The organism is Bacillus sp. F56 (assembly GCF_001748205.1).
In the GTDB taxonomy this organism is placed as follows: Bacteria; Bacillota; Bacilli; order Bacillales; family Bacillaceae; genus Bacillus; species Bacillus stercoris.
The window spans coordinates 57,672-109,083 of record NZ_BDFC01000012.1 but is presented as its reverse complement, the minus strand read 5'-3'; the positions used below and the strand labels follow the sequence as shown (position 1 = coordinate 109,083).

Annotated in this window: 54 protein-coding genes (1 of these 54 running past the window's edge); 53 read left to right on the top strand and 1 reads right to left on the bottom strand. The window is 43.8% G+C overall.

What is annotated here, in order from left to right; all coding sequences use genetic code 11:
- From priA to spoVM, 11 genes are all read left to right on the top strand, one after another.
- The coding region (gene priA / locus BFW96_RS19560; RefSeq protein WP_069840347.1) for a primosomal protein N' at window positions 1–1,537 on the top strand (1,537 nt) is incomplete at its 5' end.
- A gap of 26 nt (window positions 1,538–1,563) precedes the next feature.
- Window positions 1,564–2,046, top strand: a complete 483-nt coding sequence (gene def / locus BFW96_RS19555) for a peptide deformylase (RefSeq protein ID WP_040083192.1) — start codon at window positions 1,564–1,566, stop codon at window positions 2,044–2,046.
- A gap of 4 nt (window positions 2,047–2,050) precedes the next feature.
- Window positions 2,051–3,004, top strand: coding sequence for a methionyl-tRNA formyltransferase (fmt, locus tag BFW96_RS19550; RefSeq protein WP_069840344.1), 954 nt, complete (start codon window positions 2,051–2,053; stop codon window positions 3,002–3,004).
- Window positions 2,991–4,334: a 16S rRNA (cytosine(967)-C(5))-methyltransferase RsmB gene (rsmB, locus tag BFW96_RS19545; RefSeq protein WP_069840343.1), complete on the top strand. Its 1,344-nt coding sequence runs from the start codon at window positions 2,991–2,993 to the stop codon at window positions 4,332–4,334. The genes fmt and rsmB overlap by 14 nt, the downstream gene beginning before the upstream one ends.
- A gap of 3 nt (window positions 4,335–4,337) precedes the next feature.
- Window positions 4,338–5,429: a dual-specificity RNA methyltransferase RlmN gene (gene rlmN, locus BFW96_RS19540; protein WP_014663932.1), complete on the top strand. Its 1,092-nt coding sequence runs from the start codon at window positions 4,338–4,340 to the stop codon at window positions 5,427–5,429.
- A gap of 6 nt (window positions 5,430–5,435) precedes the next feature.
- The gene (prpC, locus tag BFW96_RS19535) at window positions 5,436–6,200 is read left to right on the top strand and encodes a protein-serine/threonine phosphatase PrpC (RefSeq protein WP_069840342.1); all 765 of its coding nucleotides are present in this window, start codon (window positions 5,436–5,438) and stop codon (window positions 6,198–6,200) included.
- Window positions 6,194–8,140, top strand: coding sequence for a serine/threonine protein kinase PrkC (gene prkC, locus BFW96_RS19530; RefSeq protein WP_069840341.1), 1,947 nt, complete (start codon window positions 6,194–6,196; stop codon window positions 8,138–8,140). Before prpC ends, prkC begins: the two co-directional genes overlap by 7 nt.
- 14 nt (window positions 8,141–8,154) lie before the next feature.
- A complete protein-coding gene (gene rsgA, locus BFW96_RS19525; protein WP_069840340.1) occupies window positions 8,155–9,051 on the top strand; it encodes a ribosome small subunit-dependent GTPase A in 897 nt (298 codons plus the stop codon).
- A gap of 4 nt (window positions 9,052–9,055) precedes the next feature.
- Window positions 9,056–9,706: a ribulose-phosphate 3-epimerase gene (gene rpe, locus BFW96_RS19520; RefSeq protein ID WP_069840339.1), complete on the top strand. Its 651-nt coding sequence runs from the start codon at window positions 9,056–9,058 to the stop codon at window positions 9,704–9,706.
- 76 nt (window positions 9,707–9,782) lie between these two features.
- Complete coding sequence (locus BFW96_RS19515; protein ID WP_041521333.1) at window positions 9,783–10,427, top strand: thiamine diphosphokinase; 645 nt, start codon at window positions 9,783–9,785, stop codon at window positions 10,425–10,427.
- Between the two features lie 72 nt (window positions 10,428–10,499).
- Window positions 10,500–10,580: a stage V sporulation protein SpoVM gene (spoVM, locus tag BFW96_RS19510; protein ID WP_003221545.1), complete on the top strand. Its 81-nt coding sequence runs from the start codon at window positions 10,500–10,502 to the stop codon at window positions 10,578–10,580.
- 72 nt (window positions 10,581–10,652) lie between these two features.
- Here spoVM and rpmB read toward each other — a convergent pair whose 3' ends face one another.
- On the bottom strand, window positions 10,653–10,841 hold the full coding sequence (rpmB, locus tag BFW96_RS19505; RefSeq protein ID WP_003221548.1) for a 50S ribosomal protein L28: 189 nt from the start codon (window positions 10,839–10,841) through the stop codon (window positions 10,653–10,655).
- 276 nt (window positions 10,842–11,117) lie between these two features.
- Between rpmB and BFW96_RS19500 the strand changes: the two genes are divergently transcribed.
- The 42 genes from BFW96_RS19500 to fliI form a co-directional block, all read left to right on the top strand.
- Window positions 11,118–11,480, top strand: a complete 363-nt coding sequence (locus BFW96_RS19500) for an Asp23/Gls24 family envelope stress response protein (protein WP_014663939.1) — start codon at window positions 11,118–11,120, stop codon at window positions 11,478–11,480.
- A gap of 15 nt (window positions 11,481–11,495) precedes the next feature.
- A complete protein-coding gene (locus tag BFW96_RS19495; RefSeq protein WP_069840338.1) occupies window positions 11,496–13,157 on the top strand; it encodes a DAK2 domain-containing protein in 1,662 nt (553 codons plus the stop codon).
- A 138-nt stretch (window positions 13,158–13,295) separates the two neighbouring features.
- On the top strand, window positions 13,296–13,958 hold the full coding sequence (gene sdaAB, locus BFW96_RS19490) for an L-serine ammonia-lyase, iron-sulfur-dependent subunit beta (protein WP_069840337.1): 663 nt from the start codon (window positions 13,296–13,298) through the stop codon (window positions 13,956–13,958).
- Between the two features lie 24 nt (window positions 13,959–13,982).
- Window positions 13,983–14,885: an L-serine ammonia-lyase, iron-sulfur-dependent, subunit alpha gene (gene sdaAA, locus BFW96_RS19485; protein ID WP_003232049.1), complete on the top strand. Its 903-nt coding sequence runs from the start codon at window positions 13,983–13,985 to the stop codon at window positions 14,883–14,885.
- Window positions 14,863–16,911, top strand: coding sequence for an ATP-dependent DNA helicase RecG (gene recG / locus BFW96_RS19480; protein WP_069840336.1), 2,049 nt, complete (start codon window positions 14,863–14,865; stop codon window positions 16,909–16,911). Before sdaAA ends, recG begins: the two co-directional genes overlap by 23 nt.
- Before the next feature lie 108 nt (window positions 16,912–17,019).
- Window positions 17,020–17,586, top strand: coding sequence for a transcription factor FapR (fapR, locus tag BFW96_RS19475; RefSeq protein WP_003232044.1), 567 nt, complete (start codon window positions 17,020–17,022; stop codon window positions 17,584–17,586).
- Between the two features lie 13 nt (window positions 17,587–17,599).
- The gene (plsX, locus tag BFW96_RS19470) at window positions 17,600–18,601 is read left to right on the top strand and encodes a phosphate acyltransferase PlsX (protein WP_069840335.1); all 1,002 of its coding nucleotides are present in this window, start codon (window positions 17,600–17,602) and stop codon (window positions 18,599–18,601) included.
- An 18-nt stretch (window positions 18,602–18,619) separates the two neighbouring features.
- A complete protein-coding gene (fabD, locus tag BFW96_RS19465) occupies window positions 18,620–19,573 on the top strand; it encodes an ACP S-malonyltransferase (protein ID WP_069840334.1) in 954 nt (317 codons plus the stop codon).
- The gene (gene fabG / locus BFW96_RS19460; RefSeq protein WP_014113766.1) at window positions 19,566–20,306 is read left to right on the top strand and encodes a 3-oxoacyl-[acyl-carrier-protein] reductase; all 741 of its coding nucleotides are present in this window, start codon (window positions 19,566–19,568) and stop codon (window positions 20,304–20,306) included. The genes fabD and fabG overlap by 8 nt, the downstream gene beginning before the upstream one ends.
- A gap of 83 nt (window positions 20,307–20,389) precedes the next feature.
- A complete protein-coding gene (gene acpP / locus BFW96_RS19455) occupies window positions 20,390–20,623 on the top strand; it encodes an acyl carrier protein (RefSeq protein WP_003154310.1) in 234 nt (77 codons plus the stop codon).
- A gap of 139 nt (window positions 20,624–20,762) precedes the next feature.
- Entirely contained in the window at window positions 20,763–21,512 is a 750-nt protein-coding gene (rncS, locus tag BFW96_RS19450; RefSeq protein WP_003232030.1) for a ribonuclease III, read from the top strand.
- 100 nt (window positions 21,513–21,612) lie between these two features.
- Window positions 21,613–25,173 carry a chromosome segregation protein SMC gene (gene smc, locus BFW96_RS19445; protein WP_069840333.1) on the top strand — a complete coding sequence of 1,187 codons (3,561 nt, stop codon included), beginning with the start codon at window positions 21,613–21,615 and terminating at the stop codon, window positions 25,171–25,173.
- Window positions 25,174–25,192: 19 nt separating this feature from the next.
- Window positions 25,193–26,182 (top strand): signal recognition particle-docking protein FtsY, encoded by a 990-nt coding sequence (gene ftsY, locus BFW96_RS19440; RefSeq protein ID WP_014663946.1) that lies wholly within the window; start codon window positions 25,193–25,195, stop codon window positions 26,180–26,182.
- A gap of 84 nt (window positions 26,183–26,266) precedes the next feature.
- Complete coding sequence (locus BFW96_RS19435) at window positions 26,267–27,037, top strand: phosphotransferase family protein (RefSeq protein WP_069840346.1); 771 nt, start codon at window positions 26,267–26,269, stop codon at window positions 27,035–27,037.
- A gap of 121 nt (window positions 27,038–27,158) precedes the next feature.
- Window positions 27,159–27,491 (top strand): putative DNA-binding protein, encoded by a 333-nt coding sequence (locus BFW96_RS19430; protein ID WP_003238590.1) that lies wholly within the window; start codon window positions 27,159–27,161, stop codon window positions 27,489–27,491.
- A 13-nt stretch (window positions 27,492–27,504) separates the two neighbouring features.
- Complete coding sequence (ffh, locus tag BFW96_RS19425) at window positions 27,505–28,845, top strand: signal recognition particle protein (RefSeq protein ID WP_014663948.1); 1,341 nt, start codon at window positions 27,505–27,507, stop codon at window positions 28,843–28,845.
- A gap of 105 nt (window positions 28,846–28,950) precedes the next feature.
- Window positions 28,951–29,223 carry a 30S ribosomal protein S16 gene (gene rpsP / locus BFW96_RS19420; protein WP_003220815.1) on the top strand — a complete coding sequence of 91 codons (273 nt, stop codon included), beginning with the start codon at window positions 28,951–28,953 and terminating at the stop codon, window positions 29,221–29,223.
- Window positions 29,223–29,468 carry a KH domain-containing protein gene (locus BFW96_RS19415; protein WP_014663949.1) on the top strand — a complete coding sequence of 82 codons (246 nt, stop codon included), beginning with the start codon at window positions 29,223–29,225 and terminating at the stop codon, window positions 29,466–29,468. The genes rpsP and BFW96_RS19415 overlap by 1 nt, the downstream gene beginning before the upstream one ends.
- A gap of 121 nt (window positions 29,469–29,589) precedes the next feature.
- Window positions 29,590–29,976 (top strand): YlqD family protein, encoded by a 387-nt coding sequence (locus BFW96_RS19410; protein WP_014663950.1) that lies wholly within the window; start codon window positions 29,590–29,592, stop codon window positions 29,974–29,976.
- A gap of 4 nt (window positions 29,977–29,980) precedes the next feature.
- On the top strand, window positions 29,981–30,505 hold the full coding sequence (rimM, locus tag BFW96_RS19405; protein WP_069840332.1) for a ribosome maturation factor RimM: 525 nt from the start codon (window positions 29,981–29,983) through the stop codon (window positions 30,503–30,505).
- On the top strand, window positions 30,502–31,233 hold the full coding sequence (gene trmD, locus BFW96_RS19400; protein ID WP_069840331.1) for a tRNA (guanosine(37)-N1)-methyltransferase TrmD: 732 nt from the start codon (window positions 30,502–30,504) through the stop codon (window positions 31,231–31,233). Before rimM ends, trmD begins: the two co-directional genes overlap by 4 nt.
- Window positions 31,234–31,372: 139 nt before the next feature.
- Window positions 31,373–31,720: a 50S ribosomal protein L19 gene (gene rplS, locus BFW96_RS19395; RefSeq protein WP_003220825.1), complete on the top strand. Its 348-nt coding sequence runs from the start codon at window positions 31,373–31,375 to the stop codon at window positions 31,718–31,720.
- Between the two features lie 144 nt (window positions 31,721–31,864).
- Window positions 31,865–32,713 (top strand): ribosome biogenesis GTPase YlqF, encoded by an 849-nt coding sequence (gene ylqF, locus BFW96_RS19390; RefSeq protein ID WP_009967235.1) that lies wholly within the window; start codon window positions 31,865–31,867, stop codon window positions 32,711–32,713.
- Between the two features lie 70 nt (window positions 32,714–32,783).
- Entirely contained in the window at window positions 32,784–33,551 is a 768-nt protein-coding gene (gene rnhB, locus BFW96_RS19385; protein ID WP_069840330.1) for a ribonuclease HII, read from the top strand.
- 28 nt (window positions 33,552–33,579) lie between these two features.
- Window positions 33,580–35,307, top strand: coding sequence for a hypothetical protein (locus tag BFW96_RS19380; RefSeq protein WP_069840329.1), 1,728 nt, complete (start codon window positions 33,580–33,582; stop codon window positions 35,305–35,307).
- Window positions 35,304–35,585 (top strand): FlhB-like flagellar biosynthesis protein, encoded by a 282-nt coding sequence (locus BFW96_RS19375; protein WP_014663956.1) that lies wholly within the window; start codon window positions 35,304–35,306, stop codon window positions 35,583–35,585. The genes BFW96_RS19380 and BFW96_RS19375 overlap by 4 nt, the downstream gene beginning before the upstream one ends.
- A gap of 174 nt (window positions 35,586–35,759) precedes the next feature.
- Complete coding sequence (sucC, locus tag BFW96_RS19370; RefSeq protein WP_014663957.1) at window positions 35,760–36,917, top strand: ADP-forming succinate--CoA ligase subunit beta; 1,158 nt, start codon at window positions 35,760–35,762, stop codon at window positions 36,915–36,917.
- A gap of 28 nt (window positions 36,918–36,945) precedes the next feature.
- The gene (sucD, locus tag BFW96_RS19365; protein WP_003238566.1) at window positions 36,946–37,848 is read left to right on the top strand and encodes a succinate--CoA ligase subunit alpha; all 903 of its coding nucleotides are present in this window, start codon (window positions 36,946–36,948) and stop codon (window positions 37,846–37,848) included.
- 60 nt (window positions 37,849–37,908) lie between these two features.
- The gene (dprA, locus tag BFW96_RS19360) at window positions 37,909–38,802 is read left to right on the top strand and encodes a DNA-processing protein DprA (protein WP_069840328.1); all 894 of its coding nucleotides are present in this window, start codon (window positions 37,909–37,911) and stop codon (window positions 38,800–38,802) included.
- A 187-nt stretch (window positions 38,803–38,989) separates the two neighbouring features.
- Window positions 38,990–41,065 (top strand): type I DNA topoisomerase, encoded by a 2,076-nt coding sequence (gene topA, locus BFW96_RS19355; RefSeq protein ID WP_003245599.1) that lies wholly within the window; start codon window positions 38,990–38,992, stop codon window positions 41,063–41,065.
- A 75-nt stretch (window positions 41,066–41,140) separates the two neighbouring features.
- Window positions 41,141–42,448: an FADH(2)-oxidizing methylenetetrahydrofolate--tRNA-(uracil(54)-C(5))-methyltransferase TrmFO gene (gene trmFO / locus BFW96_RS19350; protein WP_069149591.1), complete on the top strand. Its 1,308-nt coding sequence runs from the start codon at window positions 41,141–41,143 to the stop codon at window positions 42,446–42,448.
- Between the two features lie 67 nt (window positions 42,449–42,515).
- Window positions 42,516–43,430, top strand: coding sequence for a tyrosine recombinase XerC (xerC, locus tag BFW96_RS19345; RefSeq protein WP_069840327.1), 915 nt, complete (start codon window positions 42,516–42,518; stop codon window positions 43,428–43,430).
- 12 nt (window positions 43,431–43,442) lie between these two features.
- A complete protein-coding gene (clpQ, locus tag BFW96_RS19340) occupies window positions 43,443–43,988 on the top strand; it encodes an ATP-dependent protease subunit ClpQ (protein WP_003238555.1) in 546 nt (181 codons plus the stop codon).
- Between the two features lie 16 nt (window positions 43,989–44,004).
- On the top strand, window positions 44,005–45,408 hold the full coding sequence (hslU, locus tag BFW96_RS19335) for an ATP-dependent protease ATPase subunit HslU (RefSeq protein ID WP_014476801.1): 1,404 nt from the start codon (window positions 44,005–44,007) through the stop codon (window positions 45,406–45,408).
- Window positions 45,409–45,447: 39 nt separating this feature from the next.
- Window positions 45,448–46,227, top strand: coding sequence for a GTP-sensing pleiotropic transcriptional regulator CodY (gene codY, locus BFW96_RS19330; RefSeq protein WP_003220850.1), 780 nt, complete (start codon window positions 45,448–45,450; stop codon window positions 46,225–46,227).
- Between the two features lie 380 nt (window positions 46,228–46,607).
- Entirely contained in the window at window positions 46,608–46,997 is a 390-nt protein-coding gene (gene flgB / locus BFW96_RS19325) for a flagellar basal body rod protein FlgB (RefSeq protein WP_069840326.1), read from the top strand.
- Window positions 46,997–47,449, top strand: coding sequence for a flagellar basal body rod protein FlgC (gene flgC, locus BFW96_RS19320; RefSeq protein ID WP_014663965.1), 453 nt, complete (start codon window positions 46,997–46,999; stop codon window positions 47,447–47,449). Before flgB ends, flgC begins: the two co-directional genes overlap by 1 nt.
- Before the next feature lie 10 nt (window positions 47,450–47,459).
- The gene (fliE, locus tag BFW96_RS19315; RefSeq protein WP_003238544.1) at window positions 47,460–47,780 is read left to right on the top strand and encodes a flagellar hook-basal body complex protein FliE; all 321 of its coding nucleotides are present in this window, start codon (window positions 47,460–47,462) and stop codon (window positions 47,778–47,780) included.
- 45 nt (window positions 47,781–47,825) lie between these two features.
- Window positions 47,826–49,436 carry a flagellar basal-body MS-ring/collar protein FliF gene (gene fliF / locus BFW96_RS19310; RefSeq protein WP_040083177.1) on the top strand — a complete coding sequence of 537 codons (1,611 nt, stop codon included), beginning with the start codon at window positions 47,826–47,828 and terminating at the stop codon, window positions 49,434–49,436.
- A gap of 12 nt (window positions 49,437–49,448) precedes the next feature.
- Window positions 49,449–50,465 (top strand): flagellar motor switch protein FliG, encoded by a 1,017-nt coding sequence (gene fliG, locus BFW96_RS19305; RefSeq protein WP_014663967.1) that lies wholly within the window; start codon window positions 49,449–49,451, stop codon window positions 50,463–50,465.
- Window positions 50,458–51,210 carry a flagellar assembly protein FliH gene (fliH, locus tag BFW96_RS19300; protein ID WP_069840345.1) on the top strand — a complete coding sequence of 251 codons (753 nt, stop codon included), beginning with the start codon at window positions 50,458–50,460 and terminating at the stop codon, window positions 51,208–51,210. The genes fliG and fliH overlap by 8 nt, the downstream gene beginning before the upstream one ends.
- Window positions 51,207–51,412 carry the 5' portion of a flagellar protein export ATPase FliI gene (gene fliI / locus BFW96_RS19295; RefSeq protein ID WP_069840325.1) on the top strand. 1,111 nt of this gene lie beyond the right edge of the window, so only the first 206 of its 1,317 coding nucleotides appear in the window; its start codon is at window positions 51,207–51,209; its stop codon lies off the right edge, out of view. The genes fliH and fliI overlap by 4 nt, the downstream gene beginning before the upstream one ends.

Here is a 51,412-nt window from a genome sequence, read left to right as displayed (position 1 = left end):
CGGCGTGACAGGCAGCGGAAAAACGGAAATTTATCTGCAATCAATTGAAAAAGTACTGGCGAAAGGAAAAGAAGCCATCGTCCTCGTACCGGAAATATCGCTGACGCCGCAAATGGTCAATCGCTTTAAGGGCCGCTTCGGCTCCAAGGTGGCAGTCATGCACAGCGGTTTATCCACAGGGGAAAAATATGACGAGTGGCGTAAAATCCATCGAAAGGAAGTACGGCTTGTCGTCGGTGCCAGATCCGCAATTTTTGCTCCGTTTGAAAATCTCGGAATGATTATCATCGATGAAGAGCACGAGTCTTCTTATAAACAGGAAGAAATGCCGCGCTATCACGCGAAAGAGGTGGCAATCAAGCGTGCTGAGCATCACAGCTGCCCGGTTGTATTAGGGAGTGCTACGCCGACATTAGAGTCATATGCACGGGCGCAAAAGGGCGTGTACGAGCTTCTCTCACTGAAGCACCGCGTTAACCATCAAGTGATGCCTGAGGTTTCGCTTGTCGATATGAGAGAGGAGCTTCGAAGCGGCAATCGCTCGATGTTTTCTGTTGAATTGATGGAAAAGCTTGAAGAAACGATTGCCAAGGGTGAGCAGGCGGTGCTGTTTTTAAATAAAAGAGGCTATTCTTCCTTTGTGATGTGCAGGGATTGCGGCTATGTCCCGCAATGTCCGCACTGCGACATTTCCATGACGTATCATCGTTACGGCCAAAGGCTGAAATGTCATTATTGCGGACATGAAGAGCCGGTTCCGCATACTTGTCCTGAATGCGCAAGCGAGCATATCCGCTTTTTCGGAACGGGAACACAGCGAGTGGAGGAAGAGCTGACAAAAGTGCTGCCAAATGCGAGAGTGATTCGGATGGATGTTGATACGACATCAAGGAAAGGCGCCCATGAAAAACTACTGTCAGCTTTCGGAGAAGGAAAAGCGGATATTCTTCTCGGAACGCAAATGATCGCGAAAGGGCTTGATTTTCCGAATGTCACGCTTGTTGGAGTGTTAAGTGCCGATACAACACTTCATATTCCTGATTTCAGATCGGCTGAAAAAACATTTCAGCTGTTAACGCAAGTCAGCGGCCGGGCAGGCAGGCATGAAAAGCCCGGTCATGTCACCATTCAAACGTATACACCGTCCCATTACAGTATCCAGCTGACGAAAACGCATGATTATGAAACGTTCTATCAGCATGAAATGGCGCATAGGAGAGAGCAATCCTATCCGCCCTACTACTTTTTGGCTCTTGTGACGGTTTCTCATGAGGAAGTGGCGAAAGCAGCGGTTACAGCTGAAAAAATTGCTCTTTTTTTGAAAGCAAACTGCGGAGCTGACACGAAAATCCTCGGGCCAAGCGCGTCGCCGATAGCCAGGATCAAAGATAGATATCGCTATCAATGCGTGATAAAATACAAACAGGAAACCCAGTTATCCGCTTTATTGAAGAAGATACTGGAACATTATAAACGCGAAATTGAACAAAAGCATGTAATGATTTCAATTGATATGAATCCTTATATGATGATGTAAGATCTCACGTCTTGGAGGGTAACAAATTGGCAGTAAAAAAGGTCGTCACACATCCGGCGGAGGTTTTGGAAACACCGACGGAAAGCGTGACTGTTTTTGATAAAAAGCTAAGAAAACTGCTTGATGATATGTACGACACCATGCTTGAAATGGATGGAGTCGGACTGGCAGCGCCGCAAATCGGCATCTTAAAAAGAGTGGCTGTCGTAGATATCGGGGATGACAGAGGCAGAATTGATCTCGTTAATCCTGAAATTTTAGAGAAAAGCGGTGAGCAAACCGGAATTGAAGGATGCCTGAGCTTTCCTGGCGTCTATGGTGATGTCACACGTGCTGATTATGTCAAAGTGCGTGCGTTTAACCGTCAGGGAAAACCGTTCATTCTGGAAGCGCGAGGCTTTTTGGCGAGAGCTGTGCAGCACGAGATGGACCACTTAGACGGTGTGCTGTTTACATCTAAAATCAGTAAATACTATACAGAAGATGAACTAGCGGATATGGAAGGATGATTTGATGACGAGAATCGTATTTATGGGAACGCCGGATTTTTCAGTTCCTGTTTTAAGAACCCTGATTGAGGACGGATATGAAGTAGTGGGGGTCGTCACACAGCCGGACCGTCCGAAAGGCAGAAAAAAAGTGATGACACCTCCTCCGGTCAAGGAAGAGGCATTGCGTCACGGCATCCCGGTTCTTCAGCCGGAAAAAGTCAGATTGAAAGAAGAAATTGAAAAAGTTCTGGCATTAAAACCTGACCTTATTGTAACGGCGGCATTCGGACAAATTTTGCCTAAGGAGCTTCTCGACAGCCCGAAATACGGCTGCATTAACGTTCACGCGTCTCTTTTGCCGGAACTGCGCGGCGGGGCTCCGATCCATTACTCTATTTTGCAGGGAAAGAAGAAAACCGGGGTTACCATTATGTATATGGTAGAAAAATTGGATGCCGGGGACATGATCTCAAAAGTGGAAGTGGACATTGAAGAAACCGATAATGTCGGAACGCTGCACGATAAATTAAGCGTTGCTGGCGCGAAGCTATTGTCTGAAACGGTTCCAAACGTCATTGCCGGCAGCATATCACCCGAAAAGCAGGATGAAGAGAAAGCGACGTACGCGCCTAATATCAAAAGAGAGCAAGAACTGCTTGACTGGTCCAGAACGGGCGAAGAGCTTTACAACCAGATCCGCGGATTAAATCCATGGCCTGTTGCTTATACAACTCTAAACGGACAAAACTTGAAAGTGTGGGCGTCGAAAAAAACACTAGCACCAACAACAGCTGAGCCCGGCACAGTCGTTGCAGTTGAAAAGGAAGGGATTATCGTTTCCACAGGTAATGATACGGCCCTGTTATTAACTGAGCTTCAGCCGGCCGGCAAAAAACGCATGAAAGGCGAGGACTTTGTGCGGGGCGCTCATGTTGAAGCCGGAGATGTGTTAGGAGTAAATAATGAAAAAAACTAGTGTTCGTGACATCGCCCTTGAAGCGCTCATCAAATTAGAACAAAACCAGGCATACAGCAATCTGCTGCTGAAATCGGTCATTAAATCAAATGAACTGAGTGATCAGGACAGAGGGCTTTTGACTGAACTTGTCTATGGGACATTACAAAACAAAATCGCGCTTGATTATATGCTTAAACCGTTTATCAATAAGCCTCAAAAGGTAAAGCCGTGGGTGATTCAGCTTCTTTGCCTATCCTTATATCAAATGGAATATTTGGAGAAGATTCCAGATAGGGCAGCCATCCATGAAGCGGTTGAGATTGCTAAAATCCGCGGACACAAAGGCATTGCTTCTTTTGTCAATGGCGTGCTTCGTTCTATCCAGCGCGAAGGTGTTCCATCCTTTGACGCCATCGAAGATCCTGTACGTCGGCTGGCGACAGAAACAAGCCATCCGGAATGGCTTGTGAAAGAGTGGGCGGATGCGTATGGGTTTGACGCGGCTGAAAAGATTTGCCGTATCCACCTCATACCGCCGAAGCAAACGCTGCGTGTCAATCAAATGAAAGCAGACAGAGCTGAGCTGCTTGATCAAATGGCTGCTGAGGGAATCGAAGTTGAAAAAGGCGATCTCGCTGAGGATGCTGTGAAGCTCTTAAAGGGATCAATTGCCGGAACTCATTTCTTCCAAAACGGCGAAGTATCCATCCAGGATGAGAGCTCCATGCTCGTCGCCCGCGCCCTTGATCCTAAGCCTGATGAAACAGTGCTTGACGCGTGTGCGGCGCCTGGCGGCAAATCGGCTCATATCGCAGAATTAATGAAGAACAAGGGGAGCGTTACGTCGCTTGATCTTCACAAACATAAAGTGAAGTTGATCAAAGAAGCGGCAGACCGTCTTGGCCTGACAATCATTCATGCGGAGACAATGGATGCAAGAAAAGCAGGGGAAACGTTTGAAAACGAAAAGTTTGACCGGATATTGGTTGATGCCCCGTGCTCTGGTTTCGGCGTTATCAGAAGAAAGCCGGACATGAAATACACGAAAAAGCCTGATGACAGCGCGCGTCTAGCTGAAATCCAGCTGTCGATCCTGAGGGAAATCGCACCATTAGTAAAAAAAGGTGGCACTCTTGTCTACAGTACGTGTACAATGGACCGGACAGAAAATGATGAAGTAATACATGCGTTTATACAAGAACATCCTGATTTTGAACCCGATTTGTCTCTTGAAAAGCGGCTGCCCGAAAAGGCGAGACCCTTTGTTCGGGATGGAAGGCTGCAAATCCTTCCTCATTATTTCGGAACAGATGGTTTCTTTATTTGCAGCATGAGAAAGAAGGGATAAGCAATGGCAGAACTTAATAAAACAAAAGTAAGAAAAGAGTTGCGGACAGAGCGTCCGTCTATTTATTCTTTTGAATTAGATGAAATCAAACAATGGCTGACAGACAACGGGGAGAAACCGTTCCGGGCAGCTCAGATCTTTGAATGGCTATATGAAAAACGCGTATCTTCTTTTGAAGAAATGACAAACCTGTCAAAGGATCTGCGTGAGAAATTAAACACTCACTTTGTGTTAACAACGCTGAAAACGGCTGTTAAACAAACCTCTCAAGACGGTACGATGAAGTTTTTGTTTGAGCTTCATGACGGTTATACCATCGAAACCGTTTTAATGAGACACGAGTATGGCAATTCTGTATGTGTAACGACACAAGTCGGCTGCCGTATTGGCTGCACATTCTGCGCGTCAACGCTTGGAGGCTTAAAACGAAACCTTGAAGCAGGTGAAATTGTCGCTCAAGTAGTTAAAGTGCAAAAAGCTCTTGATGAAACGGATGAACGCGTCAGCTCTGTCGTGATCATGGGAATCGGTGAACCTTTTGATAACTTTAACGAAATGCTCGCTTTCTTGAAAATTATTAACCATGACAAGGGCCTGAATATCGGTGCTCGCCATATTACGGTCTCTACGAGCGGAATCATCCCGAAAATTTACGAATTTGCTGATCAGAAAATGCAGATTAACTTTGCAATTTCCCTGCACGCGCCGAACACAGAAATCAGAAGCCGCTTGATGCCGATTAACAGAGCATATAAACTGCCTGATCTCATGGAAGCCGTTAAATATTATATTAATAAAACGGGACGTCGCATCAGCTTTGAATACGGTCTGTTTGGAGGCGTAAACGACCAGGTGGAACACGCCGAAGAGCTTGCCGACTTGCTGGAAGGAGTCAAATGCCACGTGAACTTGATTCCGGTAAACTACGTGCCTGAACGGGACTATGTGCGCACACCGCGTGATCAGATTTTCGCTTTTGAAAAAACATTGAAATCCCGTGGAGTAAATGTCACAATCCGAAGAGAGCAAGGACATGATATTGACGCAGCCTGCGGTCAGCTTCGCGCGAAGGAGCGTCAAGACGAGACGAGGTGATGAGGGTTGTTAACAGCCTTAAAAACAGATACAGGAAAAATCCGCCAGCATAATGAAGATGATGCGGGGATATTCAAGGGGAAAGATGAATTTGTATTAGCGGTTGTCGCTGATGGCATGGGCGGCCATCTTGCTGGAGATGTTGCGAGCAAGATGGCTGTGAAAGCCATGGGGGAGAAATGGAATGAAGCAGAGACAATTCCACAAGCGCCCTCGGAATGTGAAAAATGGCTTATTGAACAGATTCTTTCAGTAAACAGCAAAATATACGATCACGCTCAAGCCCACAAAGAATGCCAAGGCATGGGGACGACGATTGTATGTGCGCTATTTACGGGAAAAACGGTTTCTGTTGCCCATATCGGTGACAGCAGATGCTATTTGCTTCAGGACGATGATTTCATTCAAGTGACAGAAGACCATTCGCTTGTAAATGAACTGGTTCGTACTGGAGAGATTTCCAGAGAAGACGCTGAACATCATCCGCGAAAAAATGTGTTGACGAAGGCGCTTGGAACAGACCAGTCAGTCAGCATCGACACACGTTCCTTTGACATCGAACCCGGAGATAAACTGCTTTTGTGTTCTGACGGACTAACGAATAAAGTGGAAGGCACTGAGTTAAAAGACATCCTGCAAAGCGATTCAGCTCCTCAGGAAAAAGTAAACCTGCTTGTGGACAAAGCCAATCAGAATGGCGGAGAAGACAACATTACAGCAGTTTTGCTTGAGCTTGCTTTACATGTTGAAGAGGGTGAAGATCAGTGCTAATCGGCAAGCGGATCAGCGGGCGTTACCAAATTCTCCGCGTCATAGGCGGCGGGGGAATGGCCAACGTGTATTTAGCTGAGGATATTATTCTAGACCGTGAAGTCGCGATCAAAATCCTGCGGTTTGACTATGCAAATGACAATGAATTTATCAGGCGTTTCCGCAGAGAAGCCCAATCCGCATCAAGCCTCGATCACCCGAATATTGTCAGCATTTACGACTTGGGCGAGGAAGATGATATTTATTATATTGTCATGGAATACGTCGAAGGCATGACGCTTAAAGAATACATAACAGCAAATGGGCCGCTTCACCCTAAAGAAGCGCTGAACATCATGGAGCAAATTGTCTCAGCCATCGCTCATGCCCATCAAAACCAGATTGTTCACAGAGATATCAAGCCGCATAACATTTTGATTGACCACATGGGGAATATCAAAGTAACGGATTTTGGAATTGCGACGGCATTAAGTTCGACCACAATCACCCATACCAATTCTGTCCTGGGCTCAGTCCACTACTTATCACCTGAACAGGCCCGGGGCGGCTTAGCGACAAAAAAATCGGATATTTATGCCCTTGGAATCGTTCTATTTGAGCTTTTAACGGGCCGTATTCCGTTTGACGGAGAGTCAGCAGTCAGCATCGCCTTGAAGCATCTTCAAGCGGAAACTCCTTCGACTAGAAGGTGGAACCCGTCAGTCCCCCAAAGCGTTGAAAACATCATACTAAAGGCAACGGCCAAAGACCCTTTTCATCGCTACGAAACGGCTGAAGACATGGAAGCTGACATAAAAACCGCTTTTGATGCTGACAGACTCAATGAAAAGAGATTTACGATTCAAGAAGATGAAGAGATGACAAAAGCGATACCGATCATTAAAGATGAAGAACTCGCTAAAGCTGCTGGCGAAAAAGAAGCTGAATTGACAACCGCACAAGAAAACAAAACAAAGAAAAACGGCAAAAGAAAAAAGTGGCCGTGGGTTTTGCTCACGATATGCCTCGTTTTTATCACGGCTGGAATTCTTGCTGTCACTGTTTTTCCGTCGCTTTTTATGCCTAAGGATGTCAAAATACCTGATGTCTCCGGAATGGAATACGAAAAAGCAGCAGGCCTCTTGGAAAAAGAAGGTTTACAAGTTGATTCCGAGGTGTTGGAAATCTCAGACGAAAAAATTGAAGAGGGCCTGATGGTAAAAACGGATCCCAAAGCGGAAACCACAGTCAAAGAAGGCGCCACGGTCACCCTTTATAAGAGCACCGGAAAAGCAAAAACGGAGATCGGTGATGTGACAGGCCAAACGGTCGACCAGGCAAAAAAAGCGCTGAAGGACCAAGGGTTTAAACATGTAACGGTAAATGAAGTGAATGACGAGAAAAACGCGGGCACTGTCATTGACCAAAATCCTTCAGCAGGGACTGAGCTTGTCCCGAGTGAAGATCAAGTCAAACTCACAGTCAGTATCGGCCCCGAAGACATTACGCTTAGAGACTTGAAAACCTACAGTAAAGAAGCGGCGTCTGGATATCTGGAAGACAACGGATTGAAGCTTGTAGAAAAAGAAGCATACTCAGATGATGTTCCAGAAGGACAGGTTGTCAAACAAAAACCAGCAGCAGGTACGGCAGTAAAGCCGGGAAATGAAGTGGAAGTGACATTCTCTCTAGGACCTGAGAAAAAACCTGCGAAAACAGTGAAAGAAAAGGTCGAGATCCCCTATGAACCAGAAAATGAAGGGGACGAACTTCAAGTGCAAATCGCGGTTGACGATGCGGATCACAGCATCTCTGACACTTACGAAGAATTTAAGATAAAAGAGCCGACTGAACGAACGATCGAACTAAAGATTGAACCCGGCCAAAAAGGGTACTATCAAGTAATGGTAAACAATAAAGTTGTCAGCTACAAAACCATTGAGTATCCAAAAGATGAATAACAAGGAGGGAAAATATGCCTGAGGGCAAAATTATTAAGGCGCTAAGCGGCTTTTACTATGTACTGGATGAATCAGAGGATTCAGATAAAGTAATACAATGCAGAGGGAGAGGCATTTTCAGAAAGAACAAAATTACTCCTCTCGTCGGTGATTACGTTGTGTATCAGGCTGAAAATGACAAAGAAGGATATCTGATGGAAATCAAAGAAAGAACCAATGAGCTTATCAGGCCGCCAATTTGCAATGTTGATCAAGCGGTCCTTGTTTTCTCAGCGGTTCAGCCTTCTTTCAGCACGGCGTTGCTCGACCGCTTCCTGGTTCTCGTCGAAGCCAATGATATTCAGCCGATCATATGCATTACTAAAATGGATCTGATTGATGATCAAGATACAGAAGATATGATACAAGCCTATGCAGAAGACTATCGGAATATTGGTTATAACGTGTATCTTACCTCCTCTAAGGACCAAGACAGTTTAGCGGACATCATCCCGCATTTTCAGGATAAAACAACGGTATTTGCCGGTCAATCCGGTGTTGGAAAATCCTCGCTTCTCAACGCGATCAGTCCCGAGCTCGGATTGAGAACAAACGAGATTTCCGAGCATTTGGGCCGCGGGAAACACACAACCCGCCACGTGGAGCTGATACACACGTCCGGAGGCTTGGTTGCGGATACGCCGGGATTCAGCTCGCTTGAATTTACAGACATTGAGGAAGAAGAACTGGGCTATACCTTCCCAGATATAAGAGAAAAAAGCGCTTCATGCAAATTTAGAGGCTGTTTACATCTAAAAGAGCCGAAATGTGCGGTGAAACAAGCTGTTGAAGACGGTGAAATAAAGCAGTACCGCTATGACCATTATGTTGAATTTATGACGGAGATTAAAGACAGAAAGCCGAGGTATTAGCATAATGATAAAGGTTGCACCATCTATTCTTTCCGCTGATTTTGCTTCTTTAGGCAATGAGATTAAAGATGTAGAAAAAGGCGGAGCTGATTATATTCATATTGATGTTATGGACGGCCATTTTGTCCCGAATATCACAATCGGTCCGCTGATTGTAGAAGCAGTCCGGCCGGTAACGGATCTGCCGCTCGATGTTCATTTAATGATAGAAGAGCCCGATCGCTATATCCCAGCTTTTGCGAAAGCCGGCGCAGATATCCTGTCTGTGCATGCTGAGGCATGTCCGCACCTGCACCGTACCATCCAGCTTATTAAAGAGCAAGGAGTGAAGGCCGGTGTTGTTCTAAACCCGCATACTCCTGTACAAGTCATCGAGCATGTTTTCGATGATCTCGACCTTGTTCTATTAATGACGGTGAACCCAGGGTTCGGCGGACAGAAATTTATTCATTCAGTCCTTCCTAAAATAAAAGAGGTTAAGCGAATGGCGGATGAAAAAGGAAAAAAAGATCTGTTAATTGAAGTAGACGGCGGCGTCAACAAAGAAACCGCTCCGCTAGTTATTGAAGCGGGCGCGAATTTACTCGTAGCCGGTTCAGCTGTTTATGGCCAGTCTGACCGCAAAAAAGCAATTTCTGAAATCAGAGGAAAATAAATAAACAGCTTTAGAAAAGAGCTGGGCATACAGTAGCCTAAGCTCTTTTTCCTGTATGCAGAGAAAGGAATCAGAGATGAAAACAATTAATATCGTTGCGGGAGGCCCGAATAATCTCATTCCCGATCTAACCGGCTATTCGGATGAACACGCGCTTTGGATTGGTGTTGACAAAGGCACCGTCACTCTTTTAGATGCCGGGATCATTCCTGTTGAAGCCTTCGGAGATTTTGACAGCATAACAGAACAAGAACGCCGGCGGATAGAACAAGCCGCTCCCGCCCTTCATGTGTATCAAGCAGAAAAAGATCAAACAGATTTAGACCTCGCCCTTGATTGGGCGCTGGAAAAGCATCCGGATATCATTCAGATTTTCGGCATTACAGGCGGCAGAGCTGATCATTTTTTAGGAAACATTCAGCTTCTGTTTAGAGGTGTAAAAACGAACATAAAAATTAGGCTGATAGACAAACAAAATCATATTCAAATGTTCCCTCCTGGTGAATATGATATTGAGAAGGATGAAAATAAGCGATATATCTCCTTCATACCGTTTTCCGAAGAAATACATGAGCTGACTCTGACTGGTTTTAAATATCCTCTAAATAATTGTCATATTACGCTCGGTTCAACACTATGTATTAGTAACGAACTCATTCATTCACGAGGTACTTTTTCGTTTGCAAAAGGCATATTAATAATGATAAGAAGCACGGATTAAGCATGTGCTTTCATTCATTTGCTGAAAACAATGAACAAGGTGGTTACGGGACGTTATAGGAGGGGACAAAAAATGAAATTTTACACCATTAAATTGCCGAAGTTTTTAGGAGGAATTGTCCGGGCGATGCTGGGCTCATTTAGAAAAGATTAATGCCCAGGGGTTCAAAGCCCTCTTTCACCACATAAAAACGCCTGCCACATATTGAGGCAGGCGTTCATTTTGTTATACACGCTCAACTTTACCGGATTTCAAAGCTCGAGCAGATACATATACTTTTTTAGGTTTTCCGTTCACAAGGATACGAACCTTTTGAAGATTCGCGCCCCAAGTGCGCTTAGAAGCGTTCATTGCGTGAGAACGGTTATTCCCAGCTGTTGTTTTTTTACCTGTGATAACGCATTTACGTGCCATTTGTTTCCCTCCTCACTTGCACAAAACATCTACTTTTTAACATTCATATGATCTTAGATGCTTTCGATATGGATACTTTAAATAATTTACCACAGCTAAAAAACGTTTGCAACTATTGTTTCATCATCTTTCAAGAAAATTCACTTGACATCTTGCGGAAACAGCAGCGCTATAGTATATGTAGAGGTACGGCCAGCAATTATTGCCTGGTCTTTTCATAATGGAAACCATATAGTAGAATAGCTGTAACTCTATGCATTCGAAGGAGGAAATAGTGTGTCCATTGAATTAAGAACGAAGTACGGGCAGATTGATATATCTAATGAAGTCATCGCAATGGTTGCAGGAGGCGCGGCTGTTGATTGCTACGGCATTGTCGGCATGGCTTCTAAAAACCAGATTAAAGACGGACTGACTGAAATCCTTCGGAAAGAGAATTTCAGCAGGGGTGTCCAAGTTCGCCAAGTAGGAGAACAGATACATATCGACATGTATATCATAGTCAGCTACGGCACGAAAATTTCTGAAGTGGCACATAATGTCCAAACAAAAGTAAAGTACACAGTAAATCAAACCATCGGACTCGCAGTGGACTCGGTCAATATTTATGTCCAAGGCGTACGAGTGACGAACCCGTAGTTAGGAGGAGTAGGATTGTCTATTAGAACATTAGACGGCAGAACCTTTGCCGAGATGATTCATGCGGGAGCGCAGAATCTGTCTCAAAACGCCAGTGCAGTTGATGCGCTGAACGTGTTCCCTGTGCCGGACGGTGATACGGGAACAAATATGAACCTGTCGATGACTTCCGGAGCAAGAGAAGTTGAACAAATGGATACGGATGATATCGGGAAGGTGGGCTCCGCGTTATCTAAAGGACTGCTCATGGGAGCGCGTGGAAATTCAGGAGTCATCCTGTCCCAATTGTTCCGCGGATTCAGCAAAAGCATTGAATCGAAAAAAGAAATTAATTCGCTGGAATTTGCAGCTGCACTGCAAGCAGGTGTAGACATGGCGTATAAAGCTGTCATGAAACCTGTAGAGGGCACCATTTTAACAGTTGCAAAAGACGCTGCGAAAAAAGCGATGACCTTAGCAGAAAAAGAAACCGATATCACTGCGCTGATGACTGCAGTGACAGAAGAAGCGGAGGCGTCTTTAAACCGCACCCCTGAATTGCTTCCTGTTCTAAAGGAAGTAGGAGTTGTCGACAGTGGGGGCAAAGGTCTGCTTTGTGTGTATGAAGGTTTCCTTGCTTCATTAAAAGGTGAAGCTGTACCTCAGAAAGCAGTTCTTCCGTCACTTGACGACATGGTCAACGCGGAGCATCACAAGAGCGCCCAAAGCATGATGAATACCGAAGATATTGAATTTGGTTTCTGTACCGAAGTGATGGTGAGGCTTGATCAGGCAAAAAGAGAATTCGATGAAGGTACGTTCAGACAAGACCTCAGCCAGTTCGGTGATTCACTGCTCGTGATTGCGGATGAATCGCTGGCGAAGGTTCATATTCATGCTGAAGAGCCTGGGAACGTGTTAAACTACGCCCAGCATTACGGTGAATTGATCAAAATAAAAATAGAAAATATGAGAGAACAGCATACCTCTATCATCAGTCAAGAAAGCAAGCCCGCTGGCAACGAAAAAACGCCGGCAAAACAGCCGTATGGCATTGTAACTGTGGCGATGGGGGAAGGAATTTCAGACCTATTCAAAAGCATTGGCGCTTCTGTTGTGATTGAAGGCGGTCAGACGATGAACCCGAGTACTGAGGATATCGTCGAAGCCGTGAAGTCTGTAAATGCAGAAACGGTGTTTATCCTGCCGAACAACTCTAACATTATTATGGCTGCTAACCAAGCGGCCAGCGTAATGAATGAACAGGTTTTAGTCATTCCGGCCAAAACGGTTCCACAAGGGATGTCAGCATTGCTGGCCTTTAACCCGGATCAAGAAGCTGAAGCGAACGAGGCCAATATGCTCAGCGCCATTCAGCAAGTAAAAAGCGGACAGGTGACATATTCAGTCAGAGATACTCATATTGACGGTAAAGATATTAAAAAAGGCGACTTTATGGGCATTCTAAATGGAACGATTATCGGCACTTCTGAAAATCAACTGTCAGCCGTGAAAATGCTGCTGTCAGAAATGATCGGAGAAGACGATGAAATCGTGACCATTCTATATGGTGAGGATGCGTCTCGGGAAGAAGCTGAGCAGCTTGAAGCATTTCTCAGTGATAAGTACGAGGAGATTGAGGTTGAGATTCACAATGGGAAACAGCCGCTGTATTCGTATATCGTTTCTGCAGAATAGAAGGGCAAATTGCCCTTCTATTCTTATGTCTGCTTTTAAATGCGGCAGCGCTGTAACGCGCCCGCTTGCCATTTTATATCTGATCAATTAGTCTAGAAGCAAAGCGCTAATAAGCTCTGGTTCATAAGGAGGAATAGCATGAAATACAGAAGCGTTTTTGATATTATCGGTCCGGTTATGATCGGTCCGTCCAGCTCTCATACAGCGGGAGCTGCCAGAATCGGGAGAGTGGCCAGAAGTTTATTTGGCAGAGAGCCTGAGCGCATCATCATATCTTTTTACGGGTCTTTTGCGGAAACGTATAAGGGCCACGGCACTGATGTCGCGATTATCGGCGGATTGCTTGATTTTGATACATTCGACGAACGGATTAAAACCGCTATACAAATTGCAGAAGATAAAGGAATTCATATAGAGTTTCGGGTTGAAGACGCAGTTCCGGTCCATCCGAACACAGCCAAAATCACCATTTCTGATGAAAAGGGAGAGCTTGAGCTGACGGGTATTTCAATTGGCGGAGGAAAGATCGAAATCACAGAATTGAATGGTTTTGAACTCCGGCTGTCAGGAAATCATCCGGCCATATTAGTTGTTCATAATGACAAATTTGGCACCATCGCCGGTGTTGCCAATGTTCTGGCGAAATTTTCAATCAACGTAGGACATATGGAAGTAGCCCGGAAAGATATCGGCCAGCTTGCGCTGATGACAATAGAGGTCGATCAAAATATAGACGACCATATTCTCGACGAGCTGTCAAAGCTGCCGAATATTATTCAAGTGACAAAGATTGCTGACTAGCGAAAGGGTCAGGAGGAGCCAGTTATGTTTCGTAATGTAAAGGAATTAATTGAGATTACTAAAGAAAAACAAATATTGATCTCTGATGTGATGATCGCTCAAGAGATGGAAGTAACAGAAAAAACAAAAGAGGACATTTTTCAGCAGATGGATCATAACCTGTCTGTTATGGAAGCGGCGGTTCAGAAAGGACTCGAGGGAGTGACGAGCCAAACGGGCTTAACGGGCGGAGACGCCGTTAAATTACAGGCTTATATTCGATCAGGAAAAAGCCTGTCTGGCCCGTTGATTTTAGATGCTGTATCGAAAGCCGTTGCAACAAATGAAGTAAATGCAGCTATGGGAACCATCTGTGCGACACCGACTGCAGGTTCTGCCGGTGTGGTGCCCGGCACGTTATTTGCTGTAAAAGAAAAGCTGAATCCAACGAGAGAACAAATGATTCGCTTTTTGTTTACGGCCGGAGCCTTCGGATTTGTCGTCGCCAATAACGCAAGTATTTCCGGTGCTGCCGGAGGATGTCAGGCAGAGGTTGGATCAGCTTCAGGTATGGCGGCTGCGGCCATTGTTGAAATGGCAGGAGGAACCCCCGAACAAAGCGCGGAGGCCATGGCCATTACATTAAAAAATATGCTAGGCCTCGTGTGCGACCCTGTAGCGGGGCTTGTTGAGGTGCCCTGCGTGAAACGGAATGCGATGGGCGCGTCAAATGCGATGATCGCCGCTGATATGGCATTGGCGGGCATTACTAGCCGTATTCCATGTGATGAGGTTATCGATGCCATGTATAAAATAGGCCAAACGATGCCAACTGCACTTAGGGAAACAGGCCAGGGCGGTTTAGCGGCCACACCGACTGGAAGAGAGTTAGAGAAAAAAATTTTCGGAGGAGCGCTAGGTTCACGTGAAACAACATCAGCAAACTAGTATAGCTAACATTAAGGGTATTGGGCCGGAAACAGAAAAAACATTACACGAACTCGGAATTTATGACATTTCTGATCTTCTGAATTATTTCCCTTATCGCTATGATGACTATGAGCTGAGGGATTTAGAAGAAGTAGCGCATGATGAAAGAGTGACAGTCGAAGGGAAGGTTCATTCAGAGCCTTCTCTTACCTATTACGGAAAAAAACGAAACAGGCTGACATTTCGGGTTCTTGTCGGCAACTATTTAATCACAGCCGTATGTTTTAACAGGCCTTATTTGAAGAAAAAGCTTTCGCTGGGCTCTGTCGTGACGGTCTCAGGTAAATGGGACAAGCACCGCCAAACGATCTCTGTACAAGAGTTGAAAAACGGGCCGCATCAAGAGGATAAAAGCATTGAACCAGTGTATTCTGTGAAAGAAAATGTTACCGTCAAAATGATGAGGCGCTTTATTCAGCAGGCGCTGATCCAATATGCAGAATCACTTCCTGATCCTCTTCCGGAAAAGCTAAGAAAAAGCTATAAACTGCCTGACTATTATCAGGCGTTAAAAGCAATGCACCAGCCGGAAACAAGGGAAGCATTAAAGCTTGCCAGACGAAGGTTTGTTTACGAAGAATTTTTGCTGTTTCAGTTGAAAATGCAGGCGTTCCGAAAGGCGGAAAGAGAGCAGACACAAGGGATACGGCAGGTTTTTTCAAACGAAGAACTCATGAGATTTATCAAAAGCCTCCCGTTTCCCCTCACAAATGCCCAGTCACGCGTTCTTCGCGAAATAACAGCAGACATGTCTTCTCCATACAGAATGAACCGTCTTCTTCAAGGGGACGTTGGATCAGGAAAAACAGCAGTCGCTGCGATTGCGTTGTATGCCGCGATCTTATCCGGATACCAAGGAGCGCTCATGGTGCCGACAGAAATTCTTGCCGAACAGCATGCTGATTCGCTTGTTTCACTATTTGAAAAATGGGATGTCAGCGTGGCTCTTTTGACAAGCTCCGTTAAAGGGAAGCGGCGAAAAGAATTGCTTGAACGTCTTGCGGCGGGAGAGATTGATATTCTCGTAGGAACCCACGCTTTAATCCAAGATGAGGTGGAGTTTAAGGCGCTGAGTCTTGTTATTACAGATGAACAGCATCGTTTTGGGGTTGAGCAGCGCAAAAAGCTTCGGAACAAAGGGCAGGATCCCGATGTTCTCTTTATGACAGCCACTCCGATTCCAAGAACGTTAGCGATCACAGTGTTCGGTGAAATGGACGTATCAGTTATTGATGAGATGCCGGCTGGACGAAAGCAAATCGAAACCTATTGGGTAAAACATGACATGCTGGATCGCATTTTGGCATTTGTCGAAAAAGAATTAAAGCAAGGCAGACAGGCTTATATCATCTGTCCGCTGATTGAAGAATCAGACAAGCTTGATGTGCAAAACGCCATTGACGTGTACAATATGCTTTCTGATATTTTTAGGGGGAAATGGAACGTCGGCCTTATGCACGGAAAGCTGCATTCAGATGAAAAAGACCAGGTCATGAGAGAATTCAGCGCCAATCATTGTCAAATTCTCGTATCCACCACTGTCGTTGAGGTCGGCGTGAATGTTCCGAATGCAACGATTATGGTGATTTATGACGCCGACCGTTTCGGTCTGTCACAGCTTCACCAGCTGCGCGGCCGAGTCGGACGGGGGGAACATCAATCTTTCTGTATTCTGATGGCTGATCCAAAATCAGAAACAGGGAAAGAACGGATGAGGATCATGTCGGAGACCAATGACGGGTTCGAGCTGTCTGAAAAGGATCTGGAACTGAGGGGTCCCGGTGATTTCTTTGGGAAAAAACAAAGCGGAATGCCGGAATTCAAGGTGGCGGACATGGTTCATGATTACAGAGCGCTTGAAACGGCAAGGCAGGATGCTGCGAATCTTGTGGCTTCCGACGCGTTCTGGAAGGAGCCGGAATACGCTGTGTTAAGAGAGCATTTGCTGAAGAGCGGAGTAATGGACGGGGAAAAATTAAGCTGAGCATCAGAAGTTTTTGGTGTTCAGCCAGAAACAATCGTTGCATTCCAATCTATGAAATTATATACTACTATTAGTACCTAGTCTTAATTGTCCGGATGGTGTTTAGATATGAGAAGAAATAAGAGAGAACGCCAGGAATTACTTCAGCAGACGATTCAAGCAACCCCTTTTATTACAGATGAAGAATTAGCTGGTAAATTCGGGGTGAGCATCCAGACGATACGTTTGGACCGCTTAGAGCTTTCCATACCGGAGCTGAGAGAAAGAATTAAGAACGTGGCAGAGAAAACACTTGAGGACGAAGTAAAGTCCCTGTCACTTGATGAAGTTATCGGAGAAATTATTGACCTTGAGCTGGATGATCAGGCGATATCCATTTTAGAAATAAAACAGGAGCATGTGTTCAGCCGGAATCAGATTGCGAGAGGACACCATTTATTTGCACAGGCGAATTCTTTGGCCGTTGCAGTCATTGATGACGAGCTGGCGCTGACTGCAAGTGCAGACATCCGCTTTACAAGACAGGTAAAGCAGGGAGAACGCGTCGTAGCGAAAGCGAAAGTAACGGCTGTCGAAAAAGAAAAAGGAAGAACGGTTGTCGAAGTGAACAGCTACGTTGGCGAAGAAATTGTTTTTTCTGGACGCTTTGATATGTATCGTTCAAAACATTCATAAAGGTGGAGCATGCATGAGAATAGCTGTAGATGCAATGGGGGGAGACCACGCTCCCAAAGCTGTTATTGACGGAGTTATAAAAGGTATAGAGGCGTTTGATGATCTCCATATCACACTTGTCGGTGACAAAACAACGATAGAATCACATTTAACAACAACATCAGATCGCATCACGGTGCTGCACGCAGATGAAGTGATTGAGCCTACGGATGAACCGGTCCGCGCCGTGCGAAGAAAAAAGAACTCATCAATGGTTCTTATGGCGCAGGAGGTTGCGGAAAACAGAGCTGACGCCTGCATTTCAGCAGGGAATACCGGTGCGTTAATGACAGCCGGTCTCTTTATCGTCGGAAGAATTAAAGGAATTGACCGTCCGGCGCTTGCCCCGACACTTCCGACCGTTTCGGGAGACGGATTTCTTCTGCTTGATGTCGGCGCCAATGTCGATGCCAAACCGGAGCACCTCGTTCAATACGCCATCATGGGCTCTGTTTATTCTCAGCAAGTGCGCGGTGTCTCTTCACCGAGAGTCGGGCTTTTAAATGTCGGAACAGAAGATAAAAAAGGAAACGAACTGACGAAACAAACGTTTCAAATGTTAAAAGAAACAGAGAACATCAATTTTATCGGAAACGTGGAAGCGCGAGACCTATTAGATGATGTGGCGGATGTTGTAGTAACAGACGGCTTTACCGGGAATGTTACACTCAAAACGCTGGAAGGCTCTGCGTTGTCTATTTTTAAAATGATGAGAGAAGTAATGACGTCTACTTTCACATCCAAGCTTGCAGCAGCTGTGCTGAAGCCAAAGTTGAAAGAAATGAAAATGAAAATGGAGTACTCGAATTATGGTGGAGCAAGTCTTTTTGGCTTAAAAGCCCCTGTGATCAAGGCGCACGGCTCATCAGATTCTCATGCAGTATTTCATGCGATTCGGCAAGCAAGAGAGATGGTCAGCCAAAATGTGGCTGAACTCATTCAGGAAGAAGTAAAAGAAGAAAAAACAGATGAGTAGTCTGGAGGTTTTTACATCATGAGTAAGATTGCATTTTTATTCCCGGGTCAGGGTTCACAATTTATCGGCATGGGAAAAGAGCTTTATGAGCAGGTGCCTGCTGCAAAGCGTCTGTTTGATGAAGCCGATGAAACATTAGAAACAAAACTCAGCTCGCTTATTTTTGAGGGTGCTGCTGAAGAATTAACACTTACATACAATGCGCAGCCTGCTTTGCTTACGACAAGCATTGCAGTTCTTGAGAAATTTAAAGAATCTGGCATTACACCTGATTTCACAGCAGGGCACAGCCTTGGTGAATATTCTGCACTGGTTGCGGCTGGCGCCCTGTCCTTCAAAGATGCTGTTTACACCGTCAGAAAACGCGGAGAGTTTATGAATGAAGCGGTACCGGCTGGCGAAGGAGCAATGGCTGCGATTCTCGGCATGGATGCTGAAGCGTTAAAGCAAGTAACTGATAAAGTCACGAAGGAAGGCAATCTTGTACAGCTTGCGAATCTCAACTGTCCTGGACAAATCGTTATTTCCGGAACAGCTAAAGGGGTTGAGCTTGCATCTGAACTGGCAAAAGAGAATGGTGCAAAACGCGCGATTCCGCTTGAAGTAAGCGGTCCGTTCCATTCCGAACTGATGAAACCGGCAGCTGAAAAGCTGAAAGAGGTATTGGATGCTTGTGACATAAAAGACGCTGACGTTCCGGTCATCTCAAATGTTTCTGCTGACGTGATGACTGAAAAAGCTGAAATCAAACAAAAACTCATTGAGCAGCTTTACTCTCCTGTTCGTTTTGAGGAGAGCATTAACAAGCTGATTGCAGAGGGTGTTACGACTTTTGTTGAAATCGGTCCCGGAAAAGTGCTTTCAGGCCTTGTGAAAAAAGTAAACAGACGATTAAAAACAATTGCTGTATCAGATCCGGAAACGATCGAGCTGGCAATTCAAACGCTTAAGGAGGAGAATGATAATGCTTAATGATAAAACGGCTATTGTCACTGGCGCATCCCGCGGAATTGGCCGCTCAATCGCCCTTGACCTGGCAAAAAGCGGCGCGAATGTTGTCGTGAACTACTCCGGCAATGAAGCGAAAGCAAATGAAGTGGTTGATGAAATCAAATCAATGGGCAGAAAAGCAATTGCTGTCAAAGCGGATGTATCAAATCCCGAAGATGTACAAAACATGATAAAAGAAACGCTTTCTGTTTTTTCTACGATTGATATTCTGGTTAATAATGCGGGAATTACAAGAGACAATCTCATCATGAGAATGAAAGAAGACGAATGGGATGATGTCATTAACATTAACCTGAAGGGTGTTTTCAACTGCACAAAAGCTGTGACAAGACAAATGATGAAACAGCGTTCAGGACGTATTATTAACGTATCGTCTATCGTAGGCGTCAGCGGAAACCCTGGACAAGCCAACTACGTGGCTGCAAAAGCCGGCGTCATCGGTTTAACCAAATCTTCCGCTAAAGAGCTGGCCAGCCGAAATATTACGGTAAATGCGATAGCGCCAGGATTTATCTCAACCGATATGACAGATAAACTTGCAAAAGACGTTCAAGATGAAATGCTGAAACAAATTCCGCTCGCGCGCTTTGGCGAACCCGGCGATGTCAGCAGTGTTGTCACGTTCCTTGCTTCAGAGGGAGCACGTTACATGACAGGCCAAACACTTCATATTGACGGCGGAATGGTGATGTAAGTTTTTTCTCGAAAATTTCATCATAGTTTCTCTAGTTTTTTAAAAACGAATCCACTATAATACTTGAGGGGAGGTGAATTGCTATGGCAGATACATTAGAGCGTGTAACGAAAATCATCGTAGATCGCCTTGGCGTTGATGAAGCAGACGTCAAACTTGAAGCTTCTTTCAAGGAAGACTTAGGTGCTGATTCCCTAGATGTAGTTGAGCTTGTTATGGAACTTGAAGACGAGTTTGATATGGAAATTTCTGACGAAGATGCTGAAAAGATTGCAACAGTCGGCGACGCTGTGAACTACATACAAAACCAGCAATAAGCTGATGCTAAAAGTCCCGCCGAAACGCGGGGCTTTAGCCCTTTATTCGTGCAGTTATTACAGCATGCCGCTTTTACGCGCGCTGTATCCGGTTTAGTCAGAGAAGCGCGGTGAACCTGATGTGCCTATGGAGGTTACTATGTCAAAACACTCACATTATAAAGATAAAAAAAAGTTCTATAAAAAAGTAGAACAATTTAAAGAGTTTCAAGAACGGATTTCGGTTCACTTTCAAAATGAAAAGCTTTTGTATCAAGCATTTACACATTCATCTTATGTGAATGAGCATCGGAAAAAGCCGTATGAAGATAATGAAAGGCTTGAATTTTTAGGTGACGCTGTTTTGGAACTGACGATCTCCAGATTCTTATTTGCCAAATACCCGGCTATGAGTGAAGGAGATTTGACGAAATTGAGAGCCGCAATTGTTTGCGAACCGTCTCTCGTTTCATTGGCTCACGAACTGTCATTCGGCGACCTTGTCCTGTTGGGGAAAGGTGAGGAAATGACAGGCGGAAGAAAGCGTCCTGCTCTATTGGCAGATGTTTTTGAGGCATTTATCGGAGCCTTGTATCTTGACCAAGGATTAGAGCCGGTCGAAAGTTTCTTAAAAGTTTATGTGTTCCCTAAAATTAACGATGGTGCTTTTTCTCATGTGATGGATTTCAAAAGCCAGCTGCAGGAATACGTGCAGCGGGACGGCAAAGGCTCTCTGGAGTATAAAATCTCCAACGAAAAAGGACCTGCGCACAACCGTGAATTTGAAGCCATCGTATCTCTAAAAGGTGAACCACTCGGAGTCGGAAACGGCCGTTCAAAGAAAGAAGCCGAACAGCACGCTGCGCAGGAAGCTTTAGCTAAATTGCAAAAACACCATACGAAACAATAAAATCCCCCTTATAATTCAGGGGGATTTCAGTATGTATGCCGTCTTATTTCACCAATGTTTATGATAGAATTGAAATACTTATTACATAAGGAGGATCGCTATGTTCCTCAAACGTTTAGACGTTATAGGATTTAAATCATTTGCAGAACGGATTTCCGTAGACTTCGTGAAAGGCGTGACAGCGGTTGTCGGCCCGAACGGAAGCGGAAAAAGCAACATCACGGATGCCATTCGCTGGGTTCTCGGCGAACAATCGGCACGCTCTCTTCGCGGCGGAAAAATGGAAGACATTATTTTTGCCGGCAGTGATTCAAGAAAGCGATTAAATCTAGCTGAAGTTACGCTTACTCTTGATAATGACGATCATTTCTTGCCAATTGACTTCCACGAGGTTAGTGTCACAAGACGTGTGTACAGATCAGGCGAAAGTGAGTTTCTGATTAACAATCAGCCATGCCGCTTAAAAGATATTATTGATTTATTTATGGACTCTGGCCTTGGTAAAGAAGCATTTTCTATTATCAGCCAAGGGAAAGTGGAAGAGATTTTAAGCAGCAAAGCAGAAGATCGCCGCAGTATCTTTGAAGAAGCGGCCGGGGTGCTTAAATATAAAACGAGAAAGAAAAAAGCAGAAAATAAACTGTTTGAAACACAGGACAACCTAAATCGGGTAGAAGATATATTACATGAGCTTGAAGGACAGGTTGAACCTCTTAAAATTCAAGCTTCAATCGCGAAAGATTACCTTGAGAAAAAGAAAGAGCTGGAGCATGTTGAAATTGCGCTGACTGCCTATGATATCGAAGAGCTGCATGGCAAATGGTCAACGCTTAAAGAGAAAGTGCAGCTTGCAAAGGAAGAAGAGCTCGCTGAATCGTCTGCGATTTCTGCGAAAGAAGCGAAAATCGAAGATGCGCGAGATAAAATTCAAGCGCTTGATGAATCAGTAGATGAACTCCAGCAAGTTTTACTGGTAACAAGTGAAGAGCTGGAAAAGCTTGAAGGCCGTAAAGAAGTCCTGAAAGAACGAAAGAAAAACGCTGTGCAAAACCAAGAACAGCTTGAAGAAGCCATTGTTCAGTTCCAGCAAAAAGAAACGGTGCTGAAACAAGAGCTTGCGAAGCAGGAAGCTGTCTTCGAAACACTTCAAGCAGAGGTGAAACAGCTAAGGGCTCAAGTAAAAGAAAAACAACAGGCTCTAAGTCTTCACAACGAAAATGTCGAAGAGAAAATCGAGCAGCTGAAAAGTGATTACTTTGAGCTGTTAAACAGCCAGGCTTCGTTTCGCAACGAGCTCCAGCTCCTAGATGATCAGATGTCCCAATCTGCTGTCACATTGCAGAGACTCGCGGACAACAATGAAAAGCACTTACAGGAACGGCGTGATATTTCTGCGCGAAAAGCAGCATGTGAAACGGAATTTGCCCGAATTGAGCAGGAGATTCACAGTCAAGTTGGTGCATATCGTGATATGCAGACAAAATATGAGCAGAAAAAGCGCCAATACGAAAAAAATGAATCCGCTCTGTATCAGGCATACCAATACGTTCAGCAAGCGAGAGCAAAAAAGGACATGCTTGAGACGATGCAGGGGGATTTCTCCGGCTTTTATCAAGGTGTTAAAGAAGTGCTGAAAGCGAAAGAGCGCCTTGGCGGAATTCGCGGAGCGGTCCTTGAGCTGATCTCGACAGAACGGAAGTATGAAACTGCCATTGAAATAGCGCTCGGCGCTTCTGCTCAACACGTCGTGACCGACGATGAACAGTCTGCCCGCAAAGCGATTCAATATTTAAAGCAGAATTCCTTCGGCCGGGCGACGTTTTTGCCTCTTTCTGTTATTAGAGACCGCCAGCTTCAAAGCCGTGACGCGGAAACAGCCGCTCGGTACTCATCATTTCTCGGGGTTGCCAGTGAACTTGTCACATTTGATCCTGCATATCGAAGCGTCATACAGAATCTTCTTGGGACCGTGCTGATCACAGAGGATTTAAAGGGTGCAAACGAGCTTGCGAAGCTTCTCGGGCACCGGTACCGCATCGTAACCCTTGAGGGAGATGTTGTGAACCCTGGTGGCTCAATGACGGGCGGCGCGGTTAAAAAGAAAAATAACTCCCTTCTCGGAAGAAGCCGGGAGCTAGAAGATGTGACGAAACGGCTCGCTGAAATGGAAGAGAAAACTGCTCTGCTTGAACAAGAGGTCAAAACCCTTAAGCACTCCATTCAGGATATGGAGAAAAAACTGGCTGACTTAAGAGAAACCGGAGAAAGCTTAAGGTTAAAGCAGCAGGATGTGAAGGGCCAGCTGTACGAACTTCAAGTTGCCGAGAAAAATATCAACACCCATTTAGAGCTCTATGATCAAGAAAAATCTGCTCTGTCAGAAAGCGATGAAGAGAAAAAAGCGCGCAAACGCAAGCTTGAAGAAGAGCTCTCAGCCGTATCTGAAAAGATGAAGCTTCTTGAAGAGGACATAGACAGACTGACAAAACAAAAACAATCGCAATCCTCAACGAAAGAGTCTCTCTCCAACGAGCTGACTGAGCTGAAGATCGCAGCAGCCAAAAAAGAGCAGGCATGCAAGGGGGAAGAGGACAACCTTGCCAGATTGAAGAAAGAGCTCACAGAAACTGAGTTTGCGTTAAAAGAAGCAAAAGAAGACTTAAGCTTCTTAACGTCAGAGATGTCATCAAGCACCAGCGGCGAAGAAAAGCTGGAAGAAGCCGCAAAACACAAATTGAATGACAAAACGAAAACGATCGAACTGATTGCGTTAAGGCGCGATCAGCGCATCAAGCTTCAGCATGGGCTTGATACGTATGAGCGTGAGCTAAAAGAAATGAAACGCCTGTATAAACAAAAAACAACACTCTTAAAAGACGAGGAAGTCAAACTTGGGCGAATGGAAGTAGAGCTCGATAATTTACTCCAGTACTTGCGGGAGGAATACAGCTTGTCCTTTGAGGGGGCAAAAGAGAAATATCAGCTTGAGACTGATCCAGAGGAAGCCAGAAAGCGCGTGAAGCTGATTAAACTCGCAATTGAAGAGCTTGGTACCGTGAACCTCGGAAGCATAGATGAGTTTGAGAGGGTCAACGAACGGTACAAGTTTCTGTCGGAACAAAAAGAAGATTTAACAGAAGCGAAAAATACCCTGTTCCAAGTGATTGAAGAAATGGATGAAGAAATGACGAAACGCTTTAACGACACATTCGTCCAAATCCGCTCACACTTTGATCAAGTCTTCCGCTCCTTATTCGGAGGGGGGCGAGCTGAATTGAGGCTCACCGATCCTAACGATCTGCTTCACTCAGGAGTTGAGATTATCGCACAGCCGCCGGGGAAAAAGCTGCAAAACTTAAATCTCCTGTCAGGCGGAGAGCGTGCGCTTACGGCTATAGCGCTCTTATTCTCAATTTTAAAAGTTCGCCCAGTGCCGTTTTGCGTCCTTGACGAAGTAGAGGCTGCGCTTGATGAAGCGAATGTGTTCCGGTTTGCGCAGTATTTAAAAAGATACAGCAGAGATACCCAGTTTATTGTGATTACCCACAGAAAAGGGACGATGGAGGAAGCGGATGTCCTATACGGCGTAACCATGCAGGAGTCCGGTGTGTCCAAGGTAATCTCAGTTAAGCTGGAAGAAACAAAAGAATTCGTTCAGTAACGAGGAAAGAGGTTAAAAGATGAGCTTTTTTAAAAAATTAAAAGAGAAAATCACAAAACAGACAGATTCCGTATCTGAAAAGTTTAAGGATGGCCTTGAAAAAACAAGAAACTCCTTTCAAAACAAAGTGAATGATCTTGTATCCCGTTACCGTAAAGTGGATGAGGATTTCTTCGAAGAGCTTGAAGAGGTTCTTATCAGCGCGGATGTCGGTTTTACAACCGTTATGGAATTGATAGATGAACTAAAAAAAGAAGTCAAACGCAGAAATATCCAAGATCCGAAGGAAGTCCAGTCAGTCATTTCTGAGAAACTGGTCGAGATTTATAACAGCGGAGATGAGCAAATTTCAGAGCTGAATATCCAGGATGGGCGTTTAAACGTAATCCTTCTGGTAGGTGTAAACGGCGTTGGGAAAACGACAACGATCGGAAAGCTTGCTCATAAAATGAAACAAGAAGGAAAATCTGTCGTGCTTGCTGCCGGAGACACTTTTAGAGCGGGAGCCATTGAACAGCTGGAAGTATGGGGAGAACGTACAGGAGTGCCTGTCATTAAGCAGACGGCCGGAAGCGATCCGGCGGCTGTCATCTACGATGCTGTTCATGCTGCAAAAGCAAGAAATGCCGATGTATTAATTTGTGATACGGCAGGTCGTCTCCAAAACAAAGTCAATCTCATGAAAGAGCTTGAAAAAGTGAAACGTGTTATCGAAAGAGAGGTTCCTGAAGCGCCGCATGAGGTGCTGCTTGCCCTTGATGCCACAACTGGCCAAAATGCAATGGCCCAGGCAAAAGAGTTCTCTAAAGCGACAAATGTTACCGGCATTGCTTTAACGAAGCTTGATGGTACGGCAAAAGGCGGTATCGTCCTTGCGATTCGCAACGAGCTTCACATCCCGGTTAAACTAGTCGGGTTAGGTGAAAAAGTTGATGACCTCCAGGAATTTGATCCAGAATCGTATGTGTACGGGCTCTTTTCAGATTTAGTGGAAAAAGCCGAGGATTAATGAATAAAAAGCGAGTATAAAATGGACAGTTTTATACTCGTTTTTTTATACGCATTGATATATCGGAATGGAGGGTGCAGATTGTTGGACAAATGGCTGAAAGCTGAATTGGAAAAAAAGATCGGCGCAATAAAACACATGTCGCTGTTGGATGAACAGGGAGGCACTTCAACCGTTCGAAAAATAGTGACAAGCCAAGGCGCATATCTGTTGAAAAGTTCTTCTCACCTGAAGTATCGGGAATGGTTAAGGAGAGAAGCCCTTGTTTTACAAAAGCTTACCGAAACTCATCGTCTGCCTGTCCCTGTTTATTATGGGTTTATCCAGCAACAGCATTCCAGCCATATCGTCATGTCGTTTGAAGATGGAATTACACTGACTTCTGCTTTAAGAAAAGCAAAGGGAGATACTGAAAAGAAAAAGCTGATCAAAAGCTTCGGCCAGTTTCTCAATCGTCTGCATGAAACCGAACTTGTCCCTGATTTACAGCCGGAAATAGATTGGCTCGATTTGCAAATCAAACGAGCCGGTGAATATGTCGAAAAAGGACAAGCTGAAGGCAGCGCATGGCTTTTGAAGGAATTGGACCAGCACAGGCCTGTTCCTGTTCAGCAGACAATGATTCATGGTGACTGCACAACTGATAATGTGCTGGTGAAAGACGGAGAGGTTTGTCTGTTTATTGATGCTGCGGGAATATCAGCGGGAGATCCGCGATATGATGAATCATTGGCGATCAGAAATTTTGCCACAAATGAAGCATTTCTCAATGCTTTTTACGAAGGCTATTTCCGCTATCGAGTATCTAAACAAGAATTCGAGTATTTTAACGGCGGTCTATATGAATTTTTCTGAATGAATTTATTATGCAAAAAGAGCAGCATGCTTTGACAAGATAAAAACTTGACAGTGTCAATAAAACCGTGTAAACTAAGTTATCGTAAAGGGATTTGACTTAACAAAGGGGAGAGCTCAAATGTCACTCGAAAAGACAACGAGAATGAATTATCTGTTTGATTTTTATCAGTCGTTGTTGACGTCAAAACAGAAGAGCTATATGTCGCTTTATTATTTGGACGATTTCTCCCTAGGCGAAATAGCCGAAGAATATGAGGTTTCAAGACAAGCTGTTTATGATAACATCAAACGAACAGAAGCGATGCTTGAACAATATGAAGAAAAGCTGCTCCTTTTGAAAAAGTTTCAGGAGCGTAAAGAGATGTTTAATAAGCTGAAGGAGCTTGCTTCCGGTTCAAAAGAAGAGGAAGAAATTACAGCTCTGATTGAAGCGCTTGAGAAATTAGATTAGGAGGCGGCAAACTATGGCATTTGAAGGATTAGCCGACCGACTGCAGCAGACGATTTCTAAAATCCGCGGAAAAGGGAAAGTCAGCGAACAAGATGTTAAAGATATGATGCGTGAGGTTCGTCTTGCGCTGCTTGAGGCTGACGTTAACTTTAAAGTAGTCAAGGATTTTGTCAAAAAAGTAAGTGAACGCGCTGTAGGCCAAGACGTCATGAAAAGTCTGACGCCCGGCCAGCAGGTCATTAAAGTTGTTCAAGAGGAACTGACTGAGCTGATGGGCGGCGAAGAGAGCAAAATCGCCGTCGCAAAAAGGCCGCCGACTGTTATTATGATGGTCGGTCTCCAAGGTGCCGGTAAAACGACAACAAGCGGTAAGCTTGCGAATCTGCTGCGCAAAAAGCATAATCGCAAACCGATGCTGGTTGCTGCCGATATTTACCGCCCAGCCGCAATTAAGCAGCTGGAAACGCTCGGCAAACAGCTAGATATGCCTGTTTTCTCTCTTGGTGATCAGGTCAGTCCTGTTGAAATAGCGAAACAAGCGATTGAGAAAGCCAAGGAAGAACATTATGACTATGTCATTTTGGATACGGCAGGCCGCTTGCATATCGACCATGAACTGATGGATGAACTGACCAACGTCAAAGAAATCGCGAATCCGGAAGAAATCTTCCTTGTTGTCGATTCAATGACCGGTCAGGACGCTGTGAATGTTGCCAAAAGCTTTAATGAACAGCTCGGTTTAACCGGTGTTGTGTTAACGAAGCTGGATGGAGACACACGCGGCGGGGCTGCGCTTTCTATTCGCGCGGTCACAAACACGCCGATTAAATTCGCGGGTATGGGTGAAAAGCTTGATGCGTTAGAGCCGTTCCATCCTGAACGCATGGCATCAAGGATTCTCGGCATGGGCGACGTGCTGACATTGATTGAAAAAGCGCAGGCCAGTGTTGATGAAGACAAAGCCAAAGAGCTTGAACAAAAAATGAGAACGATGAGCTTCACATTGGACGATTTTCTGGAGCAGCTCGGGCAAGTCAGAAACATGGGACCGCTTGATGAACTTCTGCAAATGATGCCGGGTGCAGGCAAAATGAAAGGCCTGAAAAACATCCAAGTTGATGAAAAACAGCTGAATCATGTGGAAGCCATCATCAAATCAATGACTGTTCTTGAAAAAGAACAGCCAGATATCATCAATGCCAGCCGGCGGAAGCGGATTGCAAAAGGAAGCGGGACATCCGTACAGGAAGTCAACCGTCTGCTTAAGCAGTTTGACGAAATGAAAAAAATGATGAAGCAGATGACAAATATGTCAAAAGGCAAGAAAAAAGGGTTTAAGCTACCTTTTATGTAATCGGTTATACATGATAAAACCATTGTTAAGAAAAAACACTTTACAAACACTTTTATCATTGTTAATATACTATCTTGTTGAAATATTTTCGGAGGTGCTAGTAAAATGGCAGTAAAAATTCGTTTAAAACGTATGGGAGCAAAAAAATCTCCTTTCTATCGTATTGTTGTAGCAGATTCTCGTTCACCACGTGACGGCCGTTTCATTGAAACAGTCGGAACTTACAACCCGGTTGCAAAACCAGCGGAAGTAAAAATTGACGAAGAGCTTGCTCTTAAATGGCTTCAAACTGGAGCGAAACCATCTGATACAGTTCGCAACTTGTTCTCTAGCCAAGGAATCATGGAAAAATTCCACAACGCTAAACAAGGCAAGTAATGACTGATCAACACTTGGAAGATTTGATTGTCCGAATTGTGACCCCGCTTGTTGATCATCCAGATGACATTCGCGTCACAAGAGAAGAAACCGATCAAAAGATTGCGCTGCGCTTATCTGTCCATAAGTCAGATACCGGTAAAGTTATCGGAAAGCAAGGCCGGACTGCAAAAGCGATTCGAACAGCTGTATTTGCAGCTGGCGCACAGTCTTCTAAGAAAGTTCAATTTGAGATATTTGACTAAAAGGGAGAGGGCCGGCACCTCCCCTTTTTTTACACGCAAAAAAAGGGTAAACTGATAGAAGCTTAGGCAAAATAGAAAAGCCTGAGCGAGAAAAAGTTTTAAAAGCGGGGAGCTTGGTGCGATGCAAATTATTCACCGTGTAGCCGTTATGCAAGTCTTAACCGAGCGCAGCAAAGAACAGCTTTTAGCTTCTTTTGCCGAAAAGAAACAAATGCTTGAACGAGAATGCAGCCAGCTCTATTTTCAGCTTAGAAAACACGAGAAAGAACAACAAAACCCTGATATGATTGAACAATTTAAAAAGGCAATAGAAAAGCGAAAAGATGATATAAAGATCATCGATTTTCAAATTGCTCAAGTACATACATTGCCGCTTGGCAGTGAGTTGAGAGAAAAGGAAGTCGATGCCCTGCTGACGATTGAAGCCGGGGATGACTGGCATGAAAAAACAGCAGCGAACACCATCGTCATAAAAGACGGAAAAGTAATTGAAATTCGCCAGAGGTGATCATATGACAAAGCGATGGTTTAATGTAGGCAAAATCGTGAATACCCACGGAATCAAAGGCGAAGTGCGTGTGATTTCGAAAACAGATTTTGCCGAAAAACGATACAAGCCGGGAAACACGCTGTATTTGTTTATGGACGGCCGTAACGAACCAGTGGAAGTAACGGTAAACACGCATAGACTGCATAAGCAGTTTCATCTGCTGCAGTTTAAAGAAAGACAAAGCCTAAATGAAGTAGAAGAGCTGAAAAACGCAATCATTAAAGTGCCTGAAGAAGATTTAGGAGAGCTGAATGAGGGTGAATTTTATTTTCATGAAATCATTGGGTGTGAAGTATTTACTGAGGAAGGCGAACTCATTGGAAAGGTCAAAGAAATTTTGACGCCTGGAGCTAATGACGTTTGGGTCATCGAACGAAAAGGAAAAAAAGACGCACTCATTCCTTACATTGAATCAGTGGTCAAACATATTGATGTCAGCGAAAAGAAAATTGAGATTGATCTCATGGAAGGGTTAATAGACGAATGAAAATCGACTTTTTGACGCTGTTTCCAGAAATGTTTGAAGGTGTGCTCGGCTCATCGATTCTTCAAAAAGCCCAGGAAAAAGATGCGGTGCAGTTTCAAGTCGTCAATTTCCGAGAGTACTCTGATAACAAGCACAATACTGTTGATGATTATCCTTATGGCGGCGGTGCAGGTATGGTTCTCAAGCCTCAGCCTGTTTTTGACGCGGTCGAGGACCTGACATCAAAGGCAGCAGCTGCTCCGCGTATTATCCTCGTATGCCCGCAAGGTGAGCGTTTTACCCAAAAAAAAGCCGAACAATTAGCAAAGGAAGAGCATTTGCTGTTCATTTGCGGCCACTATGAAGGCTATGATGAACGCATCCGCGAGCATCTGGTAACGGATGAAATATCAATTGGCGACTTTGTACTGACGGGCGGTGAGCTCCCTGCAATGATGATCGCAGACAGCGTGGTCAGACTGCTTCCGGGTGTACTGGGTAAAGAGGCTTCCTATATTGAGGATTCATTCAGCACCGGACTCTTAGAGCACCCGCATTATACAAGACCGGCAGATTACAAAGGTTTAAAAGTGCCTGAAACACTTTTGTCAGGAAACCATGCAAAAATTGAAGAATGGCGGAATAAAGAATCGATCAGAAGGACCTACCTAAGACGTCCGGATCTGTTGAAAGACTACCCGCTTACAGAGCAGCAAAGAAAGTGGATTTCTGAATGGGAAAAAGAATAGATTTTATTGCATAGGCTATGAAATTGTGATAAGATACTACTTGTGGCTTAAGCGGGCTTATCCGCTGCAAGCTTGAAAACGATGTTCCGCTGTGCCGTGTTTTGTGGCCAAGAGCATCTGTTGGAAGGAGTTGAAAACGATGCAAAAACTAATTGAAGATATCACAAAAGAACAACTTCGTACTGATCTTCCTGCGTTCCGTCCTGGTGACACTTTACGTGTACACGTTAAAGTTGTTGAGGGTAACCGTGAGCGTATCCAGATCTTTGAAGGTGTTGTGATTAAGCGTCGTGGTGGTGGAATCAGCGAAACGTTCACAGTTCGTAAGATTTCTTACGGTGTTGGCGTTGAACGTACTTTCCCTGTACACACACCAAAAATCGCGAAAATCGAAGTTGTACGTTACGGTAAAGTACGCCGTGCTAAACTTTACTACCTACGTGAACTTCGCGGAAAAGCGGCTCGTATTAAAGAGATCAGACGATAATGATAACGAACGAAAAGAGCTTGTTACCTGTAACAAGCTCTTTTTTTATACAGAATTTGAAAATGCCGGACAGGCATCGTAAAATACATAAAGGACAACAATGAATCATGCATACTGAAGAGATAAAGGCGGTGTTCGTGTCACATGACAATTCAATGGTTCCCGGGCCATATGGCAAAGGCAAGAAGGGAAGTAACCGAAAAATTAAAATTAATCGATATCGTATATGAATTGGTAGATGCCAGAATTCCAATGTCATCAAGAAACCCAATGATTGAAGATATTCTAAAAAATAAGCCTCGAATCATGCTGTTAAACAAGGCTGACAAAGCAGATGCGGCAGTTACACAGCAATGGAAAGAGCACTTTGAGAACCAGGGGATCCGCTCTCTGTCCATTAATTCTGTAAATGGACAAGGGTTAAATCAAATTGTGCCTGCATCAAAAGAGATCCTCCAAGAAAAATTTGACCGGATGCGGGCGAAAGGTGTGAAGCCGAGAGCGATTCGCGCCTTGATTATCGGTATTCCGAATGTCGGGAAATCGACGCTCATTAACCGCCTTGCAAAGAAAAACATAGCAAAAACGGGAGACAGACCTGGTATTACGACATCTCAACAGTGGGTCAAAGTTGGGAAAGAATTAGAGTTATTAGATACACCGGGGATTTTGTGGCCTAAATTTGAGGATGAGCTTGTCGGCTTGAGACTGGCAGTCACCGGCGCTATTAAAGACTCGATTATCAATTTGCAGGATGTAGCCGTGTTCGGTCTTCGTTTTCTTGAAGAACATTATCCAGAACGGCTTAAAGAGCGCTACGGCCTTGATGAGATCCCGGAGGACATTGCCGAGCTGTTTGATGCAATAGGTGAAAAGCGCGGATGTCTCATGAGTGGTGGGCTCATTAACTACGATAAGACGACAGAAGTCATCATTCGCGATATCCGCACTGAAAAGTTCGGCAGGCTGTCATTTGAACAGCCAACGATGTAAAGGCGCGCAGAAATGCGGGTCTTTATTTTTTCTTGGCCGAACCGATACATACAGTAAGGGAGAAGAGAAAGTGAACACATTAACCGTAAAAGACATTAAAGACCGTTTGCAGGAAGTGAAGGATGCACAAGACCCATTTATTGCCCAGTGCGAAAACGACCCGAGAAAAAGCGTTCAAACGCTTGTAGAGCAATGGCTTAAAAAGCAAGCGAAAGAAAAAGCGCTGAAAGAACAATGGGTGAATATGACTTCCTATGAAAGGCTGGCAAGAAACAAAGGATTCCGTTTGATTGCAGGTGTTGACGAGGTCGGACGGGGGCCATTGGCAGGGCCGGTTGTCGCCAGTGCAGTCATCCTGCCAGAGGGATGTGAAATACTTGGGCTGACAGACTCCAAAAAGCTTTCAGAGAAAAAACGTGAGGAATTTTACGAGCTTATTATGAAAGAAGCACTGGCGGTCGGGATAGGAATTGTAGAAGCTGCAGTCATTGACGAAATCAATATATATGAAGCTTCTAAAATGGCAATGGTGAAAGCGATACAGGATTTGTCGGATACACCTGATTATTTGCTTGTTGACGCAATGACACTGCCGCTCGACATGGCTCAGTCGTCAATTATAAAAGGAGATGCCAAAAGTGTGTCTATTGCGGCAGGTGCGTGTATCGCAAAAGTGACGAGAGACCGAATGATGAGCGCTTATGCCGACACGTACCCTATGTACGGGTTTGAAAAAAATAAAGGCTATGGAACAAAAGAACATTTGGAAGCTCTCGCTGCATACGGCCCAACTGAATTGCACCGCAAAACTTTCGCTCCTGTTCAATCTTTCAGCTAAATCAATGGACAAGGAGGCACTTTTTTAAATGAACATACGAAATGATGTGCAAAAGGCGCTGCAGCACCTTTTTGGGCGTACAGCAGTCCCGCAGGAAACATCAAATGTAAACGAAGCGCTAAACGGGGAGAAACGTCTCCTCTTGGGAAAAGTGCTTCGTTTACTAGGAGATCAGCATGCCCTGATCCAAGTCGACAATCAAACTGTTCAGGGGAAACTTGAAACCCAGCTTCGTCCTCAGGCATACTATTGGTTTTCCTACGAAAAAACGGCAGAACAGACAGGACGTCTTCAGGTCGTTCAAAGCTTTGAGCAAAATCCTAAAACCATTCAGGATGCAGCTGGCAAGCTTTTAAATGCCATTTCAGTGAAGCCGTCAAACGCAGCTCTCATGATGACAGGAGCGATGCTGAAGAGCAAAACACCCGTGACAGAAAATGATATTAAAACAGCTGTCCGCTGGATGGACACGCTGCCGTCGCAAGACGCCAAAAAAGCGATTGAAACGGTTCTCTTCGCTTTAAAGCGCGATCTTCCCATTCACTCCGAGGTTTTGAGCGGTGTTCATGCTGTGAAATCGCCTGTTCCGTTGCATCAGCATATATCCCAGCTGGTTCAGGCAATCGAACAAAACCCTCAGCAAAGCCAAATGATGTCAAAGCTAAAGGAGGCAGTTGCAGCGCTTTTAAATAGTGAAATTGATGTTCATGCAGAACGTCTGATCGCTAAGCTTATTTCTTTAACGGAGACTGCGAAAACACCCTCTTCCGCCAATACAGCTGGAAACAGGGAACTTAGCACACCGGCAGGCTTCCCCGAAAAGGCCAGCCTGCCGGTTGCAAATCATCTAGCAGAACAGAGAAACATACAAGGAGAGCCTGTTAAAACAGCCTCAGACATTCCAATCAAAGAAGCCCGCCAGCTGCTGGCAAAGCTGACGGAATCTGCTGAAAAAAACAGTCTCCAAATAGTGAAAGAAGCAGCAAATTGGATTAAAGCGGCTGGTTCAACGGGTGATAGTAAGTCACTTGCAGCTTCAGCTCATTTACAGGCGGCACAAATCACAGACCAGGAAGCCGAAGTTTTTTTAAAGGCTGTTCAGCAGACAGCACCTCATTTAGCGGATAAGGCAGATGTTCTTTCCTTCTTATCCAAAGTGAAAACGGCAATTGGCGCAAGGGACGAGCTTGCGTTCATTAAAGCGTTTGAACAAGGAAGCGCAGACACATCTGACGAAATGCAGTCCATCAAGCTGGCTCTTCATGCCATAAGAGCATCGCATGAGGTAGCCGAACCAATCAAGCAAGAAGCCGATCAGCTTTTTCATAAATTAAATGGCCAGCTTTTCATGCAGCAGGACCATCCGTCATACAGCCAAATTGTACTGTCATTTCCGATGTTTTCGAAGTCAGGAATTCAGGACATGACCGTTCTGTTTAAAGGAAAGAAAGAAGCGGATGGCAAGCTTGATCCTTCCCATTGCCGCCTTTTATTTTTGCTGCAGCTTGATACATTAAAAGAAACCGTCGTTGATTGCTTGATACAGCAAAAAGTCATGACCATTACAATAGAGACTGATTTTGAGCTGCAGGCTGCGATAGATCCGATGGTTCCCGCGCTTAAACAGGGGTTAAAAGAAATGGGATACAGCCTTTCAGGGGTAAACGCGAAAAAAAGGGTTCACACCGAAGAAAAGGCTTCAATCGATCAATATATAACAAGTATCAGTGATCAAGAAGTGGATGTGAAAATATGAAAGAGCAGACACCGATCAGAAAAGCTGTGGCTCTTCATTATGACGAACAAAAAGACAAGGCGCCGAGAGTGCTTGCCACAGGAAAGGGCCATGTAGCCGACAACATTATTAAAGAAGCGAAAAAGGCAGGGGTCCCGATTCAAGAAGATCGGACCCTTGTCGAATTAATGCGCCATTTGACGGTAGATGATCAAATCCCTGAGGCTCTTTATGAAACGGTAGCCGAGATTTTTTCATTCATTTACAGATTGGACGAAAGCGTAAAAAACAAAAAATAGCTAAAATATTCCCCATCCTCTGTTTGAAAATTTATGTTTTTAATAAAGTAAAAGTTTGAATGTTTAGAAGGATTAAAAGATTTTGCACCGAAGTGTAGACAATTCTTCCAGTATTATTATAGAATGAAAGCGCAGTCTATTTTAGTTTTGTTACATAAGTTAGGAGGATGGGAAATGAATATCCATGAGTACCAGGGAAAAGAAGTCCTCAGAAAATATGGGGTATCTGTTCCTGAAGGTAAAGTAGCTTTTACAGCAGAAGAAGCAGTTGAGAGTGCAAAGAGCTTATCCAGCTCGGTTTATGTCGTAAAGGCTCAAATTCATGCTGGCGGTCGAGGCAAAGCTGGTGGGGTAAAAATAGCAAAATCATTAGACGAAGTAAAAGCGTATGCCGAAGAACTATTAGGGAAGACCCTAGTTACACATCAGACGGGTCCGGACGGCCAAGTAATAAAACGCTTACTTATTGAAGAAGGCTGCGATATTAAAAAAGAATATTACGTGGGTCTTGTGCTTGACCGCGCTACTTCCAGAATCGTTCTGATGGCTTCTGAAGAAGGCGGAACGGAAATTGAAGAAGTTGCGGAGAAAACACCGGAAAAAATCAAAAAAGCTGTCATTGATCCGGCTGTCGGCCTTCAAGGCTATCAAGCCAGAGAAATTGCATTCGCTATTAATATTCCAAAAGAGCTTGTGGGGAAAGCTGCTAAATTTATGCTTGGACTATATAAAGCGTTTGTTGAAAAAGACTGCTCAATCGCCGAAATCAACCCGCTTGTTGTTACCGGGGACGGAAATGTGATGGCGCTTGATGCAAAATTGAATTTTGACAGCAATGCGTTGTACAGACAAAAGGACATTATGGAATACAGAGATTTGGATGAAGAAGATCCGAAAGAAATCGAAGCGTCCAAATATGACCTAAGCTACATTTCCCTTGATGGAAATATCGGCTGTATGGTAAACGGCGCGGGACTTGCAATGTCCACAATGGATATTATCAAGCATTACGGTGGAGAACCGGCCAACTTCCTTGATGTGGGCGGCGGTGCAACCGCGGAAAAAGTCACGGAAGCATTTAAAATCATTCTTTCTGATCAAAACGTTAAAGGGATTTTTGTCAACATTTTCGGCGGCATTATGAAATGTGATGTCATCGCAGAAGGGGTTGTTGAAGCGACTAGACAAGTTGGTTTGACATTGCCGCTTGTTGTCCGTCTTGAAGGCACAAACGTGGATCTAGGGAAGAAAATCCTTAGTGAATCAGGATTAAACATTACATCTGCGGAATCAATGGCTGACGGCGCGCAGAAAATCGTATCCTTAGTTTAAGAAAGAATGAAAGGCAGGGGACCATATAATGAGTGTTTTTATTAATAAAGATACAAGAGTTATTGTACAAGGGATTACAGGTTCTACCGCTTTATTTCATACGAAGCAGATGCTCGAATACGGCACAAATATCGTAGGCGGTGTAACACCTGGAAAAGGCGGAACTGAAGCGGAAGGTGTTCCTGTATTTAATACAGTGGCTGAAGCAGTTCAAACGACCGGCGCTAACGCGTCTGTTATATATGTGCCTGCACCGTTTGCAGCTGATGCGATTATGGAAGCGGTAGATGCGGAGCTTGATCTCGTGATTTGTATCACAGAACACATTCCGGTTTTGGATATGGTGAAGGTCAAACGTTTCATGGAAGGCAAGAAAACGAGACTGATAGGGCCGAACTGCCCTGGTGTCATTACGCCTGAAGAATGTAAAATCGGCATTATGCCCGGATACATCCATAAAAAGGGTCATGTAGGCGTTGTATCACGTTCAGGAACATTAACATACGAAGCGGTACACCAGCTCTCAGAAGCGGGCGTAGGACAGTCTACAGCTGTTGGAATCGGCGGCGACCCTGTAAATGGAACAAACTTTATTGACGTTTTAAAAGCGTTTAACGAAGATCCTGACACACACGCTGTCATCATGATTGGCGAAATCGGCGGTACTGCCGAAGAGGAAGCGGCAGAGTGGGTAAAAGCCAACATGACAAAACCGGTAGTCGGTTTTATCGGCGGTAAGACAGCACCTCCTGGGAAGCGCATGGGGCATGCAGGCGCCATTATTTCCGGCGGAAAAGGGACAGCTGATGAAAAAATCAAAACCCTTAATGCATGCGGAATTGAAGTTGCAGAGACACCTTCTGTTATGGGTGAAACCTTAATTAAGGTGCTGAAAGAGAAGAACCTGTTCGAAACTTGTAAAACGCATTAATAAAAAAGGGACAGCCGTTAAGGCTGTTCCTGCTTTTTCTGTCAAAAGGAGGTCAATCTATTGGATCAGGCCGCTGCCTGCTTAACGACTTGCAGAATCAATCAATTATTATCCCCATCCCTTCTATTAAAATGGTGGAAAGCCGATCCGTCTATGTCGCTGACATCATCGGTGTTACAAACGGTTACTCGTGATAAAATGAAAGCAGCTGCATTAAAAAAGAAAATAGAAGAATTTTACCCAAAGCTCCAACGCGTACTTGCTGCTTATCGTGAGCAAGGCATTAACACCATTCCTATCTCTTCAAAGCAATATCCTTTCTGGCTTAAAAGCATTTATGATCCCCCTGCCGTACTGTTTGCAAAAGGTGATATGACTCTTCTTTCGAAAGGGAGAAAAATTGGAATTGTAGGGACAAGAAATCCAACAGCTTATGGGAAACAAGTTGTCAATCATCTTACAAAAGAGATCTGTCGTAAAGGTTGGGTGATTGTCAGCGGACTGGCGTCTGGGATAGACGGAATGTCCCATGCTGCAAGTATTAAGGCGAAGGGGCGGACAATTGGCGTCATTGCAGGCGGATTTCAACACATTTATCCCCGAGAAAACCTTCAGTTAGCAGATCACATGGCTAAACACCATATCCTGCTGTCAGAGCACCCACCTGAAACTAAACCCCAAAAATGGCATTTCCCTATGAGAAACCGTATTATCAGCGGACTAAGTGAAGGCGTTATTGTCGTTCAGGGCAAAGAAAAAAGCGGTTCGCTGATTACTGCCTATCAAGCATTGGAACAAGGGAGAGAGGTATTTGCCGTACCCGGTTCATTGTTTGACCCTTACGCCGGAGGTCCTATAAAACTGATCCAGCAGGGGGCTAAAGCCATATGGTCAGCAGAGGATATTTTCGAGGAACTTCCTGAGAGAAACGTTCAATATACGGAACCCTTTTGAATTATCGTTTGACAAACGGTATTGTAATATTTAATAATAGTGAGGATTTAAAGTTGCATATTGTTTTCTATTTAATTAATGACGTTCATGATAAAGAATGAAATGTTGAAAGCCAAATAAAGACAGCTGCAAAAATAAAATTGAAATATCTTGAAAAGAGAGAGAACACCTCTTGAGGGGGATGAAAATGTCTGATTATCTAGTCATCGTGGAATCGCCCGCTAAGGCGAAAACGATTGAACGTTACTTAGGTAAAAAATATAAAGTAAAAGCATCAATGGGACATGTCCGGGATCTTCCAAAAAGTCAAATGGGAGTTGACATAGAACAGAATTTTGAACCGAAATATATTACCATTCGAGGTAAAGGCCCGGTATTAAAAGAGCTGAAAACGGCTGCGAAAAAAGCCAAAAAAGTGTATCTCGCAGCCGACCCCGACAGAGAAGGGGAAGCGATTGCATGGCATTTGGCACACAGTCTTGATTTAGATCTCAACTCAGACTGCCGTGTGGTGTTTAACGAAATTACAAAAGACGCTATTAAGGAATCGTTTAAGCATCCCCGCATGATCAATATGGATTTAGTGGATGCACAGCAAGCGAGACGTATTTTAGACAGGCTTGTCGGATATAAAATCAGTCCAATCTTATGGAAAAAAGTCAAAAAAGGGCTTAGCGCAGGACGCGTGCAATCCGTTGCCCTCCGTTTGATTATTGACCGTGAAAAAGAGATTAACGACTTTAAGCCTGAGGAATATTGGACAATTGACGGTACGTTCTTAAAAGGTCAAGAAACCTTTGAAGCGAGCTTTTTCGGGAAAAACGGCAAAAAACTTCCTTTAAATAGTGAAGCTGATGTAAAAGAGATTCTTTCTCAGCTCAAAGGGAATCAATATACAGTTGAAAAAGTAACCAAAAAGGAACGCAAACGTAATCCTGCTTTGCCTTTTACCACTTCTACCCTGCAGCAGGAAGCGGCTCGCAAGCTCAATTTCAGAGCGAAGAAAACGATGATGATTGCACAGCAATTATATGAAGGAATTGATTTAGGAAGAGAAGGAACGGTTGGTCTGATCACGTATATGAGAACGGATTCAACCCGTATTTCAAATACGGCTGTTGATGAAGCAGCTGCATTTATTGATCAGACATATGGAAAAGAGTTCCTAGGCGGAAAACGGAAGCCTGCGAAAAAGAATGAAAATGCCCAGGATGCCCACGAAGCAATTCGGCCGACATCAGTTCTTAGAAAACCAAGTGAATTAAAAGCAGTCCTCGGCAGAGACCAAATGAGACTGTATAAATTAATTTGGGAGCGTTTTGTTGCCAGCCAAATGGCACCGGCTGTTCTCGATACAATGAGTGTCGACCTGACAAACAACGGTTTGACATTTCGTGCAAATGGAAGTAAAGTCAAGTTTTCCGGGTTTATGAAGGTGTATGTTGAAGGAAAAGACGATCAAATGGAAGAAAAAGACCGGATGCTGCCTGACTTACAAGAAGGCGACACGGTATTATCAAAAGATATAGAACCTGAGCAGCATTTTACCCAGCCGCCTCCGCGATATACTGAGGCCCGGCTTGTTAAAACCCTTGAAGAACGCGGTATCGGCCGTCCATCCACATATGCTCCGACACTTGATACTATTCAGCGGCGCGGCTACGTGGCATTGGATAATAAACGTTTCGTTCCGACTGAATTAGGTCAGATCGTTCTTGACTTGATCATGGAGTTTTTCCCTGAGATCATTAACGTTGAGTTTACAGCTAAAATGGAGAGAGATCTTGATCATGTTGAAGAAGGAAATACCGAATGGGTCAAGATTATCGATAATTTCTACACCGATTTTGAAAAACGCGTCAAAAAAGCCGAATCGGAAATGAAGGAAGTTGAGATTGAACCAGAGTATGCTGGAGAGGATTGTGAATTGTGCAGTTCTCCAATGGTATATAAAATGGGACGGTACGGTAAATTCTTAGCTTGCTCCAATTTCCCTGACTGCCGGAACACGAAACCGATTGTGAAACAAATCGGCGTGAAGTGTCCGAGCTGCGGAGAAGGAAACATTGTTGAGCGAAAATCGAAAAAGAAACGGGTGTTTTACGGCTGTGACCGTTATCCGGACTGTGAATTCGTATCCTGGGACAAACCAATTGAACGAAAGTGCCCGAAATGCGGAAAAATGCTCGTCGAGAAAAAACTCAAAAAAGGCATACAAGTCCAATGCGTGGAATGCGATTATAAGGAAGAACCACAGAAGTAGCGGTGAGCAGGGTCTTGCTCACCTTCTTTGTGTGTTAAAAGAAGGCCTTGAATAATAAACTAGGAGATGTGAAAGATGAACCAACAAACAGTGAATGTAATCGGAGCCGGACTCGCAGGAAGTGAAGCAGCATGGCAGCTTGCCAAACGCGGGATTCAAGTCAAATTGTATGAAATGCGGCCTGTGAAACAAACGCCTGCGCACCATACTGATAAATTTGCCGAGCTAGTCTGCAGCAACTCTCTTCGCTCTAATACACTTGCTAACGCGGTCGGTGTATTAAAGGAAGAGATGCGTGCGCTTGATTCAGCCATCATCGCGGCTGCTGACGAATGTTCGGTGCCTGCCGGAGGGGCTCTTGCAGTAGACCGTCATGAATTTGCCGCAAGTGTGACAAATCGGGTGAAAAATCATCCAAACGTAACCGTTATTAATGAAGAAGTGACTAAGATTCCTGAAGGTCCTACCATTATCGCAACGGGACCGTTAACATCTGAATCGCTGTCTGCCCAGCTGAAGGAGCTGACTGGAGAGGACTATTTATATTTTTATGACGCAGCGGCGCCAATTGTAGAAAAAGACAGCCTTGATATGGATAAAGTGTACTTGAAATCCCGCTATGATAAAGGTGAAGCAGCATATTTGAACTGCCCTATGACAGAAGAAGAATTTGACCGTTTCCATGAAGCTTTAACATCAGCAGAAACAGTCCCGTTAAAAGAATTTGAAAAAGAGATTTTCTTTGAAGGCTGCATGCCGATTGAAGTCATGGCAAAACGCGGTAAGAAAACAATGCTGTTCGGTCCGATGAAACCGGTTGGGCTAGAGCATCCTGTTACAGGAAAACGTCCTTATGCCGTCGTTCAGCTCAGACAGGATGATGCTGCGGGCACACTTTATAATATTGTAGGATTCCAGACACATTTAAAATGGGGAGATCAAAAGGAAGTCCTCAAATTGATTCCAGGGCTTGAAAATGTAGAAATCGTCAGATATGGCGTGATGCACAGAAATACATTTATTAACTCTCCGAGCTTGTTAAAGCCGACTTATCAATTTCAAAACCGCAGTGACCTGTTCTTTGCAGGCCAAATGACGGGAGTAGAAGGATATGTGGAATCAGCTGCTTCAGGACTGGTAGCAGGCATTAATGCGGCGAAGCTTGTATTGGGAGAAGAGCTTGTTATTTTCCCGCAGGAAACGGCAATTGGCAGTATGGCTCATTATATTACAACAACAAACCAGAAGAACTTCCAGCCGATGAATGCAAACTTTGGGCTTTTAAAAGAACTGCCTGTTAAAATTAAAAATAAAAAAGAACGAAATGAACAATACGCGAATCGTGCAATTGAAACAATTCAAACAATTTCGAAAACAATATAGGTATTGATTGCAACCTGAACGCGATTTGTGATACCATTTAAAAGCCCTTCCTGGGGAGGTATTAGGCATGGAGAATGTTAAGAATTTCGTAAAGTTATTCGTTGAATATTTACAAATTGAAAAAAATTATTCACAATATACTATTGTGAATTATGTGGATTCAATTGAAGAATTCGAGACTTTCCTGCGCGTTCAAGGTATAAATGGATTTGAAGAAGCTGCATATCAAGATACTAGGATTTTTTTGACAGAAGCCTATGAAAAAGGTTTATCGAGAAGAACAATAAGCAAAAAGATATCTGCATTAAGAAGCTTTTATAAGTTTCTGATGCGGGAAAAGCTTGTTGAAGAAAATCCGTTTCAGCTTGTTCATCTGCCGAAACAAGAGAAACGGATACCGAAGTTTCTATATCAAAAAGAGCTTGAGGAGCTGTTTGAAGTTTCAGATATAAGCCAGCCGGCCGGAATGAGGGATCAAGCGCTGTTAGAGCTGCTCTATGCCACCGGAATGAGGGTCAGTGAATGCTGTTCCATAACTGTTAATGATGTTGATTTATTTATGGACACTGTGCTTGTTCACGGTAAAGGCAAGAAGCAGCGCTATATCCCCTTTGGGTCTTATGCCCGCGAAGCGTTGAAGATATACATGAATAGCGGAAGACAGTGCTTGCTGATGAAGGCAAAAGAACCTCATGATCTATTATTCGTAAATCAAAGAGGCGGACCGCTTACAGCCCGTGGCGTCAGACATATTTTAAGCGGGCTTGTTCAAAAAGCGTCCGGCACTTTACATATCCATCCGCATATGCTTCGACACACGTTCGCCACCCATCTGTTAAATGAAGGAGCGGATTTGAGAAGCGTTCAAGAACTGCTCGGGCATTCCAATCTGTCTTCGACACAGATATACACGCACGTTTCGAAGGAAATGTTGAGAAACACATATATGTCCCACCACCCAAGAGCATTTAAGAAAAATTAAAGGAGGCCCTTTATGTCATCTTTTCATGCGACCACAATATTTGCCGTACAGCATAAAGGACGAAGCGCTATGTCTGGAGACGGCCAAGTAACGTTTGGTCAGGCTGTTGTCATGAAACACACGGCACGAAAAGTGAGAAAACTGTTTAACGGCAAGGTTCTTGCTGGCTTTGCGGGATCTGTTGCAGACGCTTTCACTTTATTCGAAAAGTTTGAAGCCAAGCTTGAAGAATATAACGGCAACTTAAAACGGGCGGCTGTTGAGCTTGCGAAGGAATGGCGCAGCGATAAAGTGCTTAGAAAGCTTGAAGCCATGCTGATTGTGATGAATCAGGATACTTTGCTTCTTGTATCGGGAACAGGCGAGGTGATCGAACCAGATGACGGCATTCTCGCGATTGGATCAGGAGGCAATTACGCTTTGGCAGCGGGAAGAGCATTGAAAAAGCATGCCGGTGAAAGCATGTCTGCAAGTGAGATTGCCAGAGCCGCGTTAGAAACAGCAGGCGAAATTTGTGTTTACACGAACGATCAAATCATACTGGAAGAGCTTGAATAGAAAGGACTTGAGGCGCATGGAAAAAAAACCGTTAACTCCTAGACAGATTGTAGATCGGTTAGACCAATATATTGTCGGTCAGCAAAATGCGAAAAAAGCTGTCGCCGTGGCATTAAGAAACCGCTATAGAAGAAGTCTTCTGGATGAAAAGCTGAAGGACGAGGTCGTTCCGAAAAACATTTTAATGATGGGTCCTACCGGCGTCGGGAAAACTGAAATTGCCAGACGAATCGCTAAGCTTTCAGGTGCGCCATTTATCAAAATTGAAGCTACTAAATTTACCGAAGTCGGCTATGTAGGCAGAGATGTTGAATCAATGGTCAGAGATCTTGTGGAGACTTCTGTTCGGCTTATAAAAGAAGAGAAAATGAATGAAGTAAAGGAACAGGCTGAAGAAAATGCAAACAAACGCATTGTTCGTCTGTTAGTTCCTGGGAAGAAAAAACAATCTGGCGTTAAAAATCCGTTTGAAATGTTTTTTGGAGGCAGCCAGCCGAATGGTGAAGATGAGGCGGAGAGCCAGGAAGAAGCAAACATCGAAGAAAAAAGAAAACGAATGGCGCATCAGCTGGCTTTAGGAGAGCTCGAAGACTACTATGTAACAGTAGAAGTCGAAGAACAGCAGCCTTCTATGTTTGACATGCTGCAGGGCTCGGGTATGGAGCAGATGGGTATGAATATGCAGGATGCGCTGAGCGGATTAATGCCAAAGAAAAAGAAACGGCGCAAAATGACAGTCAGAGAAGCCAGAAAAGTCCTGACGAATGAAGAAGCAAGCAAACTCATCGATATGGATGAAGTCAGCCAGGAAGCTGTTCAGAGAGCAGAAGAGAGCGGGATTATTTTTATCGATGAGATTGATAAAATCGCAAAGAACGGCGGTGCATCTTCTTCTGCCGATGTTTCAAGAGAAGGCGTTCAGCGGGATATCCTACCGATTGTTGAGGGTTCAACCGTTGTCACAAAATATGGTTCTGTAAAAACAGACCATGTATTATTTATTGCAGCAGGAGCGTTTCATATGGCCAAACCGTCTGATTTGATTCCTGAGCTGCAGGGGCGTTTCCCGATTCGTGTAGAACTGAACAAACTCACGGTGGATGACTTCGTGAGAATTTTGGTTGAGCCGGATAATGCGCTCTTGAAACAATATCAAGCATTATTGCAGACTGAAGGTATATCTCTTGAATTTTCTGACGAAGCTATTCATAAGATTGCTGAAGTTGCTTATCATGTGAACCAGGACACAGATAATATCGGTGCGAGACGCCTTCATACAATACTTGAACGCCTATTAGAAGATTTGTCGTTCGAAGCTCCTGATGTAACGATGGAGAAAATAACGATTACACCACAGTATGTCGAAGAAAAACTCGGAACGATAGCCAAAAACAAAGATTTAAGTCAATTTATATTGTGAAAAATTTAATATGAGGAATGTTTAGGAGGATTATTTATCATGGCTTTATTACAAAAAACAAGAATTATTAACTCCATGCTGCAAGCTGCGGCAGGGAAACCGGTAAACTTCAAGGAAATGGCGGAGACGCTGCGGGATGTCATTGATTCCAATATTTTCGTTGTAAGCCGCAGAGGGAAACTCCTTGGGTATTCTATTAACCAGCAAATTGAAAATGATCGTATGAAAAAAATGCTTGAGGATCGTCAATTCCCTGAAGAATATACGAAAAATCTGTTTAATGTCCCTGAAACATCTTCTAACTTGGATATTAATAGTGAATACACTGCTTTCCCTGTTGAGAACAGAGACTTATTCCAAGCTGGTTTAACGACAATTGTGCCGATCATCGGAGGAGGGGAAAGATTAGGAACACTCATTCTTTCACGTTTACAGGATCAATTCAATGATGATGACTTAATTCTAGCTGAATACGGCGCAACAGTTGTCGGAATGGAAATCCTAAGAGAAAAAGCAGAAGAAATTGAAGAGGAAGCAAGAAGTAAAGCTGTCGTACAAATGGCTATCAGCTCGCTTTCTTACAGTGAGCTTGAAGCAATTGAGCACATTTTTGAGGAGCTTGACGGAAACGAAGGCCTTCTCGTTGCTAGTAAAATCGCTGACCGCGTCGGCATTACCCGTTCGGTTATTGTGAACGCACTCAGAAAGCTGGAGAGCGCCGGCGTCATTGAGTCAAGGTCATTAGGAATGAAAGGTACTTATATCAAAGTGCTAAACAACAAATTCCTAATCGAATTAGAAAATCTAAAATCTCATTAATCAAAAAAAGAACCCCCTTTAAGGGGTTCTTTTTTTATTTCAAATAAAGGAAATCAATAAGCTTTATTTCCTGGGTTGAAAGTCTTTCTGTGTAATGATTTTAATAAATCTTGCATATTTCTTCAAAAAGTTTCAAAAATGACGAAAAGAAAGGAGAAAAAACAGAAATTCTGCTATTTTCAGGCTTATATCAAGGTGGAAAATGTAGTTCTAACAATCTAGGACTTTATACCTAGTTGTAAAATAGATAATTGTGAGGACATTTTTTTACACGAACTTCATAGACTTTATGCCTGTTATTTCTTACAATAAGCATATAGTTTTACAATTCTCGACAAGGATATTGAGGGTGAAAAAAACTGAAATGGAGGTAAGTGGATTTGAGCTTATTTTCTGGAACGATACAAAATCTTGAAAATGCCTTGAGCAGAGCGGATGTTAAGCAAAAAGTCATAACTAATAATATCGCCAATATAGATACACCGAACTATAAGGCAAAAAAAGTCTCTTTCCAAAATTTATTAGATCAAGAATCCTCACGTCTTGATGCGATAAAAACAGACTATCGTCATGTTGATTTTTCTGATACTGATTCGAATTATTCAATTGTTGCGAGCGGAGATACATCGTATCAGCAAAATGGAAACAATGTAGATGTTGACAAAGAGATGACAGAATTGGCGCAAAATCAAATCAACTATCAAGCTTTAGTTGAAAGAATGAACGGTAAATTTAATTCGCTGAAGACCGTATTAACAGGAGGAAAATGATGACAGCTTTTCAGAGCTTAAATGTTTCAGCATCTGCTTTAACAGCTCAGCGGGTCAGAATGGATGTTGTATCATCTAACTTAGCAAATATGGATACGACAAGAGCTAAGCAGGTGAATGGAGAGTGGGTGCCTTACAGAAGAAAAATGGTCTCCCTTCAGTCAAAAGGTGAATCGTTCTCTTCCATTCTTAATTCTCAAATGAGCGGAAGCGGTCATGCTGGAAACGGTGTGAAGGTTTCAAAAATTACGGAGGATAAATCGGATTTTAATCTTGTCTATGATCCGACAGATCCTGATGCAAACGCTGAAGGATATGTGCAAAAACCTAATGTAGATCCATTAAAGGAAATGGTTGACCTTGTCAGCAGCACCAGATCATATGAGGCGAATGTCACTGCGATGAATGCCACAAAGGGAATGCTGATGAAGGCATTAGAAATCGGAAAGTAGGTGAATGAATGTGATTAATGCAATTTCTCCTTTTCAGGTTCAAAATACTCAAAACACTCAAAATGCAACAAATCAAGTAAACAATAGCCAAAAAACAGATTCTTCAAATCAAACAAGCTTTTCGGAGCTTTTAAAAAACTCTATTAGTTCGTTAAATGAGTCCCAAGTAGCTTCTGACAACATGACTAATGCCTTGGCTGCAGGAAAAGATGTAAATCTTGATGAGGTCATGATCGCCGCTCAAAAAGCTAGCATCTCTCTAACTGCAGCAACAGAGTTCCGCAATAAAGCTGTGGAAGCTTATCAGGAGATTATGAGAATGCAAATGTAGGGGGTCTGACGATTTAGAGAAAGAGTGGAATGACCGGGGGTTAACATGAATCGTACTCTAATGCAAATGAAAAACAAAACGAGTGAGTTTTGGAAAAATAGATCTAAATTACAAAAGATTTTAATGGTTAGTGTGTTAGCGGCAATTATTATTATTGGAATTATTATTAGTGTTTTTGCTTCCAGTACAAAGATGGCTCCGCTTTACAAAGATTTATCTGCCGAAGAAGCAGGAAAAATCAAAGAAGAATTGGATGCGAAAAAAGTACCAAACGAACTTTCGAGTGGCGGTACAGTGATTAGCGTTCCGGAGGATCAGGTTGATTCTTTGAAAGTGCAGCTGGCTGCAGAAGGACTTCCTAAAACAGGATCAATTGATTACTCGTTTTTTGGGCAGAATGCCGGCTTTGGTTTGACAGACAATGAGTTTGATATGGTAAAAGTGAAAGCGACACAGACAGAACTGTCAAACTTGATCAATGAAATGGACGGTATTAAAAACTCAAAAGTAATGATTAATCTCCCGAAAGACGCTGTGTTTGTCGGTGAAGAGCAATCTGCAGCTTCTGCTTCAATCGTTCTGCAGATTCAACCGGGTTACACACTTGACCAAAGCCAGATCAACGGACTGTATCATCTGGTATCTAAAAGCGTGCCGAACCTAAAAGAAGATAATATCGTCATCATGGACCAAAATTCTACATACTACGACAAATCAGACAGCAATGCAGGGTCCTACGCGGATAGTTATTCTTCTCAGCAAGGAATTAAGTCTCAAGTTGAAAAAGACATTCAAAAACATGTTCAGTCACTGCTAGGTACGATGATGGGCCAAGATAAAGTCGTTGTCTCCGTTACAGCAGACATCGATTTCACAAAAGAAAATCGTACAGAAGACATTGTCGAACCTGTGGATAAAGAAAACATGGAAGGCATTGCAGTCAGCGCGGAAAAGGTATCTGAAACATACCAGGGCGACGGTGCAGCCAACGGCGGAACTGCCGGAACCGGCGAGGATGATGTCACAAATTATAAGGCTGATGGTGAAAATGCCGAAAGCGGGAACTACGAAAAAAATAGCAACAAAATCAATTACGAGGTTAACCGAATCCATAAAGAAATCGCTGAAAGTCCTTATAAGGTCAGAGATTTAGGGATTCAAGTCATGGTAGAGCCGCCTGATGCCAAAAACACAGCGTCACTATCAACTGAAAGACAGGATGATATACAAAAAATCCTCTCAACTGTAGTCAGAACATCTTTAGATAAAGATGAAACGCAAAACCAGAATTTATCTGATGCTGATATCAATAATAAAATTGTTGTCTCCGTTCAGCCATTTGACGGAAAAGTCAATTTGGATACAAACACGGAGAAATCCTCAGGTATCCCGCTGTGGGCATATATTACAGGCGGTGTTTTAATCGCTGCGATTATTGTTCTGATCATTATGCTTATCAGAAAGAAACGGGCGCAAGAGGATGAATTCGAGGAGTATGAGTATGAGGTTCCTCAAGAACCAATCAATTTACCTGATATCAACGAAGAGGAAAATGAAACAGCGGAAACAGTCAGACGAAAACAGCTTGAAAAGATGGCGAAAGACAAGCCGGAAGATTTTGCAAAACTGCTGAGAAGCTGGCTGGCCGAGGATTAGGAGGAATAAGAAATGGCGAGACGTGATCAAGATAAGCTTACAGGAAAACAAAAAGCAGCCATTCTCATGATTTCCTTGGGGTTAGATGTGTCAGCTTCTGTTTATAAGCACTTAACCGATGAAGAAATTGAAAGGCTTACGCTGGAAATATCAGGTGTTCGAAGCGTCGATCATCAAAAAAAGGATGAAATCATAGAAGAATTTCACAATATAGCCATTGCACAAGATTATATTTCTCAAGGCGGTTTAAGCTATGCAAGACAAGTTCTAGAAAAGGCGCTTGGAGAGGATAAAGCGGAAAACATTCTAAACAGGCTGACGTCTTCTTTGCAGGTGAAACCATTTGATTTCGCCAGAAAAGCGGAGCCTGAACAAATTTTGAATTTTATCCAGCAAGAGCATCCTCAGACAATGGCTTTAATCTTGTCTTATTTAGATCCTGTGCAGGCCGGGCAAATTTTATCGGAGCTGAATCCTGAAGTTCAGGCTGAGGTTGCGAGAAGAATTGCGGTCATGGATAGAACGTCACCAGAAATTATTAATGAGGTAGAACGGATTCTGGAACAAAAATTATCTTCTGCATTTACTCAGGATTATACACAAACAGGCGGAATTGAAGCTGTTGTGGAAGTGTTAAACGGAGTAGACAGAGGGACAGAGAAGACGATATTGGATTCATTGGAAATTCAGGATCCCGATCTTGCTGAAGAGATTAAAAAGCGGATGTTTGTCTTCGAAGATATTGTCACACTTGATAACCGTGCTATTCAGAGAGTCATTCGCGATGTTGAGAACGACGATTTGCTCCTTTCATTAAAGGTTGCAAGCGAGGAAGTCAAAGAAATTGTATTCAGCAATATGTCACAGCGTATGGTTGAAACCTTCAAAGAAGAAATGGAATTTATGGGCCCTGTACGCTTGAAAGACGTAGAAGAAGCTCAATCGAGAATTGTAAGCATCGTCAGAAAGCTTGAAGAAGCCGGTGAAATTGTGATAGCAAGAGGCGGAGGGGATGATATTATTGTCTAATATCATTAAACAAGAATCATCTTTTTCTCCACAAAAGGAAAAAAGAAAACTTTCTATACAAGAGGTGCGTATTGATCATTCCCACCTTTTGCAGGCTGAAGAGAACCCGGAGGCTCTTATGGCCCGAGTGAAAGAGGAAGCTGACCGGATTTCTGAGCAGGCGAACAGTCATATAGAAAATACTCGCCGTCAAATTGAGCAGGAGAAAAATGATTGGGCGGCTGAAAAACAGAAGCTAATTGAGGAAGCAAAAGCCGAGGGCTTTGAACAAGGAGTAGCATTGGGCAAAGCAGAGGCAATGCAACAGTATGCCGAACTGATCGGCCAAGCGAACAGAATTACTGAAATGTCCAGAAAAGCTGTTGAGGACAAGCTTGAAGACGCTAATGAAGAAATCGTTGAGCTTGCCGTTGCATTGGCAAAAAAAGTATGGCAGCAAAAATCTGATGATAAAGAAGCTTTCCACCTGCTTGTACAACAGGTTGTAAACGAAGTGAAGGAATATGACGATATATCAATTTATGTTGATCCTTATTACTATGAGACAATCTTTCAGCAAAAAGATGAAATCCAGCAGCTTCTTTATAAAGAATGCCGTCTTGGTATATATGCTGATGAAAAAGCTCAAAAAGGAACCTGTTATATTGAAACTCCTTTTGGCAGGGTAGATGCGAGTGTTGACACACAATTGATGCAATTGAAAGATAAACTTCTGACAGTGCTGGAAGCGGGTGCAGCTGAATGAAGACACAGAGTCTGATAGATTGTATAGAAATGACAGACTCGTATAAACGGTACGGAAAAGTCAAGCGGGTCATCGGCCTGATGATTGAATCAAAAGGCCCTGCAAGCTCAATTGGCGACGTATGCCTGATTTATGCAAAAGGACAATCTGGGAAAGTCATTAAAGCCGAGGTAGTCGGCTTCCAAGAAGAAAATATTTTGCT

What these genes read in the sequence shown, in the direction of transcription:
- fmt (WP_069840344.1), top strand. Translation starts at nt 2,051, where the DNA reads ATGACGAGAATCGTATTTATGGGAACGCCGGATTTTTCAGTTCCTGTT.
- rsmB (WP_069840343.1), top strand. Translation starts at nt 2,991, where the DNA reads ATGAAAAAAACTAGTGTTCGTGACATCGCCCTTGAAGCGCTCATCAAA.
- rlmN (WP_014663932.1), top strand. Translation starts at nt 4,338, where the DNA reads ATGGCAGAACTTAATAAAACAAAAGTAAGAAAAGAGTTGCGGACAGAG.
- rsgA (WP_069840340.1), top strand. Translation starts at nt 8,155, where the DNA reads ATGCCTGAGGGCAAAATTATTAAGGCGCTAAGCGGCTTTTACTATGTA.
- rpe (WP_069840339.1), top strand. Translation starts at nt 9,056, where the DNA reads ATGATAAAGGTTGCACCATCTATTCTTTCCGCTGATTTTGCTTCTTTA.
- BFW96_RS19515 (WP_041521333.1), top strand. Translation starts at nt 9,783, where the DNA reads ATGAAAACAATTAATATCGTTGCGGGAGGCCCGAATAATCTCATTCCC.
- spoVM (WP_003221545.1), top strand. Translation starts at nt 10,500, where the DNA reads ATGAAATTTTACACCATTAAATTGCCGAAGTTTTTAGGAGGAATTGTC.
- rpmB (WP_003221548.1), bottom strand. Translation starts at nt 10,841, where the DNA reads ATGGCACGTAAATGCGTTATCACAGGTAAAAAAACAACAGCTGGGAAT.
- sdaAB (WP_069840337.1), top strand. Translation starts at nt 13,296, where the DNA reads ATGAAATACAGAAGCGTTTTTGATATTATCGGTCCGGTTATGATCGGT.
- sdaAA (WP_003232049.1), top strand. Translation starts at nt 13,983, where the DNA reads ATGTTTCGTAATGTAAAGGAATTAATTGAGATTACTAAAGAAAAACAA.
- fapR (WP_003232044.1), top strand. Translation starts at nt 17,020, where the DNA reads ATGAGAAGAAATAAGAGAGAACGCCAGGAATTACTTCAGCAGACGATT.
- plsX (WP_069840335.1), top strand. Translation starts at nt 17,600, where the DNA reads ATGAGAATAGCTGTAGATGCAATGGGGGGAGACCACGCTCCCAAAGCT.
- fabD (WP_069840334.1), top strand. Translation starts at nt 18,620, where the DNA reads ATGAGTAAGATTGCATTTTTATTCCCGGGTCAGGGTTCACAATTTATC.
- fabG (WP_014113766.1), top strand. Translation starts at nt 19,566, where the DNA reads ATGCTTAATGATAAAACGGCTATTGTCACTGGCGCATCCCGCGGAATT.
- acpP (WP_003154310.1), top strand. Translation starts at nt 20,390, where the DNA reads ATGGCAGATACATTAGAGCGTGTAACGAAAATCATCGTAGATCGCCTT.
- rncS (WP_003232030.1), top strand. Translation starts at nt 20,763, where the DNA reads ATGTCAAAACACTCACATTATAAAGATAAAAAAAAGTTCTATAAAAAA.
- smc (WP_069840333.1), top strand. Translation starts at nt 21,613, where the DNA reads ATGTTCCTCAAACGTTTAGACGTTATAGGATTTAAATCATTTGCAGAA.
- ftsY (WP_014663946.1), top strand. Translation starts at nt 25,193, where the DNA reads ATGAGCTTTTTTAAAAAATTAAAAGAGAAAATCACAAAACAGACAGAT.
- BFW96_RS19430 (WP_003238590.1), top strand. Translation starts at nt 27,159, where the DNA reads ATGTCACTCGAAAAGACAACGAGAATGAATTATCTGTTTGATTTTTAT.
- ffh (WP_014663948.1), top strand. Translation starts at nt 27,505, where the DNA reads ATGGCATTTGAAGGATTAGCCGACCGACTGCAGCAGACGATTTCTAAA.
- rpsP (WP_003220815.1), top strand. Translation starts at nt 28,951, where the DNA reads ATGGCAGTAAAAATTCGTTTAAAACGTATGGGAGCAAAAAAATCTCCT.
- BFW96_RS19415 (WP_014663949.1), top strand. Translation starts at nt 29,223, where the DNA reads ATGACTGATCAACACTTGGAAGATTTGATTGTCCGAATTGTGACCCCG.
- BFW96_RS19410 (WP_014663950.1), top strand. Translation starts at nt 29,590, where the DNA reads ATGCAAATTATTCACCGTGTAGCCGTTATGCAAGTCTTAACCGAGCGC.
- rimM (WP_069840332.1), top strand. Translation starts at nt 29,981, where the DNA reads ATGACAAAGCGATGGTTTAATGTAGGCAAAATCGTGAATACCCACGGA.
- trmD (WP_069840331.1), top strand. Translation starts at nt 30,502, where the DNA reads ATGAAAATCGACTTTTTGACGCTGTTTCCAGAAATGTTTGAAGGTGTG.
- rplS (WP_003220825.1), top strand. Translation starts at nt 31,373, where the DNA reads ATGCAAAAACTAATTGAAGATATCACAAAAGAACAACTTCGTACTGAT.
- ylqF (WP_009967235.1), top strand. Translation starts at nt 31,865, where the DNA reads ATGACAATTCAATGGTTCCCGGGCCATATGGCAAAGGCAAGAAGGGAA.
- BFW96_RS19380 (WP_069840329.1), top strand. Translation starts at nt 33,580, where the DNA reads ATGAACATACGAAATGATGTGCAAAAGGCGCTGCAGCACCTTTTTGGG.
- BFW96_RS19375 (WP_014663956.1), top strand. Translation starts at nt 35,304, where the DNA reads ATGAAAGAGCAGACACCGATCAGAAAAGCTGTGGCTCTTCATTATGAC.
- sucC (WP_014663957.1), top strand. Translation starts at nt 35,760, where the DNA reads ATGAATATCCATGAGTACCAGGGAAAAGAAGTCCTCAGAAAATATGGG.
- sucD (WP_003238566.1), top strand. Translation starts at nt 36,946, where the DNA reads ATGAGTGTTTTTATTAATAAAGATACAAGAGTTATTGTACAAGGGATT.
- topA (WP_003245599.1), top strand. Translation starts at nt 38,990, where the DNA reads ATGTCTGATTATCTAGTCATCGTGGAATCGCCCGCTAAGGCGAAAACG.
- trmFO (WP_069149591.1), top strand. Translation starts at nt 41,141, where the DNA reads ATGAACCAACAAACAGTGAATGTAATCGGAGCCGGACTCGCAGGAAGT.
- xerC (WP_069840327.1), top strand. Translation starts at nt 42,516, where the DNA reads ATGGAGAATGTTAAGAATTTCGTAAAGTTATTCGTTGAATATTTACAA.
- clpQ (WP_003238555.1), top strand. Translation starts at nt 43,443, where the DNA reads ATGTCATCTTTTCATGCGACCACAATATTTGCCGTACAGCATAAAGGA.
- hslU (WP_014476801.1), top strand. Translation starts at nt 44,005, where the DNA reads ATGGAAAAAAAACCGTTAACTCCTAGACAGATTGTAGATCGGTTAGAC.
- codY (WP_003220850.1), top strand. Translation starts at nt 45,448, where the DNA reads ATGGCTTTATTACAAAAAACAAGAATTATTAACTCCATGCTGCAAGCT.
- flgC (WP_014663965.1), top strand. Translation starts at nt 46,997, where the DNA reads ATGACAGCTTTTCAGAGCTTAAATGTTTCAGCATCTGCTTTAACAGCT.
- fliF (WP_040083177.1), top strand. Translation starts at nt 47,826, where the DNA reads ATGAATCGTACTCTAATGCAAATGAAAAACAAAACGAGTGAGTTTTGG.
- fliG (WP_014663967.1), top strand. Translation starts at nt 49,449, where the DNA reads ATGGCGAGACGTGATCAAGATAAGCTTACAGGAAAACAAAAAGCAGCC.